The following is a 55932-nucleotide window of genomic DNA, read 5'->3' on the forward strand; positions in this document are numbered from 1 at the left end:
CTCGCGCAGGACTCGCCGCTGTGGTCGCATCCCCGCGTCCTGGTGAGTCCGCACACGGCAGCCCTCGACGGCCGGGAGGAAGAGCGGATCGCGCGGCGGTTCGCCGCCGACGCGACGCGACTGCTCGATGGCGCCGCGTTGCACGCTGTTGTCGATACGGTCGAGTTCTACTGACATCGGCGCACGGCCGCGTGCGTCGTGAAGGAGGATCATGACCGACGACCTCGACGACCGCGCCACACGCGACCCGGCCCCCGCCGTCACTCGCGGCATCCGACTGCTCGAACTCCTCGCGGAGGCGAGGCGGCCGCTCACGCTGACCGAGATCGCGGCGGCGCTGGGTCTGGCCAAGTCCTCGACCGCGAACCTGTGCCTGGCGCTGGAGGCGGCTCGCATGATCGAGCGGGGTGCGCAGGGCTATCGCCTCGGCCTGCGCACGGCAGAGCTCGGGGGAGCCTTCGCCGCGCAGTTCAACCAGGTGCGCGAGTTCTACGGCGTGTGCGATGCGTCGCCGATCCTCGCGGGCGAGCTCGTGCAGGTGGCGATCCTCGACGGGGCCGATGCGCTCTACATCGCCCGGCACGAGGGGTCGCGTGCGGTGCGGATCGGCACGCCGCTCGGCTCCCGCCTTCCGGCGGCGTTGAGTGCGACCGGGCGGGCGATGCTGTCCACGCTCTCGGATGCCGAGGTCACCGCGCTCGTGGGCACCGATGCCGCCTCGCCGTCCGCCGCCGACACGGCGGGTCGTGAGCTCAGCGGGCTGCTGCGGCGCCTCGCGGACGTGCGCGAGCGCGGCTGGGCTCTGGATGCCGAGGAGTCGCTGCCCGGAATCGTCGGGGTGGCCGTGCCGTTGGAGGGCTGGGCGCCCGGCGATCCGCAGCTGGCCCTGGGAGTGGGGCTGCCCGCGGGTGAGGCCGACGAGCGCCGGATCGCGGAGGTGGCGGCCGCGCTCAACGACGCTGCGCGCCAGCTCACGAATCCGTTCAGCGCGGCCGCCCGTCGGGAGTGAGTGTCGCGACCGATCGCCGACGGCGTGAGGTGTCGCAGCCGGGTTCGGAACGCCCGAATCCAATATATTGAACATAGTTCACTGGGTTGATACTGTGATCGCACATGCGGCCGTGCCGTGCCGATCAAAGGAGATGGCAGTGACAGACCTTCTACCCCCGGTGGACACCACCTCGGACGACCCCGAATACGCGGCGAACCTGCGTCGGGCAACCCTCGCCTCCAGCATCGGCAGTGCTTTGGAGTACTTCGATTTCGCGCTGTACGGACTGTCCACGGCGCTCATCTTCAACGTGCTGTTCTTCTCGCAGGACGATCCGGCGATGGCGACCGTCGCGGCCTTCGCCACGTTCGGCGTGGGCTTCGTGGCCCGCCCGTTCGGCGGCCTGTTCTTCGGGGTGCTCGGCGACCGTCTCGGACGCAAGTGGGTGCTCGTCATCACGATCCTCCTCATGGGTGGCGCGTCGACCGCGATCGGGTTGCTGCCCACCTACGCTCAGATCGGGCTCTGGGCACCCGCGCTGCTGGTGCTCATGCGCCTGCTGCAGGGCTTCGGCGCCGGAGCCGAGCAGGCGGGCGCCACGGTGCTGATGGCGGAATACGCCCCCGTGCGCCGACGCGGCTTCTTCTCCGCACTGCCGTTCATCGGCATCCAGGCGGGCACTCTCCTCGCCGCCGTGGTCTTCAGCCTGATCACGCTCCTGCCGGAGGATCAGCTGCTCTCCTGGGGATGGCGCGTTCCGTTCCTGTGCTCGTTCGCCCTCATCCTGGTCGCGCTGTTCATCCGCATGCGCCTGCGCGAGACGCCGACGTTCGTGGAACTCGAGAAGCACGAGCAGATCAGTGATCGACCGGTTCGCGAGATCTTCGGTCATGGACTGCCGGGTGTCATCGTCGGCATCGGTTTGCGCATGGCCGAGAACGGCGGCTCTTACATGCTGAACACGCTCGCGCTGACCTTCTTCGTCGCCGTTGCCGGATCCGGCGCCGACAAGAGCCTGCTCACGTGGGGCGTCACCCTCGGCTCGCTGCTGGGAATCTTCACGGTGCCCCTGTCGGGTGCCCTGTCGGATCGCTGGGGGCGTCGCACGGTCTACCGGATGGGCGCGCTGTTCCTGCTGGTGTACTCGTTCCCCGCGTGGTGGCTGCTGACGCTCGGCGACTACGCGATCGCCATCGCGGTGATCGCGATCGGCATCGGGTTCGGGGTGAACGTGATGCTCGGACCGCAGTGCGCCCTGCTGCCGGAGATGTTCGGCAACCGCCATCGCTACCTCGGGGTGGCCATGGCCCGCGAGCTGTCGGCGGTGCTGGCGGGTGGGCTGGCGGGCGTGCTCGGGGCGTACCTCATCGCCGTGAGCGGCGGCAACTGGGTGCTGCTCGGCATCTACATGGCCACGCTCGCCCTGATCACGACGGCGGCCACCTTCCTTGTGCCGGAGACTCTCCGGCGCGACCTCACGCGCACCGATGACGCGGTGAAGGTGTCGCGAGACGAGGCCGGCGAGGGCGTGGCGTCGACGACGGTGACCATCCGGACGGTGCGCTGGTGATGCGCGCCGACGAAGGCGGAGCGCTGTCGTGCTGATCGGGCGGGCGTTCGTCGACGGGATGGCTGTGGACGTGCGGTGGAGCCCCGACGGGCCGGTGCCGATCTCGTTGCCCGATGACGGCGACGACATCGCGTGTGGTGGGCACGACATCGCCGGCCCGCGTCCCGACGCCGAGCTGATCGCCCCGGTGGCGCCTGTCGTGCTCATCGGCATCGCACAGAACGGGCCGCGTCATCCGACTCCGGTTCAAGCCTGGTTGAAGAGTCCGCGCACGATCGTCCCGTCGGGGCGCTGCGTGCGGTTGCGCCGCGATGCCGGCCGGAGCGTGGCCGAGGGGGAGATCGCCGTCGTGATCGGTCGCGACTGCACGGCTCTGACGGCGGCGACGGCCGACCGGTTCGTGCGCGGCGTGACCGCGGTCAACGATCTCTCCAGTCCCGATCGAGCGGCGATCGACGTCCGCAACTTCGAATCGAAGTCGGGGGTCGGCTACACGCCGCTCGGGCCGTGGATCGATACGCGGGCCGACATCGACCACGTCGCCCTGCGCCTCGAGATCGACGGTGCGGTCGTGGCGCAGACGGATGCCGGGGCCCTGCCCGTCTCCATTCGCGAGTGTCTGGCCTACGTCGCGTCGTGGACGACGCTCGGCCCGGGCGACGTCGTCATGACCGGAGCGCCGTTCAGCGCCGCTCCGATCGAGCCGGGTCAGCGCGTCGAGGTGATCGTCGGTGATGTGAGGCTGACCACGCCCACATCCTGATGATGCTGCCCGCGCCTCAGAGGTGGGCGACTTCGCCGGACACGAGCGTCAGGTGCTCGCGTGCCGAGGCCTCGGCGCCCGCGCCGTCGCGCTCGACGATCGCCTGCGCGGTCGCGACGTGCGCTTCCAGTGTGCCCACGCGCGGCAGGCTCGGCGTGAGGCCGCGCACCGCCCGACCGCGGAGGATCTCGGCGATCGGCTCGCTCAGCTTGCCGAAGAGGGGATTGCCGCCGGCGCGCAGCAGAAGCGAGTGGTAGGCGATATCCGCCTCGAGGTACTCCTCGGAGTCGCCGAGCCCCTGTGCGCCGAGCTCGTTCAACCGCGTGGCCCACGTCAGCAGGAGCTCGCGTGCGGTGTCGTCGGCCCGCTCGGCCGCCAGGCGCGCCGCGACGGGTTCCACGGCGGCGCGCAGCTCGGTCAGCTCTCGGAGCACGTCGTGGCGACGCGGACCGTCCAGGCTCCACTCGATGACGGTGGCGTCGAGGCTGTCCCACTCTTCGCGCGGGCGCACGACGAGTCCCACCCGGCGTCGAGACCGGAGCAGGCCGTGGGCTTCGAGCACGCGCACCGCTTCGCGCACGACGGTGCGAGAGGCGGAGAACTCCTGCTCGAGTGCGGCGACCGTCATTCCGGCCCCGGGTGCGAGCGTGCCGCCGGCGATCCGGCGGCCGAGGGTCTCGACGATGTGCGCGTGCGACGCGGTCGGGGCGGTGGTGGGCATCGGCGTCCTTCTGTCACGGGACACGCTACCGGGAGGCGGCGCCTCCCGCCGGGTACGCGCGAGAAAAGTACGACTATTCGCTTGCGATAAGTACTACTTTTGTGAAACGGTGGTCCCGCGGCCGGGAACGACCCCGGCACATGGACGATTCATCGGAGAAGCTCCCATGCAAGATTGGACGCAGACGCTCGGCGCCGTCCCTCTGCTGCTCATCGCAGCCGGCGCCATCGCGCTCATCCTGATCCTCATCATCTGGGCGCGGATGCACGCCTTCCTCGTGCTCGTGCTCGTCTCTCTGCTGACGGCGCTGGCGACCGGCATCCCGATCGACGGTGTCGGCAAGGTCCTCATCGACAGCTTCAGCGGCACCGTCGGCGCCGTCGCCCTGCTGGTCGGGCTCGGGGCGATGCTGGGGGCGCTCGTGGAAACCTCGGGCGGCGCTCGTGTGCTGGCCGAGAAGATGGTGTCCGTCTTCGGTGAGAAGCGGGCAGCCTTCGCGCTCGGCGTTGCGTCGCTCATCATGGGCTTCCCGATGTTCTTCGACGCCGGTCTGATCGTGATGCTCCCGGTGATCTTCGCCGTCGGACGGCGCATCGGCGGCAAGCACATGCTCCTGTACGGCATCAGTGCCGCCGCCGCATTCTCGGTGATGCACGTCTTCGTGCCGCCGCACCCCGGGCCTATCACCGCGAGCGAGACGTACGGGGCGAACCTCGGTCTCGTGCTCGTCATCGGACTCGTCGTGGCGCTGCCCACCTGGTACCTCACGGGCTACCTGTGGGCGAAGTTCACGGACAAGCGCATTCCTCTGGCGATCGTCGACCTCTTCGGAGGCCGCGACGTCGACCCGGTCAACCCGCCCAAGGCCGGCACGGTCATCGGCGTGCTCGCCATCCCGCTCGTGCTGATCCTGCTCAATACCGGGATCTCGGCACTGGTGTCAGCCGGCGTCGTCGAGGGCTCGCTCGTCTGGGTGCAGGCGCTGCGTCTGATCGGCACGAGCCAGATCGCTCTGCTCATCTCCGTGCTCATCGCGCTGTTCGTGCTCGGCACCCGCCGCGGCGTGCACGGGACCGCACTCGAGAAGATCGTCGACTCCGCCCTCGGGCCGATCTGCTCGGTCGTGCTCATCACGGGCGCGGGCGGCATGTTCGGCGGCGTGCTGCGGGCCTCGGGCATCGGCTCGGCGCTTTCGGACTCGCTCTCCTCCCTCGGCATCCCCGTGATCTTCGCCGCCTACCTCATCGCCGTCGTGCTGCGCGTGGCCCAGGGATCGGCAACGGTCGCGCTGGTCACGGCGGCGGGCCTGGTCTCGCCCGCGGTCCTCGCCGCCGACTTCAGCCCCCTGCAGGTGGCATGCGTCGTTCTCGCCACCGCCGCAGGCTCCGTGTTCGCCGGTCATGTCAACGACTCGGGCTTCTGGCTCGTCGGTCGGCTCATGGGCATGGACGTGAAGACCACGCTGAAGACGTGGACGGTGCAGCAGGCACTCGAGTCGGTCGTGGGCTTCGCCTTCGTGCTCGTCATCTTCGGGGCGGTGTCCCTTGTCTGATCTGTTCGACCTCAGCGGACGCACAGCCCTCGTCACGGGATCCTCGCGCGGGCTCGGACAGAGCCTTGCGACGGGGCTCGCCGAGGCCGGAGCGCGCGTGATCGTCCACGGCCGCAGCAGCGAGGGCGTGGCGGAAAGCGCCGCCCTGCTGGCCGCGCAGACGGGAAGCCTTCCCGAGACGGTCGTCTTCGACGTGACGGATGCCGCGGCCGTCGACGCCGCGATCACAGAGCTCATCGCGCGCGTCGGTGTTCCCGACATCCTCGTCAACAACGCCGGTATCCAGCGTCGGGCGCCGTTCGCCGAGTTCTCCGTCACCGACTGGGACGACGTCATCGCCACGAACCTCTCCAGCGCGTTCTACGTGTCCCGCTTCATCGCGCCGGGGATGATCGCGCGCGGCTCGGGAAAGATCATCAACATCGCGTCGGTGCAGTCGGCCCTGGCGCGACAGACGATCGCGCCGTACTCCGCGAGCAAGGGCGGCATCGCGCAGCTGTCGCGAGGAATGGCCGCCGATCTGGCGCGCCACGGCATCCAGGTGAACACCCTGTCGCCGGGCTACTTCGCCACGGAGATGAATGCGGCGCTGGTCGCCGACGAGGACTTCACCGCCTGGGTCGCCCAGCGCACCCCGGCGGGCCGCTGGGGCCGTGTCGAGGAACTGCGCGGACCCTTGACCTTCCTCGCCTCGGCGGCGAGCGACTTCGTGAGCGGACAGAATCTGTTCGTCGACGGCGGCATGACCGCGGTCGTGTGATCGAGAGGAGCAACCCATGGATGCGGTCGTGATCAGAGGACGCCAGGACGTGACGGTCGAGGAAGTCCGCGTGCCGCCGTGCGCTCCCGGACAGGTGCGCCTGCGGGTCGGTTACGTCGGCATCTGCGGCTCTGACCTGCACTACTACTTCGACGGGGCGAACGGAGCGTTCGTGGTGACCGAACCTCTGGTTCCCGGCCACGAACTCGCCGGCTGGGTCGAGCACGATCCCTCGGGAACCTGGCCGCCCGGCACGCCCGTCACGGTGCACCCGGCACGTTTCGGAACGTCCCTGCCCGGCATCGCACAGGCGCCGCACCTGTGGCCCGGCGGCTCATACCTCGGCAGCGCCTCGACCACCCCGCACACGCAGGGGGCGATGGTCGACGACCTCGTGGTCGACGCGGCGATGGTGCGCGTCCTGCCGGACACCCTCCCGGTGCGGCGTGCGACGCTGGCGGAGCCGCTCGCGGTGGCGCTGCACGGCGTCGGTCGCGCCGGTGATCTCCAGGGGGCCCGCGTGCTGGTGTGCGGGGCCGGGCCGATCGGACTGCTCGCCGTGGTCGCTGCCCGCGCGCGTGGCGCGGCCGTCGTCGACGTCAGCGACCTGCTGCCCGAAGCGCTCGATCGCGCCGCCGCGCTGGGGGCCGATCGCACCTGGCGTGCCGGCAGCGACGATGTTCCCGTGGAGGCCTACGACGTGGTGCTCGAGTGCTCGGGCGCGGCGGCCGCGGTCAACACTGCCGTCTGCGCTGTGCGTCGGCGCGGCGTCGTCGTGCAGATCGGGATGCTGCCGAACGAGCCCCGTCCGATCAACCTTGCCCCCGTGGTCGCCAAGGAGGTGACGCTCACCGGTGCCTTCCGTTTTCTCGACGAGATGGAAGAGGCGATCGCTCTGCTGGATGCGCAGCCCGGCGTAGAGAGCGTCATCACGCACGAGTTCGCGCCCTCGAATGCCGAGGCGGCGTTCGAGACCGCTCGCGACTCGGCATCCAGCGCCAAGGTGATCGTAGCCATGGCGTCCGCGCGAGAGGCAGGGCAGTGAGCATGGCCTCCCGTGCACCGCGCATCGTCGTGATGGGTCCGAGCGGCTCGGGCAAGACCGCCGTCGGGGCCGCGCTGGCCGTCGACTTCGGCGTCGACTTCGTGGATGCCGACGACCTGCACCCCGCGCAGAACGTCGCCAAAATGGAGTCGGGCGTGCCGCTCGATGACGACGACCGCCGTCCCTGGCTCGACGTCGTCGGGCAGCGCCTGGCCTCGTCGCCCGGACTGGTCATGGCCTGTTCCGCTCTCGCGCGTCGCTATCGCGATCGCATCCGCACGGCCGCGCCCGATGCCCGCTTCGTCGAGCTCGTCGTGTCGCGCGAAGAGCTCGACCGCCGGATGCGCTCGCGGCAGCACTTCATGCCGGTGGCCCTCCTGGAGTCCCAGCTGGCGACGCTCGAGCACCTCGGTGCGGACGAGGACGGGGTCGCCGTCGAGAACATCGGGGGCATCATCGAGGTCGCCGCTCGCGCGCGCACCGCTCTCGACCGGGCCGACCGGCGATAGCGGACGCGGGCGGCGACGCGCAGGCGAGGTACGCTCGCATCGCGGGTTCGAGCGGTCGGTCCCGACGGGGCAGCGGAGGTGAAGATGGCGCGGGTCGTGCTGATGGGTTCGTCGGACGCCGCGGTCGAGCTCACCGGAGCAGCGCTCGCCGCCCGACTGCGCGCCCGCTACATCGACGGCGACGAGTTGCGACCGCCCCCGCGGCGCCGGCGCCGGCGCGGTGAGTCGATGCCGATTCCGTCGGACGCCGAGATCTGGCTGGACGCGCTTCGTCTCGTGCTCGTGGAGGCGGCCGCCGTCGTCGTGACGACCGGTCCCCTCACGCGCGTGGCCAGAGACGCCGTTCGCGCGCGTGTGCGCGACGTCGTGTTCGTCGAACTCGTCGGCCGAGACAGTGTCGGCGAGCCTTTGACTGAGGACGAGGCAGGCTTCCGCGTTGCCACGGGGGCCGATCTGCAGGTCGTCGTGGATCGGATCGCCGATCTGCTCACGGCGCGGTGATCTCGACGCCGCGTCGCGGATGCCGGCCGCGGCGGGAGCGGATCAGTCCTTGCGGTAGCCGGAGCGGCCGAGCGTGAAGAGTGCTCCGACGACGGCGACGGCCGATCCCACCGACATCAGGCCGATGATCCACAGGAGTGCGTGCGACATCCAGCCGTAGTCCATGGGTTCCTCCGGAGTGAGAGACGAGTGAGCGGGGCCTCGGCCGCGCGAGGGCACCCGTGCGGGCACCGTCTCCATCGTAGCGGCGTCGCTGGTAGAGTGGAGTCCTCCCTCGGCGAGGGATGCCGTGTGTTCGCGTATCGGCATCCGTGATCGACGCGGTGATGCGGGCCCACGCGGCGCGGACGGACAGTCCGGGCGGGCTCTCCTCACGTGACCACGTTCGAGTCGAGACCCAGACCCAGACCAGGGCGAGAAGCCCGCAAGGAGAATCATCATGTCGACCGAGACCGACACCAAGGTCATCGCCGAGGTTCGCGAGAACTTCGGCAAGGGCTTCGCCCGCCGTCTGCGCGCCGCAGGCAAGATCCCCGCCGTCATCTACGGCCACGGCACCGACCCGGTGCACGTCGCGCTGCCCGGCCACCAGGTCGCGCTGCTCGTGCGTCGCGCCAACGTCGTGCTCGAGCTGGAGATCGCCGGCGCACAGCAGCTCACGCTGGTCAAGGACGTGCAGAAGGACCCCGTGCAGCAGATCATCGAGCACATCGACCTGCTCGTCGTGAAGAAGGGCGAGAAGGTTCAGGTCGACGTTCCCGTCGTCGTCGTCGGCGAGCCCTTCGCCGGCACGATCGTCAACCTCGACAACACGACCGTGTCGCTCGAGGTCGAGGCCACGCACATCCCCGAGAACGTCGAGGTCGACGTCGACGGACTCGAGGAGGGCACGCACATCACGGCCGCCGACCTGAAGCTGCCGCGCGGTGCGGTGCTGGTCACCGACCGCGAGACCCTCATCGTCGCGATCTCCGCGCCGGCCACGGCCGAGGCCGATGAGATCGAGGCGGCCGACGAGGCCGTCGCCGAGGAGCAGTCGGAAGAAGCTGCCGAGTAATCGACGCATCATGAACGAAGCCCGTCGCCGCCGATACTGGTGGGGCGGGCTTCGTCGTGGATCGACCGGTGAGGATGTGAGCATGGCCGAAACGTGGCTGGTGGTGGGCCTGGGCAACCCCGGTGTCCGTTACGAGAACACGCGTCACAACGTGGGGCAGATGGTGATCGGCGAGCTCGCGTCACGGCGGGGGGAGACGTTGCGTGCGCACAAGGCGAACGCGCGTGTCGCGGAGAGCTGGTTGCGTCCGGGGGGTGCGAAGCTCGTGCTGGCGACCCCCAACTCCTACATGAACGTGTCGGGCGGGCCCGTGTCGCAGCTCGCGCGTTTCTACGACGTGCCCGCCGAACGCATCGTGCTCGTCCACGACGAGCTCGACATCCCGTTCGACACCATCAAGCTCAAGACCGGCGGCGGCCACGGCGGCCACAACGGCATCCGCGATGTCGCCAAGGCCCTCGGCACCCCGGACTTCCCGCGCGTGCGGGTGGGTATCGGCCGCCCCCCGGGACGGCAGGATCCTGCGGACTGGGTTCTCGATCCGTTCTCATCGACCGAGCGGACCTCGCTGGCGCTGCTGATCTCGGACGCTGCCGATGCGGTCGAGCTGCTCGTCGGGGAGGGGTTGCTCGCGGCGCAGCAGAAGCATCACGCGCCGCGCGCCTGAGGTCGCGGACGGTTCCGCCTGCCGACGCGTGCGGAGGGGTCAGGAGTACGTCGGGATTGCCGCGACCACGCCGGCGAGAACGGCGAGCGTGACCGCGACGGCGTAGACGATCGGCCCCGTCGCCGCGACGATGACGGCGCCGACGCCCTGCCCCCGTCCCCGACGGCTCGCGATCGCGACGATTCCCTGTATCAGGGCCCAGACACCGAGGGCGGTTCCCGCCCAGAACCCGATCTCGGCCCACAGTACGAGACCGCGCACGGGACTCAGCAGGGCGAGGGTCTGATCGTCCGAGAGATGTTCGAGGGACCGGGTGGATGTCAGGTCAGCGCGGGCGACGGCGCCCGTCGCGGCGGCGAAGCTCGTGGTCGCGCTGAGCGCCGACGCCACAGCGACGGCGCAGACGGCGGCGATCAACGCGATCGTGCCCAGAGCCTTCGAGGGGGCGGGCGGGGGCGTCGTCGCGGACGGCGGCAGATAGACCGGAGGAGCACCTGGCACGGACTGGACGTAGCCGCCGGCGTGCCAGGCGCCCGGTCCCGGCGCTCCCGCCACGGCGGGCGGTACGGGGGCGTGCTGCGGGTTCTCGCTCACCAGCTCATCCTAGGGACAACCCCGGTGAGAGCAGGAGCCTCATCGTCGCGTACCCCTCACGCGGGGCCGGCGGGCGAAGCGCGTGTCGGTGGGGCGCCGTAGACTCGTTCGGTGACAGTTTCCGGGATCGTTCGCGCCCTCCTTCAGGCGGACGTGGTCCGCGAATCCGTCGAGTCCGCGCTGTCAGACGCCGATTTCTCGATGATTCCGGGGCTGGACGCACCGCTGCTGGCCGCGCTGCTGGATCGTCGGCGCGCCGCGGGTCTGCCGGGCGTGCTGTTGGCCGTGGCTCCCACAGGCCGCCGGGCGGAGGCGCTCGGGGCGGCGTTGTCCGACGTCATCCCGGATGCCGAGGTGCGGCACTTTCCCGCCTGGGAGACCCTTCCGCACGAACGCCTGAGCCCGTCGCCCGAAACGGTCGGACGCCGCCTGGATCTGCTGCGCACGGTCGCAAGCTGGGACGGGCGACGCCCCCTCGTCGTGACCGCTTCGGTGCGCAGCGCGCTTCAGCCCATCGCGGCCGGGCTCACCGACGCCGGCGTCATCGCCCTGTCCGTGGGCGGGCGCGGCCACGACCTGGACGCCGTCACGCGACGACTCGTGGAGCTTGCCTACCACCGGGTCGACATGGTGTCGCGACGCGGAGAGTTCGCCGTGCGCGGCGGCATCCTCGATGTCTTTCCGCCGGCCGCCGACCATCCCTATCGGGTCGAATTCTTCGGCGACGAGGTGGATCAGATCCGCGCGTTCTCGGTCGCCGATCAGCGCTCTCTGCCCGGAGAGGTGAAGGACATCACCCTTCTGCCCAGCCGTGAGCTGCTGCTGAGCCCTGAGGTCCGTGAGCGCGCGGCCGCGCTGCGCGACCGCTTCCCGGGCCTGCGCACCATGCTCGAGAAGATGAGCGAGGGCATTCCGGTGGAGGGCATGGAGTCTCTGCTGCCGGCGCTCGCCGACGCTGTGGTGCCGCTCATCGACTACCTGCCCACCGGCGCCGCGGTCGCTCTCGTCGATCCGGAGCGCGCCGTCGGCCGCGCCATGACGCTCGGGGAGACCAACCGGGAGTTCCTGGAGGCCGCGTGGAGCGCCGCCGTCGCCGGCGCCGACACCCCCGTCGACCTGGGCTCCGGCGACTTCCTGACCCTGCCGGAGTTGCAGGCCGCGACATCGGCCCGCTCCGGCGTGTGGTGGACGCTCAGCGGCTTCGATTCGGGTGAGGCGGATGCCGCGGCCGACCTCGCCGGTCTCGCCTCGGCACCTCGCAGCGATGTCGTCCGTGTTCCCGGCTCGGCGGTGCCGTCCTTCCAGGGCAACGTCGACGGTGCGACGGCACACGTCGCGCAGCTGCTCGCCGAGCGGTGGCGTGTCGTCATCGCGGCCTCGGGGGTGGGACTCGTCGATCGCGCTCGAGACGTGCTCGCCGAACGCGGCATCGCCGCCCGCAGCGTCGACGGCCTCCAGGACGCCCCGGAACCGGGCGTCGCCGTCGCAGTCGTCGGAGCCTTGGAGAGCGGCTTCGAGCAGCCCGAGGCCCGGCTGGCCGTGCTCACCGAGGCCGAGTTCTACGGTCGGACGATCGGCGCCGACAGCCGCGTCGTCAAGAAGCTCGCCTCACGGCGTCGCAACGTCGTCGACCCGTTGCAGCTGAAGGCGGGCGACATCGTCGTGCACTCCACGCACGGCATCGGCCGCTTCGTCGAGCTCGTCCAGCGCGAGGTGTCCAGCGGCGGTCGCCATGCCGTCAAGACCACGCGCGAGTATCTCGTGCTCGAGTACGCGCCCACCAAACGCGGCCATCCGGGCGACAAGCTGTTCGTGCCCACCGACCAGCTCGACCTGTTGAGCAAGTATGTCGGGGGTGAGGCGCCGACGCTCTCCAAGATGGGCGGCAGTGACTGGGCGGCGGCCAAGGGCAAGGCGCGCAAGGCCGTGCGCGACATCGCCGTCGAGCTGGTCAAGCTCTACTCGGCGCGGATGGCCGCGAAGGGCTACGCCTTCGGTCCCGACACCCCGTGGCAGCGCGAGCTGGAGGAGGCGTTCCCCTTCGCCGAGACTCCCGACCAGCTGCAGACCATCGAGGAGATCAAGGCCGACATGGAGCGGCCGATCCCGATGGACCGTCTCCTCTCGGGCGATGTCGGCTTCGGTAAGACCGAGGTCGCCGTGCGGGCCGCGTTCAAGGCGATCCAGGACGGCAAGCAGGTCGCGATGCTGGTCCCCACGACACTGCTGGTCAAACAGCACCTCGACACGTTCACCGAGCGGTTCGCGGGCTTTCCGGTGAAGGTGCGTCCGCTCTCGCGGTTCCAGTCCGACAAGGAGGCACGCGAGATCGTCGCAGGGCTCCTCGAGGGCAGCGTCGACATGGTCATCGGCACCCACCGCATCCTCACCGAGAAGGTCGCCTTCAAGGACCTCGGGCTCATGATCATCGACGAGGAGCAGCGGTTCGGCGTCGAGCACAAGGATGCGCTGAAGAAGCTGAAGACGAACGTCGACATCCTCGCGATGAGCGCGACCCCCATCCCGCGCACGCTCGAGATGGCCGTCACCGGTATCCGCGAGATGTCGACGCTGCAGACTCCGCCCGAGGACCGGCATCCGATCCTCTCGTACGTCGGGCCCCGCAGCGACAAGCAGATCGCCGCGGCGATCCGCCGGGAGCTGTTGCGCGAGGGGCAGATCTTCTACGTCCACAATCGCGTGCAGTCGATTCAACGCGTCGCCGCCCAGCTCGCCGAGCTGGTACCCGAGGCGCGGATCGCCGTCGCCCACGGTCAGATGGGAGAGCACGCACTCGAAGAGGTCGTGGACGGATTCTGGGAGCGGCGTTTCGACGTGCTCGTCTCGACGACCATCATCGAGACCGGGCTGGACATCTCCAACGCCAACACGATCATCATCGACCGCGCCGACAAGTACGGCCTCAGCCAGCTCCACCAGCTGCGCGGGCGCGTCGGCCGGGGCCGGGAGCGTGCGTACGCCTACTTCCTCTACGACGAGATGAAGCCGCTGTCGGAGACAGCCGCCGACCGGCTGGAGACGATCGCCGTCAACAACGACCTCGGCAGCGGCATGCAGGTCGCCCTGAAGGACCTCGAGCTGCGCGGTGCCGGAAATCTCCTGGGCGCCGAGCAGGCCGGCCACATCGCCGGCGTCGGCTTCGACCTCTACCTGCGCATGATCGGCGAAGCGGTCGCGACGTTCCGCGGCGACGAGGTGGACGGGCCGACCGAGCTGCGCCTGGAGCTGCCGATCGACGCGCGCCTGCCCGAGAGCTACATCGACAGTGAGCGGCTGCGTCTGGAGGCCTACCAGAAGCTCTCCGCAGCGGCCTCGCCCGATGCGCGCACGCGCGGCGGGGATGCCGGGTCCTCCACCGACCCGATCGACCTCGTGATCGAGGAGCTCACAGACCGCTACGGCACGCCGCCGCGCGAAGTCGACGGGCTCGTCGCCATCGCGCGCCTGCGCCGCCGCGCCGCCGTCGCGGGCCTCAGCGACGTCGTCGCGATGGGGCCGAACCTGCGGGTCGTGCCGGCACCGGCATCCGATTCTCTGCGCGTGCGGCTGCAGCGGCTCTATCCGAAGTCGAAGGTGCTCGCGGGCGGCGAGGCGATGGTCGTTCCGCTGCCGACCGCGGCGGGGGAGCCGCTCGGAGACGGCGATCTCATCGCCTGGGTCGCTCAGCTCATCGACCAGCTCTACCCGCTCCCGGTCGCGGAGGCCGTCGAAGCCTGAGCGCGCTCTCCGGCCATCCGCCGGTGGCCCGCGCTCAGACGGTGATCGTCCCGAGCGCCAGCAACACGGCCGTGGCGATCGCCGCCGCGCCCGCGACGGCGAAGACGACCACCTCCCACGGGGTGAACACGCGCTCGCCGTTCCGACGTCGGGCGAGGGCGAACAGCAGGGTCCCGGGGACGAGCACGAGCGTCGCGAGCAGCAGGTACTGGCCGCCCGCCGCTGACAGGAGGAAGATCGTGTACCCCGTGGCGCAGACGGCGACCACAACCGCGCCGGCGACGCGCAGTGACGGCGCCGACCGGACATCGGCGAGCGCGACGCACAGGCCGTAGCCCGCCGTCAGCACGTAGGGGATGAGCGCGAACGCGCTCGTCAGGCTGAGGGCGACGTCGAACGCGTTCGTCGAGAAGAGCACCACGATCAGGAGCACCTGCACGAGCAGCGTGGACATCGTGAGCGCGCCGACGGGGACGTCTCGGTCGTTGGTGCGGGCGAATACCGGGGGCAGGTCGCCGTCGCGTGCGGCGACGAGCAGGACCTCCGCCGCCATCAGCGTCCAGGAGAGGTACGCCCCGAGCACCGCGACGATCAGGGAGACACCGACGAACCCGGCTCCCCACGGCCCGACGACCTCGGCCAGCACCCCGGCCATGGAGGGCTGCGCAAGCGCCGCGATGCGCTCGCGCGGCAGGATGCCGAACGACACGATCGTGACCGACAGGAAGATCGCCAGGACGCTGACGAATCCCAGCACCGTCGCCCGTCCCACATCGCGCCGACGGCGGGCATGCCGGGAGTAGGCGCTGGCGCCCTCCACCCCGATGAAGGCGAACACCGTCACGAGGAGGGTCCCGCGCACCTGGTCGTACAGCGGCAGGTCGGAGGGGCCGGAGATGTTCGCTGCGAAGACGGCGGGGTCGAACGCGAACAGGCAGAGGAAGACGAACGCGACGATCGGCAGCACCTTGGCGACGCTCACGATGCGGTTCACGGCGGCGGCCTCGCGCGTGCCGCGGCGCACGAGGAGGAAGAACACCCAGAGGCCGGCCGACGAGACCGCGACGGCCACGGGCGTGTCGCCCCCGGCGACGGCGGGGACGACCGCGCCCACCGTCGACATGATGAACACCCAGTAGAAGACATTGCCCGCGCACGCGCTCGCCCAGTAGCCGAACGCGGAGAGGAACCCCAGATAGCGCCCGAAACCGGCGCGCGCGTAGGAGTAGACCCCGGCATCCAGCTCAGGGCGCCGGGCGGCGAGGCGCTGGAAGACGAGCGCCAGCATGAACATCCCCGTGCCCGCCACGGCCCACGCGACGAGGGAGCCGACGACGCCGGTCTGCGCCGAGAACGTGCCGGGCAGCGAGAAGACACCCGCGCCCACCATCGAGCCGACGACGAACGTCGACAGGGTGAGGGTCGAGACGGTCGCGGGTGCGGGCGCGGACCGGGCGACGACGGAATCTGACACAGCGGAACTCTCCGGCCGCGGACACGGTCGGTGCGGCCTGTAACACCCTAACGGCGGTGCGTCGGGCCTCGACGTCGCCCCTCGGGCGTCCTAGGGTGAGGGCGGGAGGACGATCATGCAGTTCGAACACCTCGGGGTGCGCCCCCGCATCCATCCCGACGCGGTGATCGCGCCGACCGCGGTGATCTCGGGGGACGTCGAGATCGGCGCCGGATGCCAGATCCTGCACGGCGCGGTGCTGACGGCCGAGGGTGGGCCGATCACGCTCGGGGCGCACGTCATCGTGATGGAGAACGCCCTTCTCCGGGCGAGCGCCGCGCATCCCGTGCACGTCGGCTCGCACGTCCTCGTCGGGCCCACCGCGAGCATCTCGGGTGCGACGGTGGGCGACGAGGTCTTCCTCGCCACCGGGGTCCGCGTCTTCAACGGCGCCCGCATCGGCGATCGCGCCGAGGTGCGCATCGGTGCGATCGTGCACCTGCGCACGGTCGTGCCGCCGGATGCCGTGGTGCCGATCGGATGGGTCGCCGTGGGCGATCCCGCTCAGATGCTCTCGCCCGATCGTCACGAGGAGATCTGGGCGCTGCAGAAGGATCTGGACTTCCCCGGGTTCGTGTTCGGTCTGGATCGCGAGACGCCCGATCTCATGGTCCAGCTCACCGAGCGCTATGGCGCGGCGCTCGCGCGCCACGCCGAAGACCGCCGCGTGGACTGAGCCCCCGCGGCGGTCGTCATCGGGGTGCGATCACCCCGTGTTCTGCAGTCCGGCCGAAACGCCGGAGACGCTCAGCAGCAGCAGGCGTTGCCACTGCGGGAGGTCGGCCTCGTCGTGCTCGCCCGTGCGGAGCGTCCGCAGGGCACGCAGCTGGAGCAGCGAGAGCGCATCGACGTACGGGCTGCGCATCTTGACGGCGCGCTGCAGGACGGGCTTGTTCGACAGGAGCTCGTCACCCCCGACGATGCGGACGACCCAGTCGCCGGTGAGCTGCAGCTCCTCCACGACGAGGTCGGCCAGATCCGCGCGGTCACCGAGGTCGAGGTAGCGGCGCGCGATGCGACCGTCGGCCTTCGCGAGGCTCATGCCGACGTTGTCGATGACGGTGCGAAACAGCGGCCACTCGGCGTACGCCCGACGCAGCAGGTCGACATCTCCGACGGCCTCCAGCGCGGAGCCCAGACCGAACCAACCGGCCAGGTTGATGCGGGCCTGCGACCATGCGAAGACCCAGGGAATGGCGCGAAGGTCTTCGAGGGACTCGACCGACAGGCCGCGTCGAGCGGGACGTGAGCCCAGCGCCAGCAGACCGATCTCCTCCATCGGCGTCACGGTCGCGAACCACGACGCGAATCCGTCGGCCTTGACCAGCGAGAAGAACCGCGTACGCGAAGCGGCATCCATCGTCGCCGCGACCTCGGCGTAGCGCTCGGCCGCGGCGCTATTGCGCTTTTCGATCGACGGAGCCGAAGCGAGCAGGACGGCGGCGGCGACCTGGTCGATGTGACGCATCGCGATGTTGGGGTCGCCGTAGCGCGCGAAGATCACCTCGCCCTGCTCGGTGAGCTTGAACCGTCCGTCGACCGAGTGCGGAGGCTGCGCCAGGATGGCCGAATTGGCCGGTCCGCCGCCGCGACCGAGCGCGCCGCCGCGTCCGTGGAAGAGGGTGAGGTGGATGCCGGACTCCTTGGCCCACGCGGCGATCTTCGCCTGTGCCTCGTAGAGCGCGAGGTTGGCGGCGACGGGGCCGACGTCCTTCGAGGAATCCGAGTATCCGAGCATGACCTCGAGGCGCCGGTCGGTGGCTTCCAGTCGTGCGGCGAACTGCGGGTGATCGACGATCTCGGCCATGATGCCGGGCGCGGCCTGCAGATCGGCGAAGGTCTCGAACAGCGGAATCACGTCCAGGACCGGAACGGTGCCCCCGGGCCCGACCGCCAGGCGCGCGAGCTCGTGCACGGCGGCGAGGTCGGCGGCGGACTGCGTGAACGAGACGATGTAGCGGCCGGCGGCGCGCGGTCCGTAGCGGTTCTGGATCTGCGCGATCGTGCGGAAGACCTCGAGGACCTCCTCCGCCTGCGTGCTCAGCGGCTCACCGCTGGCAGCTTCGGCGAGCACCTTGGCGTGGACGGCGGAGTGCTGACGCACCTCGAGCTCGGCGAGGTGGAAGCCGAACGTCTCCACCTGCCACAGCAGCTGCTGGAGGTGTCCGTACGCCTGGCGTGGGGCACCCGCATCGACGAGGGACTGCTGCACGGTGCGCAGATCGGCCAGCAGCGCGTCGGGGTCGCGATACGCGAGATCGGCGTCGCGCTTGCGTGTGGCGGTGATCCGACGGGCGATCAGCAGCATCGTGCGCTTGTGCGGCTCGACCTTGGCGCGCTTGGCGGCATCCGCCGCACCGTCCTCGTCGGCGTCCGCCAGACGCTGCAGCAGGCCGAGCAGCTCCGCGGTGGGCGGGGTCGTGTCCTCGGACAGCGTGAGCGTCTTGGCGATCCGCACGGCGGAGCGCTCCAGGCCCAGCAGGATGTGCTCCGCACCGATCGACGCGGCCTTCTTCGTGACGGCGGCGGTCACGAACGGGTTGCCGTCGCGGTCGCCGCCCACCCACGTGCCGAGGCGGACGAAGGGACGGATGACGGGTGCCCGGCCGCCGGCAGCGGGTCCCTGCAGCGCATCGTCGACGCGCCGGTAGACGTGAGGGACGGCCGTGTAGAGAGTCTCGTCGAAGACTGCCATGATGGCACGCACCTCGTCGACCGGCGTCGGCTTCTCCGCCCGCAGCGGCGCCGTGCGCCAGAGCGTGTCGATCTCCTCCAGCATGCGCCGCTCCGCACGCCGCTCGTCCGCGCCGCCGTCGAGCGAGGCATCGCGCTCGGTGAGCAGAGTCACCAGACGTCGGATGCTGGTGGACACCGCGCGACGGCGCGCCTCGGTGGGATGAGCCGTGAACACGGGGTGAAAGCGCATCGCCTGCAGACGGGCGAGGGCGGTGTCGTCGCCGACCTCCGCCGCCAGGCGCACGAAGGCCGCGGCCACCGAGTCGGCCGCGTCCTCTCGCTCAGGGCGCCCGTCGCGCTCGCGCAGGACACGCACACGCTGGTGTTCTTCGGCGAGGTTGACGAGATGGAAGTAGACCGTGAACGCACGGGCGACCTCGTCGGCGCGCTCCACGGAGAAGGACTCGGCGATCTGCGCCGCCCGCTCGAAGGCCTCCGCTGACTCATCGCTGTATGCGGCGATGGTGGCCAGGCGCAGTCGCTCGACGTCCTCGTAGAGCCCGGGGGAGCCGCTTTCGCGCAGGACACGACCGAGCAGAGCCCCGAGCATCCGCACGTCGGCGCGCAGGCGCTCCGGCAGTTCGTTCTCGGCCTCATCGCGGCCGACGAGGTCGATCGCTTCGGTTCGGGTGAGTTCGCGCATGAGACCACGGTAATGGCACGGTGTTTCACATTTGTCACGGGGTAGGCTGACAGGGCGGGGTGACGACGTTTTATGACACCCCGACTGCGACGCGACGGCTCCGTATGCTCTGCGCGTCGTCGGACGGTGTGCCGGGAAGCCTGGTCGGCAAGTCCCGTTCGTCGACCCTCCGGAGTGACCGTGTCCTTGTTGCGATCTGCCCGCTTTCCCGCCGTTCTGCTTCTCGTCGCCGCCTCGATCGGCCTGGTGCTGGCCAATAGTGCGGCCGCGCCGATCGCCTTCGCCGTCGCCGACGACGTGCACATCGGCATTCCGGGTGTCATCGATCTGTCCGTGCGCCACTGGATCTCCGACGGCCTGCTCGCCGTCTTCTTCTTCGTCGCCGCGGTCGAACTGCAGTTCGAGCTGACGAGCGGTCAGCTGGCGTCCCCGCGACGCGCGGTCCTGCCTGCGATCGCGGCAGCCGGTGGCGTGCTCGTACCCGTGGCGCTGTATCTGCTCATCGCGGGCGGACAGGCGACCGGTGCCGGATGGCCGATTCCCACAGCCACCGACATCGCCTTCGCGCTGGGGGTGCTCGCCGTCTTCGGCCGCGGTCTGCCCTCCGGTGTCCGCATCTTCCTCCTCGCGCTGGCCATCCTCGATGACATCGTGGGCATCGTCTTCATCGCGGTGCTGTTCACGGCGGATGTCGACTTCGCCATGATGCTGCTCGCGCTGGTGTTCGTCGTCGTGTTCGCCACCTGCAGTCGGCTCCTCGACACCCGTGCCCGGCCGGTCGCCATCGTCGGGCTCATCGTGAGCGCGATCGGCACCTGGTACGCGGTGCACGAGTCGGGCGTGCATGCGACCATCGCCGGGGTCGTCCTCGGGCTGACGATGGCCCAGCAGCCCGCCTTGCGGGCTCGTCACGCCATCGAACCGTGGGTCAACGCGATCGTGCTGCCGCTGTTCGCGCTGTGCGCAGCCCTCGTCGCGATTCCCGCTGTGTCTGCCGGAGAGCTCTCGCCGGCCTTCTGGGGCGTTCTGGTCGCCCTGCCCGTCGGCAAGATCATCGGCATCGCCGTGGCGGGTGCCCTGGCGCAGCACCTCCTGCGGGTTCCGAAGACCGACCGGCTCGCCGGCGGCGACCTCGTCGCGGCGGGCGCCCTCGGCGGTATCGGCTTCACCGTGTCGCTGCTGCTCAGCGAGCTGGCGTTCTCCGGGGCTCCCGACATCCGCGATCAGGCCACTCTCGGCGTGCTCGCCGGATCGGCGATCTCGCTCGTGATCGCCGGGATCCTCGTATCGTGGCGGGCATGGCATCATCGACGCCGGAACACGGCGACCGTCTGAGTCCGATCGATCCTGCGCCGATCGCCCCCCGCACCGACGCCCTCCGACGCGCCGCCGACGTCATGGCGGCGGTACGGGAGCGATGTGTCTGGTCGGCGCGCATCACGCATGAGGATCTCGTGCCGTACCTCGTGGAAGAGTCGGCCGAACTGATCGACGCGGTCGAGGCGGGAACGCGCGCGGACCTTCGCGAAGAGCTCGGCGATCTGCTCTGGCAAGTGCTGTTCCACGCCGCGGTGGCCGCGGACGCGACGGAGGATCCGTTCGACATCGACGACGTCGCCGACGCGCTTGCCGACAAGATGATCCGGCGGCATCCGCACGTGTTCGGGGATGCCGTCGCAACCACTCCCGAAGAGGTGCTCGTCCACTGGAATGCCGCGAAGTCCGCCGAAAAGCGCGACCGGCGATCCGTGCTCGACGGGGTCTCGGCCCACATGCCCTCCCTCGCGCTGGCGCAGAAGCTGCTGGGCCGCGCCGCCGCGCTCCCGTTGTCGTCGTCTCGCACGCCCGGTGGGCAGGACCGGGGGCCCGTGGGCGCCCAGAGCGAGGAGGAGCTGGGGGAGGCGCTGCTCGGGCTCGTGTCGCTCGCGCAGGAGCGTGGGTGGGATGCCGAGCGGGCGCTTCGGGTCAGGATCCGAGGCCTGGAGGACGAGGTGAGGGCCGTCGAGGCCTCGTCGGCATCCGACGACCTGGAAGAATGATCGCGTGGCATCCGTGAACCCGCCGCGCGGAATGCGCGACTTCCTCCCCGCCGACAAGACCCGTCGCGAGCGCGTGCTCGCCGTCATCCGTGAGCGCTACCGCGCGCACGGGTTCGATGAGATCGAGACCCCGGTGATGGAGGACTACGACCGGCTCCACGCGGGCATCGGCGGCGACAATGAGAAGCTCGCTTTCAACGTCCTCAAGCGTGGACTGGATGCGGACGCGATTCGCGCCGCAGCCGATGACGCGGCCGCGCTCAGCGACCTGGGCCTGCGTTACGACCTCACCGTGCCCCTGGCGCGCTTCTACGCGACGCACCGCGCCGAGCTGCCGACGGTCTTCCGCTCCATTCAGATGGCGCCGGTGTGGCGAGCTGAGCGGCCGCAGAAGGGGCGCTACCGCCAGTTCGTGCAGTGCGACATCGACATCATCGGTGACGCCACCGGCCGCGCCGAGGCGGAGCTTCTGGTTGCGAGCCTCGACGCGCTCGATGCGCTCGGTCTGGTCGGCGGCAGCATCCGCATCAACGACCGCCGCGTGCTCGACTGGATGCTCGGCAGCTTCGGTTTCGCCGAGGAGGAGCGTGCCGGCGTGCTCATCACCATCGACAAGCTGGACAAGATCGGTGCCGAGGGCGTCGCCGCCGAGCTGCGTGAGCGGGGCGCCACGCCGAACGCCGTCGACGCCTTCGACGCGTTCCTGCGTCGACCGCAGACGCGTGAGTACCGTCCGTACGGGGAGGGGCAGATCCTGAAGGCGCTGCCCGAGGGGGCGCCCGCAGACATCGTGGCCGACCTCGTGGCGATCGGCGCGGCGGTGTCGGCGGCCCGCGGGGTCTCTGCGGACGACGCGCAGGGCGCGCCGCTCGTTTTCGATCCGTTCCTCGTGCGTGGGATGGGGTACTACACCGGCACCATCTTCGAGCTCGCCCACCCGAGCGTCACGTACTCGCTCGGCGGGGGCGGTCGCTACGACGGGATGATCGGACGCTTCCTGGGCCAGCAGGTGCCGGCGGTCGGGTTCTCCCTCGGCTTCGAGCGCATCGTCGACCTCCTGGAGGATGCCGACGACGCGGGCATGTCGGCCATCGTCCTCGTGCACGAGCGCGACGTGCCGGTGGGGGAGCTCCTCGCGCTCAAGGCCGCACTCGTCGCCGAGGGGGCGCGGGTGCGTGTGGAGCAGCGCACGAAGAACCTGAAGGCGCTGCTGGAGCGCGCGGCCGCCGACGGGTACACGTCCTTCGCCACGGTGGCGGCGGGTCAGGCGCCGGACGCGCTGGAGATCAAGCCGCTCGGCTGAGACGGCGCGGGGGTCGATCCGGACAGCACCGGCTCCTCGGCGGCGTAGCGGGCGAGCACGTCGAGTCGGCGCGCCGTCGCCGCATCCTGCGGGCGGAACCAGACCACTCGCTGTCCGCCGGCCTCGCCCGTCCAGAGGCTCGTCATCTGACGGCGGGGCTGCTCCTGCCACCGTTCGCGGTCGTGTTCGCGGTCGTATCTCTCTCGCTCGTGCCGATCCAACGCCGGCTCGGCGTGCGCACTCTCGTCTGGGGCGTGGCACTGCAACTGATCGCCCTCGTCGGGTTCCTCCTCGTTTCGTTCATCGCGTGGGGGCCGTCGCTGATCTGGTCGGTCCAGCCTGCGCTCGTGCTGCTCGGCGCGGGGCAGGCGCTCGTGTTCTCGCCGCTGACCCAGGCGGTGGTTCGGGAGGTCCCCGTCGAGGCGGCGGGTCTGTCGGGCGGCATGTTCAGCACCGTCCAGCAGCTCGCGCTCTCGCCCGGCGTCATCGCGATCGGGGCCGTCACGACGGCGACCGGGTGGAGCGGGCGCGAGGAGGTGGTGGCGGGCTTCGTGCTGGACGCCGTCCTCGCCTGCGGCGTTCTCGCGGTCGCGCTCGTCCTCACGGCAGCGGCCGGGCGCGGGCATCGCTGAGCCCGGCGTCCGTGGCAGGGCACGGCCCGTCACCTTCCGTCCACCCGACGGGAGCGTGTCGTTCACCCGGGGGGAGTGTGATCTGTCCGTGGCATCGCGTTCGCACCGTCGGCGTGCTCTCCGCCCGCGCGTGGCGACGAGCGCGGCGCTCGCCGGCGCGGTCGTGGCCGGTGCGTTCGCCGCGCGGAGCGTGCTGACGCGTCAGGCCGCCCTCGCGCGGCTGCGCATCGGCAAGCCGCTCGGCGAGAGCGCGGTGGAGGCCGACCGCGTGTGGCGGCCGAAGCTCGCCGGCGCGCCGCTCGAGCTGCTGGTTCTGGGTGACTCGATCGCGGCCGGCCTCGGCGCGCAGCGGCCCAAAGACGTCCTGGGGGCGCGGCTGTCCAAGGGCCTCGCCGACTTCCTGCATCGGCCGGTGCGCCTTCGCACCGTCGCGGTGGTGGGTGCCGAGTCGAAGGATCTCGCGGACCAGCTCGATCGCCTTCCCCCGGACTATCGGGCGGATGCCGCGGTCATCATCGTCGGAGGCAACGACGTGACGCATCGCACGCCGGTCTCGCAGGCGGCGGGTGATCTCGAGGCGGCCGTGCGGCGCCTGGGCGACGCAGGTGCGTCCGTCGTCGTCGGCACCTGTCCCGACCTGGGGGCGTTGCGACCCGTGCCCCAGCCCCTGCGGGCGCTGGGGGCTCAGGCCTCGCGACAGCTCGCCCACGCGCAGGCCGTTGCGGCCCGCCGGGCCGGAGCCCGCGTCGTCTCACTTCGCCGGGCTGTCGGTGCGATGTTCATCGAGAACCCCGACGACATGTTCAGCGTCGATCGCTTCCACCCCAGCGCACTCGGCTACCGGCGCACGGCGGATGCGCTGCTCCCGGAGATCGTCGCGGCGCTCGCCCAGGGCGTGCGCGCTCGGGGGTAGTCGGGGGGCCGTCGCGATTCTTCCCTACGCAAACTGTTCTATTTGTCATAGAATTGTTGTCGGGAGACCGACATGCTGATCCGCACCGACGCGACGAGCGACGTGCCGCTGTTCGCACAGATCGCGGCATCCGTCCGGGCGGATGCCGTCGCACGTCGCCTCCGCCCCGGTGATCGCCTGCCCTCGGCCCGCGAGGTGGCGTCGGCCCTCGGCATCAACCTGCACACGGTGCTCCACGCCTATCAGCAGCTGCGAGACGAGGGGCTCGTCTCGATGCATCGTGGTCGCGGAGCCGTCGTGACGGCGGCGGCGGACCGTCTGGCTGAGCTGCAGCCCGACATCGCCGACATCGTCGCCCGCGCCCGCGAGCGCGGGCTGTCCCGGCAGGCACTCGCCGCCCTGATCCACCACACGTCCGACTCCGAGGAGTCACCATGACCACGCCACGACCGCGCGCCGTCTCCCGCTTCGTCCTCGTCGCCGTCGCGGTCCCGGTCGTCGTCATCGCGGGCGCCGTGCTGCTGCAGCTCGGCGCCCGCGATGCGCTGCCCGACCCGATCGCGATCCACTGGGGCGCGGACGGCGCGCCCGACGGGTTCGGCGCGCCGTGGGTGACGGTGTTGGCGACCGTGCTGGTGGGTCTCGGTGTGCCCCTGCTGATCGCGGCATCCGCTGTGAACGGGCTGCGCCGGGGCGATCGCGGCCCGACCTATCGGCTGATGGGCGCCCTCGCGGCGGCGATGTCGGCCGGCGCGGGCGTGCTGATGACGTCGTCGGTGCTGATCCAGCGCGGGCTGGCCGATGCCGCTGCCGGGCCGTCCCTGCTGCCGTGGCTCGTCCTGGCCGGTCTCATCGCGATCGGCGTCGGTGTCGCCGGCTGGCTGGTCCAGCCCGATGTGCGTCTGCCCGCGACGGGGAGCATCGCGACGATGGATCCGCCCTTGACCGACGGGGAGCGGGCGGTGTGGTTGCGCAGCGTCCACCTCGCGCGGGCGGGAGTGGTCGTGCTGTGTGCGGCGTGGGCTCTGCTGGTCGTTGTCGCCGTGATCACCCTCACGGTCCGCGCCGGCGCGACGGTCGCGACGATCCTCGCCCTCCTCATCGCCGTGATGGCCGCCGTCATCGCTGCGACCGCGGTCTTCCACGTCCGTGTCGACGAGACGGGGCTGACCGTGACCTCCGCGACGGGCTTCCCTCGGTTCCACGTTCCCGTCGCCGAGATCGAGCGGGTCGAAGTCGTCGAGGTCAGCCCGATGGGGGAGTACGGCGGCTGGGGTCTGCGTTGGGCGCCGGGCGGAGGCTTCGGCGTCGTGCTGCGTGCCGGAGCGGGGATCCGCGTCCACCGCACCGGTGGCAAGGTCTTCACCGTGACCGTCGACGACGCCGAGACGGATGCGGCGCTGCTGTCGGCCGAGCGCGAACGCACCGACCGCGAGCGATGAACCCGCCGTTGACCCCTCCGCACCGAGCGGGTTTGCTGGGTGCATGACGGACCTTTCCCTCGCTGCGGCCCACGCGGTCGACCGCTATCTCGTCGATGCGCTGATCGGCGCGGATGCCATGCTCGACGCTGCCGTCGCCGACCAGCGCGCGGCCGGCATGCCCGCCATCGAGGTGGCGCCCACCGGCGGCAAGCTCCTGTGGCTGCTCGCCCGGGTCAGCGGCGCCCGCCGCGTGCTCGAGATCGGGACGCTGGGCGGGTATTCGACCATCTGGCTGGCCCGCGGCATCCCCGACGAGGGCCGTGTCGTGACGATCGAGGCGGAGCCGCGCCACGCCGACGTGGCGCGCGCGAGCATCGACCGTGCGGGAGTGGGGGAGCGCGTCGAGATCCGCATCGGACGCGGTGCGGAGGTGCTGCCCACCCTGGCGGAGGAGGCCCCGTTCGATCTCGTGTTCATCGACGCCGACAAGGAATCCAACACGGTGTACCTGGACTGGGCGGCGCGACTGGGCCGGCCCGGCACTCTCGTCGTCATCGACAACGTGGTCCGGGGCGGCCGAGTGGCGGATGCCGAGGACGAGAACCCTCAGGTGCGCGGCGTGCGTGCAGGGTTGGAGATGCTTCGAGACGATCCGCGCTTCACGGCGACGGCGCTGCAGACGCTCGACGCGAAGGGCTGGGACGGGATCGCGCTCGCGCTGGTCGTTTGATCCGGTGCCCGACGTATGGCGGCGGTACCCGGGTCACTAGACTCGAACGCGGAGCGGGAACACACCCGTGACGCTCCGAGATTTATCCTCCACAAGCAAGGAGTCCCCTGTGGCACTGATCGAGGCTGTAGGCGCACGCGAGATCCTGGATTCGCGTGGCAACCCGACCGTCGAAGTGGAGGTGCTGCTCGACGATGGCATCGTCCAGCGCGCGGCCGTCCCCTCCGGCGCGTCCACCGGCGCCTTCGAGGCGTACGAGCTGCGCGACGGCGACAAGAGCCGGTACGGCGGGAAGGGCGTCCTGAAGGCGGTCACCGCCGTCATCGATGAGCTCGGCCCGGCCATCGAGGGCGTCGAGGCGAGCGAGCAGCGCGTCATCGACGAGATCCTCATCGCCACCGACGGCACGGAGAACAAGTCGCGCTGCGGCGCCAACGCCATCCTGGGCGTGTCCCTGGCCGTCGCGAAGGCCGCCGCCGACAGCGCCGACCTCCCGCTGTTCCGCTACCTCGGCGGACCCAACGCGCACGTCCTGCCCGTGCCGCTGTTCAACGTCATCAACGGCGGCGAGCACGCGGACAACGGCATCGACTTCCAGGAGTACTTCCTCGCGCCCATCGGTGCGGAGACCTACGGCGAGTCCCTCCGCTGGGGCACCGAGGTCTACCACGTTCTCAAGGGCGAGCTGAAGGCCGCCGGCTACAACACCGGCCTCGGCGACGAGGGCGGCTTCGCGCCCGACCTGCCCAGCAACCGCGAGGGCCTCGACTTCCTCATCAAGGCGATCGAGAAGGCCGGCTTCACGCCCGGCAAGGACGTCGCCGTCGGTCTGGATGTCGCCGCGACCGAGTTCTACAAGGACGGCGTGTACACGGTCGAGGGCAAGGCCTGGTCGGCCGAGAAGCTGACCGACTACTTCGCCGACCTCGTCGCCAACTACCCGGTCGTCACGATCGAGGACGCCCTCGCCGAGGACGACTGGGAGGCCTGGAAGCACCTCACCGATGCCATCGGCTCGAAGGTCCAGCTCGTCGGTGACGACCTGTTCGTGACCAACCCGGTGCGCCTGCAGAAGGGCATCGACCTCGGTGTCGCGAACGCTCTGCTCGTGAAGGTCAACCAGATCGGCACGCTGTCCGAGACGCTCGACGCGATCTCGCTGGCCACCCAGAACGGCTACCGCTCGATGCTGTCGCACCGCTCCGGTGAGACCGAGGACACGACCATCGCCGACCTGGCCGTCGCGGTCAACGCGGGTCAGATCAAGACCGGCGCGCCCGCCCGCAGCGAGCGCGTCGCGAAGTACAACCAGCTGCTGCGCATCGAGGAGGAGCTCGGCGACGCCGCGGTCTTCGCCGGTCGCGGCGCGTTCCCGCGCTTCAAGGCCTGAGGCCGCTGGAGATTCGCTGAGCGATTCGGGGCGCCTTCCGTCGCACGTCCGCGTGCCACGTAGGCTGGTCCCATGACGAGAGAGGGAGCCGTGCGCACTGCGCCGGCTCCCTCTTCCGCGTCCCGCACGTCGGGCGGACGCCGGGGGTCGGGCCGTGTGGACGTGCGCGCCTGGGCCGGCGGCATCCGCTTCTCGGCCTTCACCGCGATCATGCTGGGCCTGGTCGTGCTGGCCGTCTTCACGCTGGTGCCCACGGTCGGCACGTATCTCGGCCAGCGTCAGCAGATCGCGGCGCTGGCGCACTCGGTTCAGGTGAGCGAGGCGGATGTGGCGACCCTGCAGCAGCAGAAGAACCGTTGGAACGACCCTGCGTACGTGACCTCCCAGGCGCGGGAGCGACTGTATTACGTGCGACCCGGCGAGGTCGTCTATCTCGTCGACAACGATCTGCCCGCCACCGCGATGCCCCCGACGCAGGCCGCCGCGAGCGCTCAGGTGCAGGAGACCCGCACCGACTGGATGGCGCAGCTGGTGCGCTCGGTCGCCGGGGCAGGTCTGGCTCAGACGGCGGCGGTGCCCCCGGCCGCGCCCGCCGGCTGATCCAGCGGTCGGTCAGCGCGCCCCGGTAGCCTTGACGGGTGCCGCATCCCCCTCTCAGCCCCGCTTCCGCCGCCGACCTCGAGGCCATGCGGTCCCAGTTGGGGCGTCCGATGCGTGGCGTCGTCGGCATCGCGGCGCGTTGCGCCTGCGGCAACCCGACGGTTGTCGCCACAGAACCGCGGCTTCCCGACGGCACACCGTTTCCCACGTTCTACTACCTCACCCATCCCGGGGCGACGGCCGCGATGTCGGCATTGGAGGCGAACCAGGTGATGCCCGAGCTGGCCGCCCTGCTCGCCGACGATGAGGACGTCGCCGCCGCGTATCTGGCGGCGCACGAGGCGTACCTGTCCGATCGAGCGGTCTACGGCGACGTGCCGGAGATCGCCGGCATCTCCGCGGGCGGGATGCCGACGCGGGTGAAGTGTCTGCATGCCCTGGCGGGGCACGCGTTGGCCGCCGGAGCCGGCGTGAACCCGATCGGCGACCTCGCGCTCGCGCGCGCCGAGTGGTCGCCCGAGCGCTGCACGTGCGCCCAGCCGCGGAGCGCGGTGTGAGCGCTCGGCGGCGGCGTGTCGTCGCCGTCGTCGCGGCCGTGCTGATCGCGCTGGGCGGGCAGGCGGCGGGTGCGGCGAGCATTCCCGCGGTCGCCGTCGCCGCTGGCGACCCTGCCCCGACGGCTCCCGCCGGGCCGTCGGCCCTCGCCGCGACGGCACCTCCGCCGGGAACGGGCGATCCCGCCCGCGCGGCGGAGTACTGGCTCGACGAGTACGGCATCCGGCAGGCCTGGCAGACCACCCGCGGCAAGGGGGTGACGATCGCTGTCATCGACACCGGCATCGGCCGATCCCCGGTCGAGTTCTCCGGTGCGGTCGTCGGGGGAGCGGACTTCTCCGGAGCCGGGTCGTCGGACGGGCGCACCCCGGTCGGGGCTGTCGATGCCAACCACGGCAGCTGGGTGGCCTCGTTGGCGGCCGCCCGCGGAACCGGTGCCGACACTGGGATGATCGGCGTCGCCCCCGAGGCGAATCTGCTCTCGCTGTCGATCGGATTCGGCGCGGCATCCTCGGTGCCGTTCGTGCAGCAGGTCGCCGATGCGATGAAGTGGGCCGTCGATCACGGCGCCGACATCATCAACCTCTCGTTCACGACGAACACCCTGACCTGGGACCCGTCGTGGGACGATGCCTTCCAATACGCGTTCGACCACGACGTCGTGGTCGTGGTGGCCGCCGGAAACAAGGGCAGCGGTACCGAAGAGGTGGGCGCGCCGGCGACCATCCCCGGGGTGCTGACCGTCGGCGGTGTCAACCGTGCCGGCGCTGCCAGCGAACAGGCCTCGACGCAGGGCATCACCATCGGCATTTCCGCGCCGAGCGAGCAGCTGCTCGGCGTCTCCGCCGACGGGCAGCTCGTCGTCTGGGACGGCACGAGCGGGGCCGCGCCGATCGTGGCCGGCATCGCCGCGCTCGTGCGTTCGGCCCATCCAGAACTGGATGCCGACAACGTCATCAACCGCATCATCAAGACGGCGCGGCCGGCCGCCGCGGCGACCAAGGTGCCCGACGAGAAGTACGGCTACGGGCTCATCGATGCGAACGCCGCGGTGAGCGCGTCGGTCCCAAGCGTCGACAGCAACCCGATGGGAAGCCTCTCCGACTGGATCCGGCTGTACCGTCGCGCCGACGCCGGCCCCCAGCCCACACCGACGTCCACTCCGGTCACGATCGACCAGCTGCCGGCGGCCGAGACCCTCGAGCGAAGGTCCCCGCTGCTGCCCAGCATCGATACCCTCCTCTACGGCACCGTGCCGCTCGTGGGGGTGACCCTGACGGCTATACTGGTCGCGCTCGGTGTCACTGCTGCTGCCCGGCGCATCAGATCGGAGCGCGCACCTCGTACTCCGAGCCGTTGATTCAAGGAGTGCTTCCACCTGTGACTCACACAGAGACCAGTACGGCCGCGCGTGCCGTGCCCAAGATCCTCATCGTCGGCGGCGGTTACGCCGGCTTCTACACCGCATGGAAGCTCGAGAAGCACCTGCGCAAGGGTGAGGCCGAGGTCACGATCGTCGACCCGCTGCCGTACATGACGTATCAGCCCTTCCTGCCCGAGGTGGCGGCCGGTGAGATCGAAGCTCGTCACGTCATCGTGGGCCTGCGCCGCCACCTGAAGAAGACGCGTGTGGTCACCGCCAAGGTGACCGGAATCGACCACGCGACGCGCACCGCGACGATCACTCCGGCCGAAGGCGAGCCGTGGCAGGAGAACTACGACCAGATCGTGGTCACCGCCGGCGCCGTCTCGCGCACCTTCCCGATCCCCGGCATCGCCGAGAACGCGATCGGCCTGAAGACGATCGAGGAGGCCGTCGCCGTCCGTGACCGCATCCTCACCAACTTCGACCGTGCGGCCAACCTGCCCGCCGGTCCCGAGCGCGACCGCCTTCTGACCGTCGTGGTCGTCGGTGGCGGATTCGCGGGCATCGAGGTGTTCGCCGAGACGCGCGCTCTGGCTTCCTCGCTCCTCAAGGACTACCCGCAGCTGCGCTTCGAGGACACGCACTTCCACCTCGTCGAGGCGATGGGGCGCATCATGCCCGAAGTGTCGCTGAAGACGAGCGAGTGGGTGCTCAAGGACCTCGCGAAGCGGGGTGCGAACGTGCACCTCGACACCCAGGTCACCGGCGCGGTTGACGGCAACGTCGAGCTGTCCACCGGTGAGGTCATCCCGACCGATCTGATCATCTGGACCGCCGGCGTCATGGCCAACCCCACCGTCGTGCGGGGCAGCGACCTGCCGGTGGAGGAGCGCGGCCGCATCCGCACCCGTGCCGACCTGCGTGTCGGAACGGCGGACGAGGTCGTCGAGGGCGCGTGGGCTGCCGGCGACGTGTCGGCCGTCCCCGACCTCACCGGCAAGGGCGTCGGCGGCTACTGCGTGCCCAACGCGCAGCACGCCGTCCGTCAGGCGAAGCTGCTCGCGAAGAACCTCGTCGCCGTCCTGCGCGACGAGCTGCCGCGCGAGTACATCCACCACAACCTCGGCGCTGTCGCGGGCCTCGGCCTGTACAACGGCGTCTTCCAGTCGCGCAACATCGCGCTCAAGGGCTTCATCGCGTGGTGCGCGCACCGCGGCTACCACGGTCTGGCCATGCCCTCGTGGGAGCGCAAGTGGCGCGTGATCGGCGACTGGTGGCACAACTTCTGGCTCCGCCGCGACAACGTGTCGCTGCAGACCGTCCAGAACCCGCGCTACGTGTTCGAGGAGTTCGCCTCCCGTCCGCGCCCCGCGGCTCCGGCGGCAGCACCGGCAGCACCGGCGATCGACCCGAAGTCCGTCGCCGCCGAGAAGACCGGTGCGGCCGAGCCCAAGGTCGAGGAGAAGGCCACCGCCGCTAGCTGAACCGCGGTTCGCGCGTCACGAACCCCCACCCGCCCCGGCGGTGTGGGGGTTTCGTGCGTGCGGCGTCGCTACCCTTGTAGCGGGCCCCCGTAGCCCAATGGCAGAGGCAGGCGACTTAAAATCGCTTCAGTGTCGGTTCGAGTCCGTCCGGGGGTACTCCCGCCGATGCGCGTCAGCCGGCCGAAAGATCCCTCGAGTTCCACTGTCGATGACACCGCGTGTCATCTAGGCTGGTGCCCTCACGAGCGAAGGAGCCCGAACCGATGAGCCTGGACCTCCTGGGCCTTCGCCCCCATCACGGCCGGGACTGGGATGATCCGGCCGCGTTCTGGACGGCACGATCGGCCGCGGTCTCGGCAGTGTCCGGACCCGTGGCCGCCATCGACCTCGATGCGCTCCGGTTCAACGCGATGGATCTCGTGGTCCGCTCCGCGGGTGTGCCGATCCGCGTGGCCAGCAAGTCGATCCGCGTCCGTGAGGTCCTGGACGCCACCCTCGCGATCGGGGGTTACCGCGGCATCCTCGCCTTCACGCTTCCCGAGGCGCTCTGGCTCGCGCGCGTGCACGACGACATCGTGCTCGGATATCCCAGCGTCGACCGGGCGGCGCTGGAGCGGCTCGTCCACGACGACGACCTCGCGCGTCGGGTCACCCTGATGATCGACGACCCTGCGCAGCTGGACGTGGTGGATGCCGTCGCCGCCCCGTCTGCTCGCGCGCGCGTCCGCGTGGCGATCGACGCGGACGCATCGTGGCGGGCACCCGTGCTGGGCCACATCGGCGTGCGTCGCTCGCCCGTGCACGAACCGGCGGAAGTCGTGCGGATTGCGCGCTCCATCGTCGCCCGTCCCGGTTTCGAGCTGGTCGGCCTGATGATGTACGAGGCACAGATCGCCGGACAACCCGACCACACCGGTTCCGGCGACGGTGTCATCCGCTGGATGCAGCACCAATCACGGGACGAGCTCGTCGCCCGGCGGGGAGCGATCGTGGCGGGGCTGCGTGAGATCACGCACCTGGAGTTCGTCAACGGCGGCGGCACTGGCTCACTGGAGTACACGGCAGCCGACCCGGCCGTCACCGAGACGACGGCCGGCAGCGGGCTGCTCGCCGGTCACCTGTTCGACGGCTACCGCGCTTTCATGCCGGCGCCCGCCGCAGCCTTCGCGCTCGAGGTCGTGCGCAAGCCGCTCGAGGACATCGCCGTCGTCCTGGGAGGCGGATGGATCGCATCGGGCCCGCCCGTCGCCTCTCGCCAGCCCCGCCCGGTGTGGCCGACCGGGCTCAAGACCCTCGCGCGGGAGGGCGCCGGGGAGGTGCAGACGCCCCTGCAGGGCGAGTCGGCGCGCCGCCTTCGCGTGGGCGACAGGGTCTGGTTCCGCCACGCGAAGAGCGGTGAGCTGTCCGAGCGCGTCGACCGCTACCAGCTCACCCTCGGCGAGAGCCTCGTCGGCGAAGCCGCCACCTACCGCGGCGAAGGGAAGAGCTTCCTGTGACACGGCCCGGCGGCACATGGCAGAACTGGGCGCGCACCGAGAGCGTGCGCCCGCAGCTGGTGGAGTACCCCACGACGATCGAGGCGGTGCGCCGTTCCGCGCGCTCGGCCGGCGCTCGCGGGCGCGCGCTGAAGGCTGTCGGCGCCGGACACAGCTTCACCGGGATCGCGGCGGCGCCGGGAACTCTGCTGGATCTGAGCGACCTCAGCGGTGTCGTCGCCGTCGATCGCGAGCGCGGGCGTGTGCGCCTGCTGGCCGGCACGCGACTGCATCGCATTCCGGCGCTGCTCGCGCCCCACCGTCTCGCGATGGCGAACCTCGGCGACATCGATCGTCAAACCATCGCCGGAGCGCTCTCGACCGGCACCCATGGCACCGGTCTCGGTCACGGGGGACTGGCGACCCAGGTCGTGGGTGCCACGCTCGTCACGGCGGATGGAGAGCTGCTCACCGTCGACGACGAGAACGAGCCCGACCTGCTGCCTGCCGTCGCGCTCGGTCTGGGCGCCCTCGGCATCCTCGTCGACGTGACGCTCCAATGCGTGCCGGCGTTCGCGCTCGGCGCACAGGAACAGCCCGAACCTCTCGACGCCGTCGTGGACGACCTCGATGCGCGCGTCCGCGGCGTCGACCATTTCGAGTTCTACTGGTTTCCGCACACCACTGTCGCCCTGACGAAGACGAACACCCGGATGCCGACAGATGCGCCGACGGCCCCGCTGTCGCCCCTGTCGCGCATGCTCGATGAGCGGATCGTGGGCAACGGCGTGCACCAACTGGTGTGCAGCGCCGGTCGGCTCGCCCCGCCGCTCGTGCCGGCGATCAATCGGCTGTCCGCCCGGGTGTGGGGGGATCGGCGGTTCTCCGATGCATCGCATCGCGTGTTCACCACGCAGCGCAGCGTGCGCTTCCGTGAGATGGAGTACGCCGTGCCGCTGGACGAGCTGGCGTCGGCGTTTCGTGAGGTGCGCGACCTCGTGGACGCGTCGGGGTGGCGCATCGAGTTCCCGATCGAGGTGCGGGTGGCGCCCGCGGACGACCGGTGGCTCTCGACGGCCTACGCGCGTGACAGCGGCTACATCGCCGTGCATCGATACTGGCGCGCCGACCACCGTGCCTATTTCGCCGCCGTCGAGGAGATCATGCGCGCCCACGCCGGCCGGCCGCACTGGGGAAAGCTGCACACGCTCGATGCGGCGGCTCTGCGCGAGCGGTATCCGCGCTTCGACGACTTCCTGACTCTGCGCGACCGCCTCGACCCCACGCGCATGTTCCGCAACGCCTATCTCGACCGCGTCCTCGGCGCGTGAGGGTCTGTCTCGCACCTGTGCAGATGGGGAACCGCTGGGAGTGCTGGCCGCGGCGGATGACGTGGCCCCTCCCGCCGATAGGATGATCCTCAGTCGATGGGAGTCGTATGGAATGGCTGATCCCGGTCCTGATCGTCGTCGCTCTGGTGGTGATCGCCGGAATCTATCTCTGGGCGACCTACAATTCGTTGGTCGCGCTCGGTGTGCGCGTCGACGAGGCGTGGAGCGACATCACCGTGCAGCTGAAGAGGCGCGCTGATCTGCTGCCCAATCTCATCGAGACGGTCAAGGGGTACGCGGCGCACGAGAAGGCGGTCTTCGAGAACGTCACCCGCGCCCGCGCGGAGACGCTCACCGCCGGCTCACCCGCCGAAGCCGGCGTGGCCGAAGGCCACATGCAGCAGGCGCTGAAGTCGCTGTTCGCGGTCGCCGAGGCGTATCCGCAGCTGCAGGCGAGTCAGAACTTCCTCCAGCTGCAGCAGTCGATCGTCGACACCGAGGACAAGATCCAGGCGTCCCGTCGCTTCTACAACGGCGGCGTGCGCGAGCTGAACACGAAGATCAAGGTGTTCCCGAACAACATGTTCGCGCGCAACCTCGGCTTCCACGAGCGGGAGTTCTTCGAGGTCGTCGACGGCGCCGCCATCGCCGAGCCGCCGCGCATCCAGTTCTGATCGGGCGCGCGGCATGTACTCCGCGATCGCCCGCAACAAGCGCAACACCTGGCTGATCATGGCCGGCTTCATCATCGTCCTCGGACTGATCGGCCTGGCGGCGGGATGGCTCGCGGGCAACAACTGGTGGATATCGGCGTTCGTGCTCCTGGGGGCCACGGGCTACGCGACCGTGCAGTATTTCGTCGCCGACCGCGAAGCCCTCGCGCTGTCGGGTGCGCAGGAGGTGACGCGCGAGGAGGCTCCGCGCTATTACCGGATCGTCGAGAACCTGTGTCTGACGACGGGCACCCCCATGCCGCGGCTCTATGTCGTCGAGGATGCCGCGCCCAACGCCTTCGCGACCGGACGCACGCCAGAGCGCGCGGCGATCACGGTGACGACGGGCCTGTTCGAGCTCATGACGGATCGTGAACTCGAGGGGGTGCTCGGGCATGAGCTCGGGCACATCCGCAACTACGACATCCGCGTCACGCTCGTGGTGTTCGGTCTCGTGGTCGCCGTGGGGCTCGTGGCGGACATCCTCTTGCGGATGGCCTTCTTCGGGGGCGGCCGGCGCGGCGGAAACAGCCAGTCCCAGCTCTTCTTCCTCATCTTCGGCCTGGTCGCCGCGATCGTGGCGCCGCTGCTGGCCGCGGTCGTCCAGGCAGCCATCTCGCGCCGGCGCGAATACCTCGCCGATGCGACCAGTGCTCTCACCACCCGCGACCCCGACGGCCTGGCATCTGCTCTTGCGAAGCTGGGGGAGTACGGCCGACCGCTCGCCAAGGCGAACACGTCGATGGCTCACCTCTGGATCAGCGACCCGCTTCGACCCGGTGCGATGGAGCGCCTGTTCGCCACGCATCCACCGATCCCGGATCGCATCGCCCGTCTGCAGGAAATGGGCGGACGGTTCTGAGTTCTAGACTGGCGGGATGAGCGGCACCGACGACAGACACGGCGCCGCGCCGCGCGGGTCGTTCCTCGACACTCTGCGCGAGCGCACGGTCGCCTCCGACATCGACCGCGGGCTTCCTCGGGGCCTCAGAGTCGCGACGGCGTATGCGTGGCGGTTCGTGGTCATCGCCATCGCGGCCGGCATCCTGATCTGGCTCGTCATCCAGCTGAAGCTCCTGGTGATCCCGCTGATGGTGGCGATCCTCGTCACCGCGCTGCTGTGGCCGGCCTTCACCTGGATGCTGGCGCGCGGGGTACCGCGGTGGCTGGCGATCGTCCTGTCGGTGCTCGGCACGGTTGCGGTGATCGGAGGGCTGCTGTGGCTGGCGATCTGGCAGATCACCCGTGAGTGGTCGAGCGTGCAGGTGCGCACCACCGAAGCGATCGGCCAGTTCCGTCAGTACCTCATCGACGGGCCGCTCCACCTCACGGCGCAGCAGATCGACGATCTCCTCGTCCAGGCGGGCGGCTACCTGCAGCAGCAGGCGGAGGTGCTCTGGTCGGGGGCTCTGGCGGTCGGCTCCACCGTCGGCCACGTCGCCACCGGGGCGGTGCTGGCTCTGTTCATCCTGCTGTGCACCCTCGCCGACGGCGGTGGCATCTGGAGCTGGGTCGTGCGCCTGTTCCCGCGGCGCGCGCGCAGCGAGGTCGACGGTGCCGGCCGTGCCGGCTGGCGCACCGTCGTCACGTATGCGCGCACGCAGTTGCTCGTTGCGACGATCGACGCCACCGGCATCGCGCTCGGCGCCTTCCTCCTCGGTGTTCCGCTCGCCATCCCGATCGGCGTGCTCGTCTTCCTCGGCGCGTTCGTGCCCTTCGTCGGCGCCATCGTCACCGGTGCGCTGGCGGTGTTCCTCGCCCTCGTCTACAACGGGCCCTGGATCGCGCTGTGGATGCTGGTCGTCGTCCTGGGCGTCCAACAGCTCGAGGGACATGTGCTGCAGCCGCTGCTGATGGGCTCGGCCGTCAAGGTCCACCCGCTGGCCGTCGTACTCGTCGTCGCCGGCGGTGCCATGATCGCCGGCATCCCCGGTGCACTCTTCGCCGTCCCGCTGGCGGCGTTCATCAACGTCGTCGCCGTCTACCTCGGACGCCGCGCGAACGATCCCCTGGCCCCACCCGATCGGGCCGATCTCATCTGGAGCACCGTTCCCCGCAGTAGGAAGAAGCCCGCGTGACCCTCCCGACCCTGGCGGAGTTCGAGGACGCCGCCGCCGTCCTGCGCGACGTCATCGTGAAGACGCCGTTCGACGTCTCCGACCACCTCACGGAGGTGCTCGGTGCGCCCGTGTACCTGAAGCTCGAGAACCTGCAGCGCACGGGCTCGTTCAAGATCCGAGGGGCGACCTACCGACTGTCGCGTCTGAGCGCACAAGAGCGTGCACGCGGCGTGGTGGCCGCCTCTGCCGGCAACCACGCCCAGGGCGTCGCCTCGGCCGCGCAGAAGCTCGGCATCCCCGCCACGATCTTCATGCCGCTGGGCGTGCCGGTCCCCAAGCTCCTCGCGACCCGCGGCTACGGCGCCGAGGTCGTGCTGGAAGGGGCGACCGTCGAGACGCCGCTGCGGCTCGCGGCGGAGTTCGCCGAACGCACCGGCGCCGTGATGATCCACCCCTACGATCACCGCGACATCATCGTCGGCCAGGGGACGATGGGTCTGGAACTGTGGGACGGCGTGCCCGAGCTCGAGACCGTCGTCGTCGGGATCGGCGGCGGCGGACTGATCGCCGGGGTCGCCGCCGCGGTGAAGGCGCGGGCAGCCCTCGAGGGCAGACGCGTTCGGATCATCGGCGTGCAGGCGGAGAACTCCGCCGCGTACCCGTCCTCCCTCGCTGCCGGCGTGCCGCTGACGGTTGCCACGACGCCGACCATCGCCGACGGCATCGCCGTCGCGCGTCCCGGTGATGCGCCGTTCGCGGTGATCAGCGAACTCGTCGACGAGGTCGTCACCGTGAGCGACGACGATATCGCCCGGGCGCTGCTGGTGCTGCTGGAGCGCGCGAAGCAGGTCGTCGAGCCCGCCGGCGCCGTGGGGGTGGCCGCGATCCTCGCCGGCAAGATCACGGCGAGCGGCCCGACGGCCGTCATCCTCTCCGGAGGCAACATCGACCCGCTGCTGCTGCAACGCGTCGTGGCGCATGGACTGGCGGCATCCGGACGCTACATGACGCTGCAGATCCCGCTGCCGGACCGGCCGGGCCAGCTCGCGCGCGTGTCGGAACTGCTCGCCATTGCCGGAGCGAACGTGATCGAGGCGCTCCACACGCGCCACGGCCAGGGCCTGCAGATCAGCGAGGTCATCCTGCAGCTCAGTGTCGAGACCCGCGGTGAAGAACACCGCGCCCACGTCATCAGCGTTCTGGAGGAGGCAGGCTTCCGCCCCCGCGTCGCACAGGACTGACGCGGGGCGCGCCGCTACTGGCCGTTGTAGGTTTCGACCTTGACGATCTCCACCGAGATCTCGCGACCGTTCGGCGCGGTGTACGAGGTCTTCTCGCCCTCCGCCAGGCCCAGGATCGCAGCGCCCAGGGGGGAGGCCTCGCTGTAGACGTCGAGCTCGGAGCCCGCCGCGATCTCGCGGCTGCCGAGCAGGAACACCTCTTCGCCGCCGGCGACGATCGCCGTCACGACGGTGCCGCCCTTCACGGTGCCGTCGGACTCCGGGGCCTCGCCGACCACGGCGTCCTTCAGCAGCGCCTGCAGGGTGCGGATCCGTGCTTCCTGCTTACCCTGTTCGTCCTTGGCGGCGTGGTAGCCGCCGTTCTCCTTGAGGTCGCCTTCTTCGCGGGCGGCCTCGATGCGCTTGGCGATCTCTTCGCGACCCGTCGTCGACAGGTGCTCGAGTTCGGCGGCGAGCCGGTCGTAGGCGTCCTGCGTGAGGAAGGTCTCCGTGTTCTCAGCCACGTCGTCTCCTTGTCGATGGGGGCGGTCGATGCGCGTGCGCGGCACCGGCCGCCGACACTATGCCAAACGCCCCGGCAGCTGCCAGGGCGCATGTGTCGAATCAGCCTACGGGATCCAGCACGAGGGGACCAAACCGGTCGTCGCAGCCGCGGTGGTCGCCACCCGCTCGCTGAAGGTGCGGCTGTGAGCGTCGTCGGCTGGGTAGGAGACGACCTTCCATCCGACGATGCCGTGCTCCTCGTCCTGGGCCTCGACCACGCAGCTGACGGCGCTGCCGCGCGCCAGCGTGAGCTGGAAATCGACCGTCACGCTGTGCGGAGCATCGCTGAGATCGAATCCGGTGACGTCGATGTCCACGGACTGCGCCGCCTGTGTGTAGGTGTTCCATCCGAAGTAGCCGATGAGGGCGAGAACGACCGCGCCCCCGAGGATCCAGGTCCAGCGACGGCGCCCCGCGCTGCGTGCTCGGCCGTAGCGGTCGTCGAGCTCCTGCTGTGTGCGCATCGCGGTCATGACACTTCCCGAGGTTCTAGGCTGGACTTCCAGGCTAGGCGCTCCGCGCGGAACAGAGGAACGATGCACGCACTGACGATCGCGCTGTCGGGGATCGCCGACCCGGCGATTCCGACTCCCACCATGACCGTCAACCCTGACGCGGTCACTCCGGGGTTCGTGGGCTTCGTCGGCATCGCGGTGGTCGCCATCGCCGTGATCTTCCTCCTCATCGACATGCTGCGACGCATCCGTCGCGCCGGCTACCGTGCGGAGATCGCTGAAGAACTCGACGCGACGACGCAGGCGGATGCCGAGGCGCGCGCCCACGAGCAGGCTGCCGCCGCCGTCGAGGCGAGCGAGACCGACGACCAGGACATCGATCCCGCCTCGCGCTGACGCTGCGGCGGGCGCCCGGGGCGTCCTCCTCCGCGCTCAGCCTGCCGATCCGAGCGACGGGGTCAGCGGGTGCAGCGCGATCAGCAGGCACGCCGTCCAGTGGCAGAGAAACGCCAGCACGGTGCACACGTGGAAGATCTCGTGGAAGCCGAAGTGGCCCGGCCAGGGGTTGGGCTTCTTCAGCGCGTAGACGACGGCGCCGCCGGTGTAGAGCAGGCCGCCCACGATGACGAGGATCATCATCGCGACGTTCGCGTGCAGGAGGTCGCCGAGGTACATCACCGCAGCCCAGCCGAGCAGCAGGTACAGCGCCACGTAGAGCCAGCGCGGTGCGTTGATCCAGAAGACGCGGAACAGGATGCCGAGGATCGCGCCCGACCAGACGAGCACGAGCAGGAGCGCGCCTTTGTCGGGCGTCAGCGCCAGCACGGCGATCGGCGTGTAGGTGCCGGCGATCAGCAGCAGGATGTTGGCATGGTCGATGCGCTTGAGCACCGCCTTGGTCGTCGGCCCCCAGGTGAACCGGTGATACAGCGCGGAGTTGCCGAACAGCAGGAGCGAGGTCAGCATGAACACGGCCGCGGCCCACTTCGCGGCCGCGCCGTGGGCGAAGACGATGAGCAGCACCCCGGCGGCCACGGCCACGGGGAACGTTCCGGCATGGATCCAGCCGCGCCACGTGGGCTTCAGCTCGACCTGCGCGCTGACGGAGCCTGCTTCGAGGAGCGGGAGCTGGGGCATGTCGGCGCCCTCGGCGGATGCGTGTCGGGTCACGGCACTGAGCCTACGCGTACCCTCATGCCGACTTTTGTACATACGGCGTGTGCGGTGTGGGGTACGGCCCGCGCGGTAGCGTAGGAACGTGACACCCACCGGTTCGGGCGAGGGGCGTGGATTCCTCTATCGCCTCTACAGTTCGCGCCTGCGTCGCGAGTTGACCCCCGACACGGTTCCCCATCACGTCGCGATGATGATCGACGGCAACCGTCGCTGGGCCCGTCAAGCGGGCTTCACCACCGTCGCTCACGGGCACCGTGCCGGGGCGGCGAAGATGCACGAGTTCCTGCGGTGGTGCGACGATCTCGGCATCCGCGTCGTGTCTCTCTATCTGCTCTCCACCGACAACCTCACCAAGCGCGACTCACAGGAGCTCGCCGATCTCATCGAGATCATCGCGGAGCTCGCCGACGAGCTGTCGCTCGAGCCCGGCTGGCGGGTGCAGCACGTGGGTCGGGCGGAGATGCTGCCGCCGGATCTCGCCCGTGTTCTGCGGACGGCGGAGGAGCGGACGGCCGGCAACACGGGTCTGCACGTCAACCTCGCGGTCGGCTACGGCGGGCGCAGCGAGATCGTCGATGCCGTTCGCAGCATCATCGCGCAGCATGACGAGCGCGGCGGTTCACTCGAGGAGCTTGCGGCCAGCCTCACTCCGGAGCAGATCGGAGAGCATCTGTACACCGGAGGGCAGGCCGATCCCGATCTGGTGATCCGTACCTCCGGCGAGCAGCGCCTCAGCGACTTCCTGCTCTGGCAGTCGGCGCATTCCGAGTTCTACTTCGTCGAAGCGCTCGGGCCGGACCTGCGCGAGGTCGACTTCCTCCGCGCGATCCGCGACTACGCCACGCGCGATCGCCGCTACGGCAGCTGACGGGGGCCACGCGATCCGCCCCGAACGACTCGGCGTGGGACAATGGGCGACGTGAACGACCTGCAGCCCTACCTCGATACCTTCGACAGCGCAGCGGGGTATCTGGACTGGGCGGCGTTCGGACCGCTCTCGCCGGCGGTTCGAGCCGAGACCCTAGCCGACGCGGAGATGCTCGGCAGCGGGCGCCGTTCAGGCATCGATCTGGTGTCGGAGAGATCCGACGAGGCGCGCGGGCTGGTCGCACAGGTGCTCGGATGTGCCGTCGACGAGGTCGTGTTGCAGCCGTCGACGACCCACGGACTGCAGCACGCGATGCAGGGGCTTCGTGGCACGGTCATCGTCTCGGCTCAGGAGTTTCCCGCCCTGCGGGTGACGGCACGCCGCGCGCAGGACGCTCGCGGTGTGCTCTCGGTTCGCGAGATCGAGCCCGTCGCCGGGATCGTCACGGCGGATGCCGTGGCGGAGGCGCTCGATGACGATGTCACGGCCGTCGCCGTCAGCCTGGTCGATTTCCGCACGGGCGCTGTCGCCGACGTGCGGGAGATTCGTGAGCGGATCGGCGACCGCCTGCTGATCGTCGATGCCGTTCAGGGCTTCGGCGTCGTCGACGCCGACTGGGATGCGGCCGATGTCGTCTGCGGCAACGGATACAAGTGGCTTCGGGCCGGTCGGGGCACCGGCTTCGCGAGGTTCTCCGATCGGGCGCGCGAACGGATCGAGCCGGTGCTGTCAGGGATTTCCGGCATGCAGGGCGACGCGACCAGCGTGGGTGTGCCGGCGCCGCTGCCGACAGCGGCCGCATACCAGGTCGCCCCGGCCGACCACCTCGCTGCCGGTCGCCTCGCGGCGGCGTTGCGCGAAGTGGTCGACGCGGGCATTCCCGCCATCGCCGCCGAGCTGCGCGCACGCGCACGGGCCGTGATGGAGCTCGCCGATCGCTACGGGGTCCCCGTCCTCACCCCGCGCGACCGGCACGCGGGCATTGTGACGCTGCAGCCTGCACCTCACGAGGCGGCGCCGCTGGCCGCAGCCCTCGCCAATCAGGGCGTCACCGTCACCGCCCGCGGCACCACGATCCGGGTCGCGCCGCACGTGGGAACGGGCGCCGACAGCTTCGTCCTGCTCGGCGACGCGCTGGCCGAGGTCGCCGCCAGCCGCGTCATCATCGACTCCGCTCCCGCGTCGCTCGCGCTGTCCGAGCCCGGTTCTGCGGATGACGCGCCGATCTCGCTCGAGGTCGTCGCACCCCCCGCGGAGGCCGTCGAAGCTGCGTCCGCCGACGACATCACACGTTAACGTCCCCGTCATCGACCGGCGGCGTGTCGCGGCTGGCGCGCCAGCATCGCCGGCCGTACGGTCATCACATCGGGCAAGGCGCCCGGTCGGGTCGGCCTCCACACGACTCGTGGCCACGGTCGACTCGAAACTGCCGGGTGCTCCACCCGGGGCGGGAGTGAGTTGTGACCACACGGGCTTCACTGCAGCAACGCCGGATCGATGAGAGCGTCGAGGGGGCCGCGGACACCGATCTGCGGACCTACGTCCTCGACACCTCCGTGCTCCTGAGCGATCCGCGCGCGTTCTTCCGGTTCGCGGAGCATTCCGTCGTCGTCCCCGTGGTGGTGATCACGGAGCTCGAAGGCAAGCGGCACGACCCGGAGATCGGCTACTTCGCCCGGCAGGCTCTGCGCCACCTCGACGAGCTGCGTGTCGAGCACGGTCGACTGGACTTCGCCGTCCCGGTCGGGGAGGGGGGAACGCTGCGTGTCGAGCTGACCAACACCGACTCCTCCGTTCTGCCCGCCGGCATGCGCCTCGGCGACAACGACACGCGGATCCTCTCCGTCGCCATGCACCTCGCTGCCGACGGTCAGCAGGTCACGGTCGTCTCCAAGGACCTCCCGATGCGCGTCAAGGCCGCCTCCCTCGGCATCCACGCCGAGGAGTATCTCGCGGAGCAGGCCGTCGACAGCGGGTGGACGGGCATCGCCGACATCGCGATCTCCGGCGACGACATGAGTGACCTCTACGAGGCGGAGGTCGCGACCAGCGACGAGGTGCACGGCTTCCCGGTGAACACGGGACTCGTGATCCACTCCGAGCGGGGGTCGGCTCTCGGCCGGGTCACCGGAGACGGCGCATTCCGTCTCGTCCGCGGCGACCGGGACGTGTTCGGGCTGCACGGCCGCAGCGCCGAGCAGCGCATCGCGATCGACCTGCTCATGGATCCCGAAGTCGGAATCGTCTCTCTCGGCGGACGCGCGGGAACGGGGAAGTCGGCCCTCGCGCTCTGCGCGGGCTTGGACGCCGTCCTCGAGCGCCAGCAGCAGAAGAAGATCATCGTCTTCCGCCCGCTCTTCGCCGTCGGCGGCCAGGAGCTCGGCTACCTGCCGGGCGACCAGTCCGAGAAGATGAACCCGTGGGGGCAGGCGGTCTTCGACACCCTCGGCTCGGTGGTCTCCGGAAACGTCCTCGAGGAAGTCGTCGCGCGGGGGATGCTCGAGGTGCTGCCGCTGACGCACATCCGCGGACGTTCTCTGCACGACGCTTTCGTGATCGTCGATGAGGCGCAGTCGCTCGAACGCAACGTGCTGCTCACGGTGCTCAGTCGGATCGGACAGAACTCGCGCGTCGTGCTGACCCACGATGTCGGCCAGCGTGACAACCTCCGCGTCGGCCGCCACGACGGCATCGCCTCCGTGATCGAGACGCTGAAGGGGCACAGCCTCTTCGGTCACGTGACACTCGTGAGATCCGAGCGTTCCGCCATCGCCGCGCTCGTCACCGATCTGCTGGAGCAGGGCGAGCTGAGCTGACGCGGCCCGCCCGTACCCGCGTCGTCCGCGGCGAGGTCTACTCCCAGCGGTAGCCCTCGCCGCGGACAGTCGCGATGTGGTCGGCGCCGAGCTTTGCCCGCAGATACCGCACGTAGACGTCCACGACGTTCGAGCCCGGATCGAAGTCGAGGCCCCAAATGCGGCTGAGCAGCGTCTCACGCGTGAGAACCTCACCGGCGTGCCGCAGGAACTGCTCAGCAAGTGCGAACTCGCGCGCGGAGAGGTCGACGTCGTGACCGGCCACCGTGCAGCGACGCGCCAGCAGGTCGAGCGTCACATCCCCGCGGGAGAGGACCATCGTGATGGCACCCGTGCGCTCCCGAAGACGCGAGCGCACGCGCGCCATCAGCTCAGCGAGGGAGAACGGCTTCGGAACGTAGTCGCTGGCCCCGGCATCCAGACCGTCCACCGCGTCGCGGGCCGAACTGCGAGCCGTCAGCATGATGACCGGGAGGGACTGCCCGTCGCCGCGCAGGCGCCGGAGAACCTCGAATCCGTCCATGCCCGGCAGCCCGACGTCGAGGATCACGAGGTCAATGTCGCCTCGCGACGCGCGTTCGAGTCCGGCGGCGCCGTCCTCGCAGGCGGTCGTCTCATACCCTTCGGCCGACAGCGCGCGCGTGACCATCGACACGATATGCGGCTCGTCGTCGACGATGAGGATGCGAGTCATCCGGAGGCCTCCCGTTGTTGGACGACATCCCCCGCACGCACCGGTGTGGGCAGTGTCGCCTGCGTGCCGATGGGGATCTCGATGGTGAAGGTGGCACCGCCACCCGGCGTGTCGGCCACGGTGCAGTGACCGCCGTGGGCCTTCGCGATCGCGTCGACGATGGCGAGGCCGAGGCCCGATCCGCCGACCGACCGCTTGCCCGTGCCGCGGTCGAAGCGACGGAAGATGCGGTGGCGCACGGCGGGCGCGATTCCCGGGCCATGATCGCGCACCCACAGCTGAGCTCCGGAGGGATGCACGGCGCTGCCGATCTCGATCGCCGAGCCGGCGGGGGTGTACTTCGCCGCGTTGTCGGCCAGTTGCAGCCACGCCTGCAGGAGGCGATCACGGTCGCCGTGGATGATCCCTGCCGCGCTCTGTTCGACCCCCCAGGCGTGGTCGGCGATGACGGCGACCAGCTCCGCGACGCGTCGGGTCAGCATGTCCAGATCGACATCGCCCATCGTGAAACTGTCGCTCTCGACCGCGGCAAGCAGGTCGATGTCGCCGATCAGACGCGTCATCCGGTCGAGTTCGGCGATGCCGAGGGCACGCGTCGCGGCGACGTCGGAGGGGTCGGCCGCATCCATGAGCTCCAAGTGTCCCCGCACGATGGTGATCGGGGTCTTCAGCTCGTGTCGCACATCGTCCAGGAGCCGCCGCTGAGCGTCGAAGAGAGCGTCCGGGCTCTCCACGCCGTCCGGAAGCTCCGGCGTATGGCGTCGCTCATCAAGGAGCAGCCAGCCGACCAGAGCCGTCACTGCAAGGGTCAGCGCCGCGGCCGCGGCGAACACGACCACCGACACCCAGGTGGTCGCAGCACCGCTCGCAGCGTGCACCGCGAGCAACGCGAGCGCCGTCAGCCCGAAGCCCGCCGCGACCACGGAGAGAACGACTCCGAGCCCGCGTGCGCGCCGACCCACGCGGGCAGGGCGGACGGCGCGATTCACCCTCTGATTATGAACCCGACAAGCGGGCGCAGGCGATCAGCCGGGGTGCGTCATCGACAGAAGGTCGAGCTTCGTGTCGAGTTGCTCCTCGGTCAGCTCACCCCTCTCGAGGTAGCCGAGGTCGATCACGGCCTCGCGTACCGTGATGCCCTTGGCGACGGCGTGCTTGGCGATCTTGGCGGCCGCCTCGTAACCGATGAGCTTGTTGAGTGGGGTGACGATCGACGGGGACATGCCGGCGAAGGCGGCGGCGCGCTCGAGGTTCGCCTCCAGGCCGTCCACCGTCTTGTCGGCCAGCACACGCATGGCGTTCGACAACAGGCGGATCGACTCGAGAAGGGCCGTGCCCATCACCGGGATGGCGACGTTGAGCTCGAACGAGCCGGATGCACCCGCCCACGCCACGGTCGCGTCGTTGCCGATCACGCGCGCGCAGACCATCAGGGTCGCCTCGGGGACGACGGGGTTCACTTTGCCGGGCATGATCGACGATCCGGGCTGCAGGTCGGGGATGTGCAGCTCGCCGAGACCCGTGTTGGGGCCCGAGCCCATCCACCGCAGGTCGTTGTTGATCTTGGTCAGCGAGACCGCGATCGTGCGGAGGGCGCCGGATGCTTCGACCAGCCCGTCGCGGTTCGCCTGCGCCTCGAAGTGGTCCTGCGCCTCGGTGATCGGAAGTTCGGTCTCCTCGGCCAGCAGTGCGATGACCTTCTGAGGGAAGCCGAGCGGCGTGTTGATGCCGGTTCCGACAGCGGTACCGCCCAGCGGCACCTCGCCTACGCGGGGGAGCACGGCACGCACCCGCTCGATGCCGAGGCGGATCTGACGTGCATACCCGCCGAACTCCTGCCCGAGCGTGACGGGGGTCGCATCCATGAGGTGCGTGCGGCCCGACTTGACGGCGTCCTTCCACAGCAGCGCCTTCGCCTCGAGGGCGACGGCGAGATGGTCGAGCGCGGGGATGAGGTCGTCGATGAGCGCCTGCGTGACGGCGATGTGGACGGAGGTCGGGAAGACGTCGTTGGACGACTGTGACGCGTTGACGTGGTCGTTCGGGTGCACCGGCGCGCCGAGCTTCTGCGTCGCGAGCGAGGCGAGCACCTCGTTCATGTTCATGTTCGACGAGGTCCCTGACCCCGTCTGGTACGTGTCCACGGGGAAGTGGGCATCGTAACGACCGGTGATGACGTCGTCGGCCGCCGCTGCGATCGCATCGGCGATCGCGCCGTCGAGCGTGCCGAGGTGTTTGTTGGCCAGCGCTGCGGCCTTCTTGATGCGCGCGAGCGCAGCGATCTGCGTCGACTCCAGCCCGGTGCCCGAGATCGGGAAGTTCTCCACGGCGCGCTGGGTCTGCGCCGCGTAGAGAGCGTCCTTCGGCACGCGCACCTCGCCCATCGTGTCGTGTTCGATGCGGTACTCGGTGGTCTCGGTCATTGCGGTCACGTCCTCGTTTCCTGTGCGCTTGCGGTTGTGATGATGGGGTGGAGCCGGCTCAGGCCCGGTCGAGGCCTACGGCGACATGCGGCACTGCCGTGCCCTCGCTCAGTCGGTAGTTCGCGCCGACGATGCCCAGTCGACCCTCGGCGACGGCGTCGGCGATGAGCCGCGACGAGGAGAGCAGGTCGTCGACCGTGTTCTTGAGGTGCTCCCGTCCGACGTCTTCGGCGTCCAGCTCCCGCGGGTCGACCTCGCCGCCGGCATCGCGGAGCACGGTGCGTGCCGCCGGCACGATGCGCGCGATCAGGCGCCAGATGTGCGGGGGGAGTTCGGGGGAGCCGAGTGCGGTGGAGTCGATCGCGGCGCGCACGGCACCGCACGCGTCGTGTGCGAGCACGATGATGAGCGAGACATCCAGCGCCGCGACGGCATACTCCAGGCTGGCCACCGCGGAGTCCGAGGCGACCTGGCCGGCGTTGCGGACGACGAACAGGTCGCCGAGGCCCTGATCGAAGATGATCTCCGCCGCCAGGCGTGAATCCGCACAGCCGAACAGCGCGGCCCGCGGGGTCTGGGCGGCAGCGAGCTCGTTGCGCCGCTCGACGTCCTGTCGCGGATGGCGCGGCTCACCTGCGACGAAACGGGCGTTGCCCTCGAGCATCTCCTCCCAGACGAGCGAAGGGGTGGGGCGGACGGTTGCGTTCATCTCTTCTCCTCGCGCATGGTCAGAATCTGATCGGTGACGCCCGACGCCGCGACGGCGGCCGTTGCGGCGTCGGTCGCCCCGTAGATCAGCACCGTGTCGGAGCCGGCACTCGTCGAGATGGCGTACGAGACCGTGTCGGTGCGGGCGGCGGCAGGGATCGTGTACTCGTCCCAGGCGATCCCGTCGATGGTGACGCTGCCGGAGGGCGCGAACCCGCCCAGCACCTTCGTCGCCCATCCGGCGTCGGCGTCGACGCCCTGTGCCACGCGCACGTAGCCGCTCGGCGGTGCATACACGACGCGCCACATCGAGCCCTCCAGTCGCGCCGAGTTGGCGCGCCAGTTCTGGGGAACGACAGGAACCAGGAGGGGATGGCCGATGGATGCCGACGCGCTCTGCGCTGCTGCGGCCACGTCCGCTTCCTCGGGGTCGGGAAGCGAACCGCGGGGCACGCCGAAGTAGACCACGGCGACGACGGCCATCGTGACGAGGAGGGCAGCCACCAGATTGCGGAAAGTCTTGCTCTGGCGGTAGGCCCGCGACGCGGCCGCCTTGCGGTCGGCGGTCTCGGCGGGCGTCTCGGGACGGCCGAGTTCCGCGACGATGCGAGGAGCCGATGCCATCACGAGTCCGCGTCCGCGGGGCGGGCGGCATCGAGAAGTCGCTTCGCGCCGAGCAGCCACTCCTCGCACCGCGCGGCGAGAGCCTCGCCCCTGGTCCACAGGGCGAGCGACTGCTCGAGGGTCGGGGCGCCCTGCTCGAGTTCGGCGACGACACGGACGAGTTCGTCCCGGGCCTGCTCGAAGGACAGATCGGCGACGTCGGTGGCCGTGTCGCTGGTCATGGCGTCCATTCTAGGCCGACCCGCCGACGTCTTCTGCGAGCGGGCCCTCCGAGCGGGCGGTGAATGAGCCCTCCGCGACGGTCACTGTCACCGCGGTGCCGGCCGGTACCTGACGAGCGTCGCGGACGATGACGCCGGCCTCCAGATGCGCGATGGCGTAGCCACGCTCGAGCGTCGCACCGGGGGAGAGGGCGCGCAGGGACGCGCGCAGCTGTGCGGTGGTGCGTTCAGCGGCATCCATCCGCCGGTTCACGAGGTCGCGGCCGCGTGAGACCAGTGTCCAGAGCTCGTGCGCACGCGGTGTGAGCAGCGACTCGGGCGCGCGCAGCACGGGACGCGAGCGCAGCTGTTCGAGCTGGGCGATATCGTGCCCGACCCGCTGCGTCAGACGGGTGCGCGCGCGCGAGCGCAGCTGGTTGACGAGCGCGCGCTGCTCCGCGACGTCGGGAACGACCCGCTTGGCGGCATCCGTCGGTGTCGACGCCCGCACGTCCGCGACGTCGTCGAGCAGGGGATGGTCGTTCTCGTGGCCGATCGCGGAGACGACCGGGGTGGATGCCGCCGCCACCGCACGTACGAGACGTTCATCGCTGAAGCCGAGCAGGGTCTGCGGATCGCCGCCGCCGCGGGCGATGATGATCACGTCGACCTCCGGGTCGGCGTCGAGCGCCGTGAGCGCCGCGATCGTTTCGGGAACGCAGCGCTCGCCCTGGACGGCGGCGTGGATCGTGCGGAAGCGGACGCCCGGCCAGCGCAGTTCGGCGTTGCGGTGAACATCCTTCTCGGCGTCGCTGCGCTCACCGGTGATGAGGCCGACGAGTTGCGGGAGAAAGGGGAGGCGCTTCTTGCGGGCGGGGTCGAACAGCCCCTCCGCCCGGAGCTGCCCGCGGAGCTTCTCGAGTCGCTCGAGCTGATCGCCGAGGCCCGTGTGGCGCATCGCGGAGACGGTGAAGGTGAAGTCCCCGGTCTTCACGAAGAAGTCGCTCTTCACGCACGCCACCACGAGGTCGCCGACCTTGAGGTCGTCGGGCAGGCGCTGCAGGGTCGATGACCACAGACGGAACGAGAGCATCGCGTCGCCGTTCGCGTCCTTCAAACGCCCGAAGACGTGCCCGCCGCGAAGGTTCCATGCGGTGATCTCACCCTCGACCCAGACGGATCCCCACGTCGAGACGAACCCGCGGATGGTCTCGTTCAGACGCGAGACCGACGTCGGTGCGTCCGAGCGCGACTCTCGCGGTGCGACCGCATCGGGGGGAGGGACGTGCCCGGGAGCGGACGCGAACGATGCCATCGATGCCTTTCCGCCGCGCGTATGCGGCCCTCACTCAGCCCGCTCTCCCTAGAATCAAGGGGTGAGCAGCACAGCCATCCGTCTTCCGACGCCCCATATTCCAGGCCCGCGCGGACGGCTTCAGGATAACCCGGTCCCCGGACACAAGCGGGTCCTCCTCGCCTCACCGCGAGGGTACTGCGCCGGCGTCGACCGCGCCGTGATCGCGGTCGAGAAGGCGCTGGAGCGCTACGGCGCGCCCGTCTACGTGCGCAAGCAGATCGTGCACAACATCCACGTCGTCACCGAGCTCGAGGCGAAGGGGGCCGTCTTCGTCGAGGAGGTCGACGAGGTGCCCGAAGGCGCCCACGTCGTCTTCAGCGCGCACGGCGTCTCGCCGGCTGTCGTGAACGCGGCATCCGATCGGGGCCTTCAGGCCATCGACGCCACCTGTCCCCTCGTGACGAAGGTGCACCGCGAGGCGGTGCGCTTCGCCCGCGACGACTTCGAGATCCTGCTCATCGGCCACGACGGCCATGAAGAGGTCGAGGGAACGGCAGGAGAGGCCCCCGACCACGTCACCGTCGTCAACTCGCCCGAGGAAGCCGATCGGGTCGTCGTGAAAGATCCGGCGAAGGTCGTCTGGCTGTCGCAGACCACGCTTTCGGTCGACGAGACCATGGAGACGGTTCGCCGTCTGCGCGAGCGTTTTCCCGAGCTTCAGGATCCGCCGTCGGACGACATCTGCTACGCCACGCAGAACCGCCAGGTCGCCATCAAGAAGGTCGCCAAGGACGCCGACCTCGTCATCGTCGTCGGTTCGGCGAACTCCTCCAACTCGGTCCGACTCGTCGAGGTGGCGCTGGAGTACGGGGCGAAGGCGGCCTACCGCGTCGACTACGCCCACGAGATCCAGCAGGACTGGCTCGACGGCGTCGAGACGGTGGGCGTCACCAGCGGCGCCTCGGTGCCCGAGGTGCTCGTGCAAGAGGTGCTGGCCGACCTCGCGGGCGCCGGCTATGCCGACGTCGAGCAGGTGCGCACGGCCGAGGAGGATCTGATGTTCTCGCTTCCCAAGGAGCTCCGCCAGGATGCGAGTGGACGTCGGGACGACCGTGCACTGGGCGGGCGGTCGCGCGGATGACCGACCCGACCGGATCGTCGACGCACGCGCAGACGCCGCGCCCCCGTCCGCAGTACGGCGAGTATGCGAGCCCGGAGGAGCAGCGGGCGCGCATCCAGCAGCCCGAGACGGCTTCCGTCTCGCCGCATCCGGCGTTGCCGCACACGGTGCCGAGCCGCGCGCACCCGCCCACCGCGCCCGCCACGACGGCTGCCGCGCGCCCGACGCGCGCCGCGGACCGCATCATCACGTTTGCCCTGCTCATGTACGGTCTCGTGACCGTCGTCAGCGCGGTGCCGCAGCTGTGGGACTTCTCCGGGTTCGCACAGACCTGGATGCAGGTGGCCGGCATCGACGCGACCTTCACCAACACGGCGCAGGGCGAGCTGTGGGGTCGTATCGGCGCCTTCGTCTTCATCGGCGGGTGGATGCTCACCGCGTTGCTGTCGTGGGTCTCGCTGCGCGCGCGGCGGCTGTCGTGGTGGATTCCTCTCGCCGGAGCGATCGTGACCTTCATCCTCGCCACGGTGTGCCTGACGGTGCCGCTGCTCGGAGACCCTGCGATCGTCACCCACTTCGCCCGATGAGCGACACGGGGCGCCTTCTCGCCGTCTGCGTCGTACGGGCGCTGCGCCCTGACGCCGGATCACTCGGTGTGACAGCGATCGATAAGGCCGCGGTCGACGGGGCGGTGCGCCTCGGACGCTACGGCGCGTATGCCGATGTGCAGGCGAATCGGAAGCACCATGGTGGCCTGGACAAGGCTCTGTATGCGTACGCGCAGGAGGACGCCGAGTTCTGGGAGACGCAGCTGCGGGCGCCTCTCCCGCCCGGATGGTTCGGCGAGAACCTCCGTGTCGAGGGGCTCGACGTCAATCGTGCCCGTATCGGCGAGCAGTGGCGGATCGGGGAGACGGCCGTCGTCGAGGTGACGATGCCGCGGACACCGTGCCAGACCTTCGCCCGCTGGGTGCGCATCGTCGACAGGTCGGCGGAACGCGGCTGGGTGCGGCGGTTCTCGGCAGAACGGCGGCTCGGCCCGTACCTGCGCGTCGTGCGCACGGGCTCGGTCCGCGCAGGCGATCCCATCAGCGTGATCCATGTTCCCGACGGCGCTCCGGGGCTGCTCGACGCGTACGTCGACCCCGCCTGAGCCGTCGACATCGTGCGTCCCGCGCTCGCGCGGTTCAGGGGGCGCAATCAGCGGCATCCGCGGGGGTGAGGACGCCGAATGCGCCACCGATTTCTGCGGATGCCGCGAGGCGCGAGTCGGGGGCGTCGCGGGCGGGTCGGGACGTCGCGCGCTCGCGGCGCAAGAAACGCCCCCGGAAGCGCGAGCTCCCGGGGGCGTCTCCGATGCGGATCAGAGGCTGATCGAGTGACCCGCCGAACCGAGCTGCTGGGTCGCCTCGATGACGCGCGCGGCCATCGCCGTCTCGGCCACCTTGCCCCAGGCGCGCGGGTCGTAGGCCTTCTTGTTGCCCACCTCGCCGTCGACCTTCAGCACGCCGTCGTAGTTGCTGAACATGAAGCCGGCAACCGAACGCGTGAAGGCGTACTGCGTGTCGGTGTCGATGTTCATCTTCACCACGCCGTTGGCCACGGCGGTTGCGATCTCCTCCGCCGTCGAGCCGCTGCCGCCATGGAAGACGAGGTCGAGGGGCTTCGCGTCGGTGCCGAAGCGCTCTGCGATGCCCGCCTGGATCTCGCCGAGCAGCTCGGGGCGCAGCTTCACGTTGCCGGGCTTGTACACGCCGTGGACGTTGCCGAACGTCAGGGCGGCGATGTAGCGGCCGTTCTCGCCGAGGCCGAGTGCGTCGACGAATCGGGACACGTCGGCGGTGGTCGTGTAGAGCGCCTCGTTGGAGCCCTCGTGCTTGACGCCGTCCTCCTCGCCGCCGACGACGCCGATCTCGACCTCGAGGATCGCGTTGATGTTCTTCATGCGAGGCAGCAGATCCTTCGCGATGGCGATGTTCTCATCGAGCGCAACGGCGGAGCCGTCCCACATGTGCGACTGGAAGATGGGGTTGCGACCGGCGCGGACCTCTTCCTCGGATGCCGCGATCAACGGGAGGACGAAGTCCTCCAGGGCGGGCTTGGGGCAGTGGTCGGTGTGCAGGGCCACCGTGATCGGGTAGTTCTTGGCGACCTCGGTCGCGAACTTCGCGAACGCCAGCGCGCCGGTGGCGCGACCCTTCACGGTGTGGCCGGCGAAGTAGTCGGCCCCGCCCGTGGTGACCTGGATGATGCCGTCGGATCCGGCTTCGGTCAGACCCTGCAGGATCGCGTTGATCGACTGCGAGCTGGCGGCATTGATCGCGGGGAACGCGTACCCACCGGCCTTTGCACGGTCCAGCATCTCGGCGTACTGCTCAGGGGTGGCGACTGGCATTTCTGCTCCTCAGTTCTGCGGGGATTCCTGGCTCAGCCTATCGAAGCACCGGCCACGTCGGTGAGGCCCCCGCCGGGCAAAAGCGTCGGGTCGGCCTTGCCACAGCGATAAGAAGTGCACATCCTTCCTCAGGCATTGGCTGAAAACACCGCGTCTGCGACGCGGAGCCGCCTAGGCTGGCGTCATGGTGAGCCTGACCGCGGACATGAGCCCTTTGCACCCCGACCGAAACCTGGCGATGGAATTGGTGCGCGCAACCGAGGCGGCGGCCATTCGCTCCGTGCCGTTCATCGGTCGCGGACAGAAAGAGAAGGCGGACGGGGCGGCCGTCGACGCCATGCGGGCATTCCTGACCACGGTGAACTTCGACGGCGTCATCGTCATCGGGGAGGGCGAGAAAGACAATGCCCCCATGCTCTTCAACGGTGAACACGTGGGAACGGGGCGCGGCCCCCAGTGCGACGTCGCCGTCGATCCTATCGACGGAACGTCGCTGACCGCCGAAGGCCGCAACAACGCCCTCTCCGTCCTCGCCGTCTCCGACCGCGGCTCCATGCTGGATGCGTCCAGCGTGTTCTACATGGACAAGATCGTCACGGGTCCCGCCGGAGTGGGCGTCGTGGACATTCGCCTTCCCGTCGGAGAGAACATCCGCCTGCTGGCAAAAGCGCTCGGCAAGCCGGTCGACGAGCTCGTGGTCTCGGTGCTCAACCGGCCGCGCCATGCCCGACTCATCGAGGAGATCCGCGAAGCCGGCGCCGGAACGCGGCTGATGAGCGACGGTGACGTCGCCGGCGGAATCAATGCGGCACGGCACAACGCCCGTACCGACATGTGCATCGGCATCGGAGGCAGCCCCGAAGGCGTCGCGACCACCTGCGCGATCAAGGCGCTCGGCGGCCACATTCAAGGACGTCTCTGGCCGCGCGACGACGACGAGAAGCAGCGCGGAACCGATGCGGGTCTGAAGCTCGACGGGTACGTCTACGAGGCCGACGAACTGGTCACCGGGCGCAACACGATCTTCGTGGCCACCGGCGTCACGAACGGTGAACTCGTCGCCGGTGTTCGCCGCGACGGCGACTTCGTCTATACGGAGAGCGTCGTTCTGCGGGGGGCTTCGGGCACGCTGCGGCGCATCTCCTCGGAGCATCTCACGTCGAAGTGGCTCTGAGCGCGGACCAGATCATCGGCGCGGCGCGCCCGGTATGGGCGACGCGACAGCCGTACCTCTGGCACAATGGGCAACGGTGTCACCGGCGACACAGACGTTTCCACGCAGTCCGGGGGTCACATGTCCGCAGCATCCAGCAGTCCCAGAACGGGTCAGGTGAGCGTTCCCGTGGACCCCGCACGCCGACCCGACGTGCTGTTGCGTCGCCGGATGCCGGATGGTCACCAGGTCAGTGCGTGGTGGATGATCGGCGCGTTCGTCGCGGTCTCCCTGTCTGGCGTCGGGCTGCTCAACCTGTTTCCCGCCTGAGCGCGCCTCCGTTCACAGCCGGTCCCTGAGCGAGCCGAGATCTGCTGCGATACCCGTTGCGGCTTCGTCGGCGTCGGCGTCGGCCGAGTCCACCATCAGCTCCGGGGCGACGAGCTTTCGCGGTGTCTTCTCGATCGACGCGGGAGCAGCCGCGGCATCCAGCTTCGTCTCGTCGATCCCGGGGAACTTCCGTGCCGTGACGAGAACGCGCGACTCGAGTGATCCGGTGAAGCGGTTATAGGTGTCGACCGTTCGCTCGATGGCGCGGCGGAGATCCTCGGCGTGCCCGGCAAGTCCTCCCAGCCGCTGGTACAGCTCGGTTCCCAGCTCGAAGAGGCGGCGGGCCTCCGTGGAGACCTCCTGCTGGGTCCAGGTGTAGGCCACCGTCTTCAGGACGGCCCACAGGTTCACGGGAGAGGCGAGCGCCACACGCTGGCGGAACGCGTGATCGAGCAGCGTCGGATCCTCCTCGAGTGCGGTCGCGAGCAACGCCTCGTTGGGCAGGAAGCACACG

58 protein-coding genes and 1 tRNA gene (2 of these 59 running past the window's edge) are annotated in these 55932 nt (G+C 70.0%); 42 read left to right on the top strand and 17 right to left on the bottom strand.

Going from position 1 to position 55932, the window contains the following annotated elements:
* From AS96_RS01250 to AS96_RS01265, 4 genes are all read left to right on the top strand, one after another.
* Positions 1-174 carry the 3' portion of a D-2-hydroxyacid dehydrogenase gene (locus AS96_RS01250; RefSeq protein ID WP_036284769.1) on the top strand. Its footprint begins 888 nt before the window's first position, so only the last 174 of its 1062 coding nucleotides appear in the window; the start codon falls outside the window, past its left edge; the stop codon is at positions 172-174.
* A 37-nt stretch (positions 175-211) separates the two neighbouring features.
* A complete protein-coding gene (locus AS96_RS01255) occupies positions 212-1009 on the top strand; it encodes an IclR family transcriptional regulator (protein ID WP_036284772.1) in 798 nt (265 codons plus the stop codon).
* 133 nt (positions 1010-1142) lie between these two features.
* On the top strand, positions 1143-2561 hold the full coding sequence (locus AS96_RS01260; protein WP_036284774.1) for an MFS transporter: 1419 nt from the start codon (positions 1143-1145) through the stop codon (positions 2559-2561).
* A gap of 28 nt (positions 2562-2589) precedes the next feature.
* Positions 2590-3324, top strand: coding sequence for a fumarylacetoacetate hydrolase family protein (locus AS96_RS01265; RefSeq protein WP_036284776.1), 735 nt, complete (start codon positions 2590-2592; stop codon positions 3322-3324).
* Between the two features lie 16 nt (positions 3325-3340).
* Here the strand turns inward: AS96_RS01265 and AS96_RS01270 are convergent, their stop codons facing one another.
* Positions 3341-4045 (bottom strand): FadR/GntR family transcriptional regulator, encoded by a 705-nt coding sequence (locus tag AS96_RS01270; protein WP_036284790.1) that lies wholly within the window; start codon positions 4043-4045, stop codon positions 3341-3343.
* 166 nt (positions 4046-4211) lie between these two features.
* On the opposite strand from AS96_RS01270, the gene AS96_RS01275 reads away from it, so the two are divergent.
* From AS96_RS01275 to pth, 7 genes are all read left to right on the top strand, one after another.
* Positions 4212-5597 (top strand): GntP family permease, encoded by a 1386-nt coding sequence (locus AS96_RS01275; RefSeq protein WP_016464660.1) that lies wholly within the window; start codon positions 4212-4214, stop codon positions 5595-5597.
* Complete coding sequence (locus AS96_RS01280) at positions 5590-6357, top strand: SDR family oxidoreductase (protein WP_005052490.1); 768 nt, start codon at positions 5590-5592, stop codon at positions 6355-6357. Before AS96_RS01275 ends, AS96_RS01280 begins: the two co-directional genes overlap by 8 nt.
* A 16-nt stretch (positions 6358-6373) precedes the next feature.
* Positions 6374-7402: a zinc-binding dehydrogenase gene (locus tag AS96_RS01285; RefSeq protein ID WP_005052491.1), complete on the top strand. Its 1029-nt coding sequence runs from the start codon at positions 6374-6376 to the stop codon at positions 7400-7402.
* 2 nt (positions 7403-7404) lie between these two features.
* Positions 7405-7911 (top strand): gluconokinase, encoded by a 507-nt coding sequence (locus AS96_RS01290; RefSeq protein WP_005052493.1) that lies wholly within the window; start codon positions 7405-7407, stop codon positions 7909-7911.
* A gap of 84 nt (positions 7912-7995) precedes the next feature.
* Entirely contained in the window at positions 7996-8412 is a 417-nt protein-coding gene (locus AS96_RS01295; RefSeq protein WP_016464661.1) for a hypothetical protein, read from the top strand.
* A 439-nt stretch (positions 8413-8851) separates the two neighbouring features.
* Positions 8852-9469 carry a 50S ribosomal protein L25/general stress protein Ctc gene (locus tag AS96_RS01300; protein ID WP_036284793.1) on the top strand — a complete coding sequence of 206 codons (618 nt, stop codon included), beginning with the start codon at positions 8852-8854 and terminating at the stop codon, positions 9467-9469.
* Between the two features lie 82 nt (positions 9470-9551).
* Positions 9552-10136: an aminoacyl-tRNA hydrolase gene (pth, locus tag AS96_RS01305; RefSeq protein ID WP_016464663.1), complete on the top strand. Its 585-nt coding sequence runs from the start codon at positions 9552-9554 to the stop codon at positions 10134-10136.
* 39 nt (positions 10137-10175) lie between these two features.
* Here pth and AS96_RS01310 read toward each other — a convergent pair whose 3' ends face one another.
* On the bottom strand, positions 10176-10730 hold the full coding sequence (locus AS96_RS01310; protein ID WP_016464664.1) for a hypothetical protein: 555 nt from the start codon (positions 10728-10730) through the stop codon (positions 10176-10178).
* A gap of 111 nt (positions 10731-10841) precedes the next feature.
* Here AS96_RS01310 and mfd point away from each other — a divergent pair, with 111 nt between their 5' ends.
* Entirely contained in the window at positions 10842-14468 is a 3627-nt protein-coding gene (gene mfd / locus AS96_RS01315; protein ID WP_036284796.1) for a transcription-repair coupling factor, read from the top strand.
* Positions 14469-14502: 34 nt separating this feature from the next.
* Here mfd and AS96_RS01320 read toward each other — a convergent pair whose 3' ends face one another.
* Positions 14503-15942 (bottom strand): basic amino acid/polyamine antiporter, encoded by a 1440-nt coding sequence (locus AS96_RS01320; RefSeq protein WP_016464666.1) that lies wholly within the window; start codon positions 15940-15942, stop codon positions 14503-14505.
* 115 nt (positions 15943-16057) lie between these two features.
* On the opposite strand from AS96_RS01320, the gene AS96_RS01325 reads away from it, so the two are divergent.
* Positions 16058-16657: a gamma carbonic anhydrase family protein gene (locus tag AS96_RS01325; protein WP_005052510.1), complete on the top strand. Its 600-nt coding sequence runs from the start codon at positions 16058-16060 to the stop codon at positions 16655-16657.
* Positions 16658-16687: 30 nt separating this feature from the next.
* Here AS96_RS01325 and AS96_RS01330 read toward each other — a convergent pair whose 3' ends face one another.
* The gene (locus AS96_RS01330) at positions 16688-19360 is read right to left on the bottom strand and encodes a phosphoenolpyruvate carboxylase (RefSeq protein ID WP_016464667.1); all 2673 of its coding nucleotides are present in this window, start codon (positions 19358-19360) and stop codon (positions 16688-16690) included.
* A 180-nt stretch (positions 19361-19540) separates the two neighbouring features.
* Between AS96_RS01330 and AS96_RS01335 the strand changes: the two genes are divergently transcribed.
* From AS96_RS01335 to AS96_RS01345, 3 genes are read left to right on the top strand one after another with little or no spacing between them, the layout of a single operon-like run.
* The gene (locus AS96_RS01335) at positions 19541-20695 is read left to right on the top strand and encodes a Na+/H+ antiporter NhaA (protein WP_016464668.1); all 1155 of its coding nucleotides are present in this window, start codon (positions 19541-19543) and stop codon (positions 20693-20695) included.
* Positions 20659-21399: a MazG family protein gene (locus tag AS96_RS01340; protein WP_016464669.1), complete on the top strand. Its 741-nt coding sequence runs from the start codon at positions 20659-20661 to the stop codon at positions 21397-21399. Before AS96_RS01335 ends, AS96_RS01340 begins: the two co-directional genes overlap by 37 nt.
* A 31-nt stretch (positions 21400-21430) precedes the next feature.
* Entirely contained in the window at positions 21431-22702 is a 1272-nt protein-coding gene (locus tag AS96_RS01345) for a histidine--tRNA ligase (RefSeq protein ID WP_016464670.1), read from the top strand.
* Here the strand turns inward: AS96_RS01345 and AS96_RS01350 are convergent.
* Positions 22663-22923 (bottom strand): hypothetical protein, encoded by a 261-nt coding sequence (locus tag AS96_RS01350; RefSeq protein ID WP_231477032.1) that lies wholly within the window; start codon positions 22921-22923, stop codon positions 22663-22665. The two genes, AS96_RS01345 and AS96_RS01350, sit on opposite strands and share 40 nt — an antisense overlap.
* Between AS96_RS01350 and AS96_RS01355 the strand changes: the two genes are divergently transcribed.
* From AS96_RS01355 to ilvA, 17 genes are all read left to right on the top strand, one after another.
* Positions 22885-23334, top strand: a complete 450-nt coding sequence (locus AS96_RS01355; protein WP_036284802.1) for an MFS transporter — start codon at positions 22885-22887, stop codon at positions 23332-23334. The genes AS96_RS01350 and AS96_RS01355 overlap by 39 nt on opposite strands.
* A gap of 130 nt (positions 23335-23464) precedes the next feature.
* Positions 23465-24247 carry an SGNH/GDSL hydrolase family protein gene (locus tag AS96_RS01360; RefSeq protein WP_036284805.1) on the top strand — a complete coding sequence of 261 codons (783 nt, stop codon included), beginning with the start codon at positions 23465-23467 and terminating at the stop codon, positions 24245-24247.
* A gap of 72 nt (positions 24248-24319) precedes the next feature.
* Positions 24320-24685, top strand: a complete 366-nt coding sequence (locus tag AS96_RS01365) for a GntR family transcriptional regulator (protein ID WP_036284808.1) — start codon at positions 24320-24322, stop codon at positions 24683-24685.
* Complete coding sequence (locus tag AS96_RS01370) at positions 24682-25689, top strand: DUF1648 domain-containing protein (RefSeq protein ID WP_036284811.1); 1008 nt, start codon at positions 24682-24684, stop codon at positions 25687-25689. Before AS96_RS01365 ends, AS96_RS01370 begins: the two co-directional genes overlap by 4 nt.
* Positions 25690-25732: 43 nt before the next feature.
* On the top strand, positions 25733-26401 hold the full coding sequence (locus AS96_RS01375; RefSeq protein WP_036284813.1) for an O-methyltransferase: 669 nt from the start codon (positions 25733-25735) through the stop codon (positions 26399-26401).
* Between the two features lie 109 nt (positions 26402-26510).
* Complete coding sequence (gene eno, locus AS96_RS01380) at positions 26511-27791, top strand: phosphopyruvate hydratase (protein WP_005052537.1); 1281 nt, start codon at positions 26511-26513, stop codon at positions 27789-27791.
* Between the two features lie 72 nt (positions 27792-27863).
* On the top strand, positions 27864-28391 hold the full coding sequence (locus tag AS96_RS01385; protein WP_036284816.1) for an FtsB family cell division protein: 528 nt from the start codon (positions 27864-27866) through the stop codon (positions 28389-28391).
* A gap of 86 nt (positions 28392-28477) precedes the next feature.
* Positions 28478-28948: a DUF501 domain-containing protein gene (locus AS96_RS01390; protein WP_036284884.1), complete on the top strand. Its 471-nt coding sequence runs from the start codon at positions 28478-28480 to the stop codon at positions 28946-28948.
* Positions 28945-30306 carry a S8 family serine peptidase gene (locus AS96_RS01395; protein ID WP_051498715.1) on the top strand — a complete coding sequence of 454 codons (1362 nt, stop codon included), beginning with the start codon at positions 28945-28947 and terminating at the stop codon, positions 30304-30306. Before AS96_RS01390 ends, AS96_RS01395 begins: the two co-directional genes overlap by 4 nt.
* 20 nt (positions 30307-30326) lie before the next feature.
* Positions 30327-31796, top strand: coding sequence for an NAD(P)/FAD-dependent oxidoreductase (locus AS96_RS01400; RefSeq protein WP_005052548.1), 1470 nt, complete (start codon positions 30327-30329; stop codon positions 31794-31796).
* Positions 31797-31879: 83 nt separating this feature from the next.
* Positions 31880-31952, top strand: a tRNA-Leu gene (locus AS96_RS01405).
* Between the two features lie 107 nt (positions 31953-32059).
* On the top strand, positions 32060-33292 hold the full coding sequence (locus AS96_RS01410; RefSeq protein WP_051498711.1) for an alanine racemase: 1233 nt from the start codon (positions 32060-32062) through the stop codon (positions 33290-33292).
* Positions 33289-34602, top strand: coding sequence for a D-arabinono-1,4-lactone oxidase (locus AS96_RS01415; protein WP_036284822.1), 1314 nt, complete (start codon positions 33289-33291; stop codon positions 34600-34602). The genes AS96_RS01410 and AS96_RS01415 overlap by 4 nt, the downstream gene beginning before the upstream one ends.
* Positions 34603-34709: 107 nt before the next feature.
* Positions 34710-35276 carry a LemA family protein gene (locus AS96_RS01420; protein WP_005052555.1) on the top strand — a complete coding sequence of 189 codons (567 nt, stop codon included), beginning with the start codon at positions 34710-34712 and terminating at the stop codon, positions 35274-35276.
* A 13-nt stretch (positions 35277-35289) separates the two neighbouring features.
* The gene (locus AS96_RS01425; protein WP_036284825.1) at positions 35290-36177 is read left to right on the top strand and encodes a M48 family metalloprotease; all 888 of its coding nucleotides are present in this window, start codon (positions 35290-35292) and stop codon (positions 36175-36177) included.
* Between the two features lie 16 nt (positions 36178-36193).
* Entirely contained in the window at positions 36194-37393 is a 1200-nt protein-coding gene (locus tag AS96_RS01430) for an AI-2E family transporter (protein WP_036284828.1), read from the top strand.
* Complete coding sequence (ilvA, locus tag AS96_RS01435) at positions 37390-38616, top strand: threonine ammonia-lyase (RefSeq protein ID WP_005052561.1); 1227 nt, start codon at positions 37390-37392, stop codon at positions 38614-38616. The genes AS96_RS01430 and ilvA overlap by 4 nt, the downstream gene beginning before the upstream one ends.
* Positions 38617-38630: 14 nt before the next feature.
* Here the strand turns inward: ilvA and greA are convergent, their stop codons facing one another.
* Together greA and AS96_RS01445 are read right to left on the bottom strand one after the other, a co-directional pair.
* Positions 38631-39119, bottom strand: coding sequence for a transcription elongation factor GreA (gene greA / locus AS96_RS01440; RefSeq protein WP_005052563.1), 489 nt, complete (start codon positions 39117-39119; stop codon positions 38631-38633).
* 105 nt (positions 39120-39224) lie between these two features.
* Positions 39225-39632, bottom strand: coding sequence for a DUF4307 domain-containing protein (locus AS96_RS01445; RefSeq protein ID WP_005052566.1), 408 nt, complete (start codon positions 39630-39632; stop codon positions 39225-39227).
* Positions 39633-39695: 63 nt separating this feature from the next.
* Here AS96_RS01445 and AS96_RS01450 point away from each other — a divergent pair, with 63 nt between their 5' ends.
* The gene (locus tag AS96_RS01450) at positions 39696-40010 is read left to right on the top strand and encodes a hypothetical protein (RefSeq protein ID WP_005052569.1); all 315 of its coding nucleotides are present in this window, start codon (positions 39696-39698) and stop codon (positions 40008-40010) included.
* A 36-nt stretch (positions 40011-40046) separates the two neighbouring features.
* Here the strand turns inward: AS96_RS01450 and trhA are convergent, their stop codons facing one another.
* Complete coding sequence (gene trhA / locus AS96_RS01455; RefSeq protein ID WP_005052570.1) at positions 40047-40751, bottom strand: PAQR family membrane homeostasis protein TrhA; 705 nt, start codon at positions 40749-40751, stop codon at positions 40047-40049.
* Positions 40752-40872: 121 nt separating this feature from the next.
* On the opposite strand from trhA, the gene AS96_RS01460 reads away from it, so the two are divergent.
* The 3 genes from AS96_RS01460 to AS96_RS01470 all read left to right on the top strand — a co-directional run bounded on the left by AS96_RS01460 (position 40873) and on the right by AS96_RS01470 (position 44474).
* Positions 40873-41658, top strand: coding sequence for an isoprenyl transferase (locus AS96_RS01460; RefSeq protein ID WP_005052573.1), 786 nt, complete (start codon positions 40873-40875; stop codon positions 41656-41658).
* A 42-nt stretch (positions 41659-41700) separates the two neighbouring features.
* Positions 41701-42954, top strand: a complete 1254-nt coding sequence (locus AS96_RS01465; protein WP_036284831.1) for an aminotransferase class V-fold PLP-dependent enzyme — start codon at positions 41701-41703, stop codon at positions 42952-42954.
* Between the two features lie 164 nt (positions 42955-43118).
* Positions 43119-44474: a PhoH family protein gene (locus tag AS96_RS01470; RefSeq protein ID WP_005052577.1), complete on the top strand. Its 1356-nt coding sequence runs from the start codon at positions 43119-43121 to the stop codon at positions 44472-44474.
* Between the two features lie 37 nt (positions 44475-44511).
* Here AS96_RS01470 and AS96_RS01475 read toward each other — a convergent pair whose 3' ends face one another.
* The 7 genes from AS96_RS01475 to xseA are packed head-to-tail and all read right to left on the bottom strand — an operon-like array spanning position 44512 to position 50438.
* A complete protein-coding gene (locus AS96_RS01475) occupies positions 44512-45168 on the bottom strand; it encodes a response regulator transcription factor (RefSeq protein ID WP_005052579.1) in 657 nt (218 codons plus the stop codon).
* Complete coding sequence (locus tag AS96_RS01480) at positions 45165-46157, bottom strand: sensor histidine kinase (protein WP_036284834.1); 993 nt, start codon at positions 46155-46157, stop codon at positions 45165-45167. Before AS96_RS01480 ends, AS96_RS01475 begins: the two co-directional genes overlap by 4 nt.
* A 36-nt stretch (positions 46158-46193) precedes the next feature.
* Positions 46194-47591 (bottom strand): class II fumarate hydratase, encoded by a 1398-nt coding sequence (locus AS96_RS01485; protein ID WP_005052583.1) that lies wholly within the window; start codon positions 47589-47591, stop codon positions 46194-46196.
* 58 nt (positions 47592-47649) lie between these two features.
* Positions 47650-48300 carry a carbonic anhydrase gene (locus AS96_RS01490; RefSeq protein ID WP_036284837.1) on the bottom strand — a complete coding sequence of 217 codons (651 nt, stop codon included), beginning with the start codon at positions 48298-48300 and terminating at the stop codon, positions 47650-47652.
* Positions 48297-48923 carry a DUF4245 family protein gene (locus AS96_RS01495; RefSeq protein ID WP_036284840.1) on the bottom strand — a complete coding sequence of 209 codons (627 nt, stop codon included), beginning with the start codon at positions 48921-48923 and terminating at the stop codon, positions 48297-48299. Before AS96_RS01495 ends, AS96_RS01490 begins: the two co-directional genes overlap by 4 nt.
* Complete coding sequence (locus AS96_RS01500) at positions 48923-49153, bottom strand: exodeoxyribonuclease VII small subunit (RefSeq protein ID WP_005052590.1); 231 nt, start codon at positions 49151-49153, stop codon at positions 48923-48925. Before AS96_RS01500 ends, AS96_RS01495 begins: the two co-directional genes overlap by 1 nt.
* 1 nt (position 49154) lies before the next feature.
* Positions 49155-50438 (bottom strand): exodeoxyribonuclease VII large subunit, encoded by a 1284-nt coding sequence (gene xseA, locus AS96_RS01505; RefSeq protein ID WP_036284842.1) that lies wholly within the window; start codon positions 50436-50438, stop codon positions 49155-49157.
* Between the two features lie 97 nt (positions 50439-50535).
* On the opposite strand from xseA, the gene AS96_RS01510 reads away from it, so the two are divergent.
* The 3 genes from AS96_RS01510 to AS96_RS01520 are packed head-to-tail and all read left to right on the top strand — an operon-like array spanning position 50536 to position 52693.
* Positions 50536-51561, top strand: a complete 1026-nt coding sequence (locus tag AS96_RS01510) for a 4-hydroxy-3-methylbut-2-enyl diphosphate reductase (protein WP_051498718.1) — start codon at positions 50536-50538, stop codon at positions 51559-51561.
* The gene (locus AS96_RS01515; RefSeq protein ID WP_036284844.1) at positions 51558-52127 is read left to right on the top strand and encodes a DUF6264 family protein; all 570 of its coding nucleotides are present in this window, start codon (positions 51558-51560) and stop codon (positions 52125-52127) included. Before AS96_RS01510 ends, AS96_RS01515 begins: the two co-directional genes overlap by 4 nt.
* Positions 52124-52693 (top strand): MOSC domain-containing protein, encoded by a 570-nt coding sequence (locus AS96_RS01520; protein ID WP_036284846.1) that lies wholly within the window; start codon positions 52124-52126, stop codon positions 52691-52693. Before AS96_RS01515 ends, AS96_RS01520 begins: the two co-directional genes overlap by 4 nt.
* A gap of 210 nt (positions 52694-52903) precedes the next feature.
* Here the strand turns inward: AS96_RS01520 and fbaA are convergent, their stop codons facing one another.
* Positions 52904-53935 carry a class II fructose-bisphosphate aldolase gene (gene fbaA / locus AS96_RS01525; RefSeq protein ID WP_036284848.1) on the bottom strand — a complete coding sequence of 344 codons (1032 nt, stop codon included), beginning with the start codon at positions 53933-53935 and terminating at the stop codon, positions 52904-52906.
* Between the two features lie 184 nt (positions 53936-54119).
* Between fbaA and glpX the strand changes: the two genes are divergently transcribed.
* Positions 54120-55109, top strand: a complete 990-nt coding sequence (glpX, locus tag AS96_RS01530) for a class II fructose-bisphosphatase (RefSeq protein WP_016464688.1) — start codon at positions 54120-54122, stop codon at positions 55107-55109.
* 156 nt (positions 55110-55265) lie between these two features.
* Positions 55266-55418, top strand: a complete 153-nt coding sequence (locus AS96_RS15585) for a hypothetical protein (protein ID WP_231477035.1) — start codon at positions 55266-55268, stop codon at positions 55416-55418.
* Between the two features lie 12 nt (positions 55419-55430).
* Here AS96_RS15585 and AS96_RS01540 read toward each other — a convergent pair whose 3' ends face one another.
* Positions 55431-55932: the 3' portion of a DNA recombination protein RmuC gene (locus AS96_RS01540; protein ID WP_036284852.1), read on the bottom strand. The gene runs 794 nt beyond the window's last position; only the last 502 of its 1296 coding nucleotides appear in the window; its start codon lies beyond the right edge, outside the window; its stop codon occupies positions 55431-55433.

It is taken from the genome of Microbacterium sp. MRS-1, assembly GCF_000585455.1.
In the GTDB taxonomy this organism is placed as follows: domain Bacteria; phylum Actinomycetota; class Actinomycetes; order Actinomycetales; family Microbacteriaceae; genus Microbacterium; species Microbacterium laevaniformans.

Bases quoted from the DNA above. Each gene is read 5' to 3' on its own strand.
- AS96_RS01285 (WP_005052491.1), top strand. From the start codon at position 6,374: ATGGATGCGGTCGTGATCAGAGGACGCCAGGACGTGACGGTCGAGGAA.
- AS96_RS01260 (WP_036284774.1), top strand. From the start codon at position 1,143: ATGGCAGTGACAGACCTTCTACCCCCGGTGGACACCACCTCGGACGAC.
- AS96_RS01325 (WP_005052510.1), top strand. From the start codon at position 16,058: ATGCAGTTCGAACACCTCGGGGTGCGCCCCCGCATCCATCCCGACGCG.
- AS96_RS01365 (WP_036284808.1), top strand. From the start codon at position 24,320: ATGCTGATCCGCACCGACGCGACGAGCGACGTGCCGCTGTTCGCACAG.
- AS96_RS01515 (WP_036284844.1), top strand. From the start codon at position 51,558: ATGACCGACCCGACCGGATCGTCGACGCACGCGCAGACGCCGCGCCCC.
- xseA (WP_036284842.1), bottom strand. From the start codon at position 50,438: ATGGCATCGTTCGCGTCCGCTCCCGGGCACGTCCCTCCCCCCGATGCG.
- AS96_RS01390 (WP_036284884.1), top strand. From the start codon at position 28,478: ATGCGGTCCCAGTTGGGGCGTCCGATGCGTGGCGTCGTCGGCATCGCG.
- AS96_RS01330 (WP_016464667.1), bottom strand. From the start codon at position 19,360: ATGCGCGAACTCACCCGAACCGAAGCGATCGACCTCGTCGGCCGCGAT.
- AS96_RS01345 (WP_016464670.1), top strand. From the start codon at position 21,431: ATGCGCGACTTCCTCCCCGCCGACAAGACCCGTCGCGAGCGCGTGCTC.
- AS96_RS01255 (WP_036284772.1), top strand. From the start codon at position 212: ATGACCGACGACCTCGACGACCGCGCCACACGCGACCCGGCCCCCGCC.
- AS96_RS01425 (WP_036284825.1), top strand. From the start codon at position 35,290: ATGTACTCCGCGATCGCCCGCAACAAGCGCAACACCTGGCTGATCATG.
- pth (WP_016464663.1), top strand. From the start codon at position 9,552: ATGGCCGAAACGTGGCTGGTGGTGGGCCTGGGCAACCCCGGTGTCCGT.
- AS96_RS01520 (WP_036284846.1), top strand. From the start codon at position 52,124: ATGAGCGACACGGGGCGCCTTCTCGCCGTCTGCGTCGTACGGGCGCTG.
- trhA (WP_005052570.1), bottom strand. From the start codon at position 40,751: ATGCCCCAGCTCCCGCTCCTCGAAGCAGGCTCCGTCAGCGCGCAGGTC.
- AS96_RS01270 (WP_036284790.1), bottom strand. From the start codon at position 4,045: ATGCCCACCACCGCCCCGACCGCGTCGCACGCGCACATCGTCGAGACC.
- AS96_RS01475 (WP_005052579.1), bottom strand. From the start codon at position 45,168: ATGACTCGCATCCTCATCGTCGACGACGAGCCGCATATCGTGTCGATG.
- fbaA (WP_036284848.1), bottom strand. From the start codon at position 53,935: ATGCCAGTCGCCACCCCTGAGCAGTACGCCGAGATGCTGGACCGTGCA.
- glpX (WP_016464688.1), top strand. From the start codon at position 54,120: ATGGTGAGCCTGACCGCGGACATGAGCCCTTTGCACCCCGACCGAAAC.
- AS96_RS01385 (WP_036284816.1), top strand. From the start codon at position 27,864: ATGACGAGAGAGGGAGCCGTGCGCACTGCGCCGGCTCCCTCTTCCGCG.
- AS96_RS01450 (WP_005052569.1), top strand. From the start codon at position 39,696: ATGCACGCACTGACGATCGCGCTGTCGGGGATCGCCGACCCGGCGATT.
- AS96_RS01465 (WP_036284831.1), top strand. From the start codon at position 41,701: ATGGGCGACGTGAACGACCTGCAGCCCTACCTCGATACCTTCGACAGC.
- AS96_RS01430 (WP_036284828.1), top strand. From the start codon at position 36,194: ATGAGCGGCACCGACGACAGACACGGCGCCGCGCCGCGCGGGTCGTTC.
- AS96_RS01275 (WP_016464660.1), top strand. From the start codon at position 4,212: ATGCAAGATTGGACGCAGACGCTCGGCGCCGTCCCTCTGCTGCTCATC.
- AS96_RS01420 (WP_005052555.1), top strand. From the start codon at position 34,710: ATGGAATGGCTGATCCCGGTCCTGATCGTCGTCGCTCTGGTGGTGATC.
- AS96_RS01500 (WP_005052590.1), bottom strand. From the start codon at position 49,153: ATGGACGCCATGACCAGCGACACGGCCACCGACGTCGCCGATCTGTCC.
- AS96_RS01295 (WP_016464661.1), top strand. From the start codon at position 7,996: ATGGCGCGGGTCGTGCTGATGGGTTCGTCGGACGCCGCGGTCGAGCTC.
- AS96_RS01340 (WP_016464669.1), top strand. From the start codon at position 20,659: ATGGCATCATCGACGCCGGAACACGGCGACCGTCTGAGTCCGATCGAT.
- AS96_RS01485 (WP_005052583.1), bottom strand. From the start codon at position 47,591: ATGACCGAGACCACCGAGTACCGCATCGAACACGACACGATGGGCGAG.
- AS96_RS01290 (WP_005052493.1), top strand. From the start codon at position 7,405: ATGGCCTCCCGTGCACCGCGCATCGTCGTGATGGGTCCGAGCGGCTCG.
- AS96_RS01445 (WP_005052566.1), bottom strand. From the start codon at position 39,632: ATGACCGCGATGCGCACACAGCAGGAGCTCGACGACCGCTACGGCCGA.
- AS96_RS01375 (WP_036284813.1), top strand. From the start codon at position 25,733: ATGACGGACCTTTCCCTCGCTGCGGCCCACGCGGTCGACCGCTATCTC.
- AS96_RS01300 (WP_036284793.1), top strand. From the start codon at position 8,852: ATGTCGACCGAGACCGACACCAAGGTCATCGCCGAGGTTCGCGAGAAC.
- AS96_RS01410 (WP_051498711.1), top strand. From the start codon at position 32,060: ATGAGCCTGGACCTCCTGGGCCTTCGCCCCCATCACGGCCGGGACTGG.
- AS96_RS01495 (WP_036284840.1), bottom strand. From the start codon at position 48,923: ATGGCATCGGCTCCTCGCATCGTCGCGGAACTCGGCCGTCCCGAGACG.
- AS96_RS01490 (WP_036284837.1), bottom strand. From the start codon at position 48,300: ATGAACGCAACCGTCCGCCCCACCCCTTCGCTCGTCTGGGAGGAGATG.
- AS96_RS01370 (WP_036284811.1), top strand. From the start codon at position 24,682: ATGACCACGCCACGACCGCGCGCCGTCTCCCGCTTCGTCCTCGTCGCC.